Source organism: Micromonospora sp. NPDC050187 (assembly GCF_044459745.1).
Taxonomy (GTDB): domain Bacteria; phylum Actinomycetota; class Actinomycetes; order Mycobacteriales; family Micromonosporaceae; genus Micromonospora.
The window spans coordinates 1-57611 of sequence record NZ_JBITJH010000031.1 but is presented as its reverse complement, the minus strand read 5'-3'; the positions used below and the strand labels follow the sequence as shown (position 1 = coordinate 57611).

Annotated in this window: 53 protein-coding genes and 3 pseudogenes; 23 read left to right on the top strand and 33 right to left on the bottom strand. The window is 72.3% G+C overall.

The genetic code is table 11. The features are described from left to right. Positions 1–332 (bottom strand): annotated as a pseudogene (locus ACIBJE_RS29415) (hypothetical protein); the annotation flags it as partial. A gap of 460 nt (positions 333–792) precedes the next feature. On the opposite strand from ACIBJE_RS29415, the gene ACIBJE_RS29410 reads away from it, so the two are divergent. Continuing rightward, positions 793–2421, top strand: coding sequence for an alkaline phosphatase D family protein (locus tag ACIBJE_RS29410; RefSeq protein WP_396753532.1), 1629 nt, complete (start codon positions 793–795; stop codon positions 2419–2421). A gap of 57 nt (positions 2422–2478) precedes the next feature. Here the strand turns inward: ACIBJE_RS29410 and ACIBJE_RS29405 are convergent, their stop codons facing one another. The 8 genes from ACIBJE_RS29405 to ACIBJE_RS29370 all read right to left on the bottom strand — a co-directional run bounded on the left by ACIBJE_RS29405 (position 2479) and on the right by ACIBJE_RS29370 (position 10453). Further along, positions 2479–3192: a hypothetical protein gene (locus tag ACIBJE_RS29405; protein ID WP_396753531.1), complete on the bottom strand. Its 714-nt coding sequence runs from the start codon at positions 3190–3192 to the stop codon at positions 2479–2481. Between the two features lie 194 nt (positions 3193–3386). Next, a complete protein-coding gene (locus ACIBJE_RS29400) occupies positions 3387–4517 on the bottom strand; it encodes a DUF3626 domain-containing protein (protein WP_396753530.1) in 1131 nt (376 codons plus the stop codon). Between the two features lie 172 nt (positions 4518–4689). Then, entirely contained in the window at positions 4690–5319 is a 630-nt protein-coding gene (locus ACIBJE_RS29395; RefSeq protein ID WP_396753529.1) for an MBL fold metallo-hydrolase, read from the bottom strand. Then, complete coding sequence (locus ACIBJE_RS29390) at positions 5319–6404, bottom strand: S-(hydroxymethyl)mycothiol dehydrogenase (protein WP_396753528.1); 1086 nt, start codon at positions 6402–6404, stop codon at positions 5319–5321. Before ACIBJE_RS29390 ends, ACIBJE_RS29395 begins: the two co-directional genes overlap by 1 nt. A 146-nt stretch (positions 6405–6550) precedes the next feature. After that, positions 6551–7384 carry an alpha/beta fold hydrolase gene (locus ACIBJE_RS29385; protein ID WP_396753527.1) on the bottom strand — a complete coding sequence of 278 codons (834 nt, stop codon included), beginning with the start codon at positions 7382–7384 and terminating at the stop codon, positions 6551–6553. Continuing rightward, complete coding sequence (locus ACIBJE_RS29380; RefSeq protein ID WP_396753526.1) at positions 7381–8232, bottom strand: SDR family NAD(P)-dependent oxidoreductase; 852 nt, start codon at positions 8230–8232, stop codon at positions 7381–7383. The genes ACIBJE_RS29385 and ACIBJE_RS29380 overlap by 4 nt, the downstream gene beginning before the upstream one ends. Beyond that, positions 8225–9712, bottom strand: a complete 1488-nt coding sequence (locus tag ACIBJE_RS29375; protein WP_396753525.1) for a flavin-containing monooxygenase — start codon at positions 9710–9712, stop codon at positions 8225–8227. Before ACIBJE_RS29375 ends, ACIBJE_RS29380 begins: the two co-directional genes overlap by 8 nt. A gap of 135 nt (positions 9713–9847) precedes the next feature. Further along, positions 9848–10453, bottom strand: coding sequence for an MBL fold metallo-hydrolase (locus ACIBJE_RS29370; RefSeq protein WP_396753524.1), 606 nt, complete (start codon positions 10451–10453; stop codon positions 9848–9850). A gap of 136 nt (positions 10454–10589) precedes the next feature. Between ACIBJE_RS29370 and ACIBJE_RS29365 the strand changes: the two genes are divergently transcribed. After that, positions 10590–11018, top strand: coding sequence for an archease (locus ACIBJE_RS29365; protein ID WP_396753523.1), 429 nt, complete (start codon positions 10590–10592; stop codon positions 11016–11018). 99 nt (positions 11019–11117) lie between these two features. Here ACIBJE_RS29365 and ACIBJE_RS29360 read toward each other — a convergent pair whose 3' ends face one another. Beyond that, a complete protein-coding gene (locus ACIBJE_RS29360) occupies positions 11118–12536 on the bottom strand; it encodes an RtcB family protein (RefSeq protein WP_396753522.1) in 1419 nt (472 codons plus the stop codon). A gap of 27 nt (positions 12537–12563) precedes the next feature. Beyond that, positions 12564–15491 carry an ATP-binding protein gene (locus tag ACIBJE_RS29355; protein ID WP_396753521.1) on the bottom strand — a complete coding sequence of 976 codons (2928 nt, stop codon included), beginning with the start codon at positions 15489–15491 and terminating at the stop codon, positions 12564–12566. A gap of 376 nt (positions 15492–15867) precedes the next feature. Here ACIBJE_RS29355 and ACIBJE_RS29350 point away from each other — a divergent pair, with 376 nt between their 5' ends. The 5 genes from ACIBJE_RS29350 (at position 15868) to ACIBJE_RS29330 (ending at position 21967) form a co-directional block, all read left to right on the top strand. Then, positions 15868–16626, top strand: a complete 759-nt coding sequence (locus ACIBJE_RS29350) for a ferritin-like domain-containing protein (RefSeq protein WP_396753520.1) — start codon at positions 15868–15870, stop codon at positions 16624–16626. 297 nt (positions 16627–16923) lie between these two features. After that, on the top strand, positions 16924–18768 hold the full coding sequence (locus ACIBJE_RS29345; RefSeq protein ID WP_396753519.1) for a RiPP maturation radical SAM C-methyltransferase: 1845 nt from the start codon (positions 16924–16926) through the stop codon (positions 18766–18768). Positions 18769–18770: 2 nt separating this feature from the next. Continuing rightward, positions 18771–19346 carry a DUF5825 family protein gene (locus tag ACIBJE_RS29340; RefSeq protein WP_396753518.1) on the top strand — a complete coding sequence of 192 codons (576 nt, stop codon included), beginning with the start codon at positions 18771–18773 and terminating at the stop codon, positions 19344–19346. Positions 19347–19412: 66 nt separating this feature from the next. Next, positions 19413–20612, top strand: a complete 1200-nt coding sequence (locus tag ACIBJE_RS29335; protein ID WP_396753517.1) for a cytochrome P450 — start codon at positions 19413–19415, stop codon at positions 20610–20612. An 83-nt stretch (positions 20613–20695) separates the two neighbouring features. Beyond that, positions 20696–21967 (top strand): MFS transporter, encoded by a 1272-nt coding sequence (locus tag ACIBJE_RS29330; RefSeq protein WP_396753516.1) that lies wholly within the window; start codon positions 20696–20698, stop codon positions 21965–21967. Positions 21968–22078: 111 nt separating this feature from the next. Here ACIBJE_RS29330 and ACIBJE_RS29325 read toward each other — a convergent pair whose 3' ends face one another. The 3 genes from ACIBJE_RS29325 to ACIBJE_RS29315 are packed head-to-tail and all read right to left on the bottom strand — an operon-like array spanning position 22079 to position 25366. After that, positions 22079–23368, bottom strand: coding sequence for an aspartate aminotransferase family protein (locus ACIBJE_RS29325; protein WP_396753515.1), 1290 nt, complete (start codon positions 23366–23368; stop codon positions 22079–22081). 55 nt (positions 23369–23423) lie between these two features. Next, the gene (locus tag ACIBJE_RS29320; RefSeq protein ID WP_396753514.1) at positions 23424–24416 is read right to left on the bottom strand and encodes an alpha-ketoacid dehydrogenase subunit beta; all 993 of its coding nucleotides are present in this window, start codon (positions 24414–24416) and stop codon (positions 23424–23426) included. After that, positions 24413–25366, bottom strand: a complete 954-nt coding sequence (locus ACIBJE_RS29315) for a thiamine pyrophosphate-dependent dehydrogenase E1 component subunit alpha (protein ID WP_396753513.1) — start codon at positions 25364–25366, stop codon at positions 24413–24415. Before ACIBJE_RS29315 ends, ACIBJE_RS29320 begins: the two co-directional genes overlap by 4 nt. A 243-nt stretch (positions 25367–25609) precedes the next feature. Between ACIBJE_RS29315 and ACIBJE_RS29310 the strand changes: the two genes are divergently transcribed. The 7 genes from ACIBJE_RS29310 (at position 25610) to ACIBJE_RS29280 (ending at position 33485) form a co-directional block, all read left to right on the top strand. After that, entirely contained in the window at positions 25610–26224 is a 615-nt protein-coding gene (locus ACIBJE_RS29310) for an STAS domain-containing protein (RefSeq protein WP_396753512.1), read from the top strand. A 66-nt stretch (positions 26225–26290) separates the two neighbouring features. Beyond that, a complete protein-coding gene (locus tag ACIBJE_RS29305) occupies positions 26291–26590 on the top strand; it encodes a BON domain-containing protein (RefSeq protein ID WP_396753511.1) in 300 nt (99 codons plus the stop codon). A gap of 127 nt (positions 26591–26717) precedes the next feature. Beyond that, positions 26718–26963 carry a hypothetical protein gene (locus tag ACIBJE_RS29300; RefSeq protein ID WP_396753534.1) on the top strand — a complete coding sequence of 82 codons (246 nt, stop codon included), beginning with the start codon at positions 26718–26720 and terminating at the stop codon, positions 26961–26963. A gap of 89 nt (positions 26964–27052) precedes the next feature. Beyond that, entirely contained in the window at positions 27053–29716 is a 2664-nt protein-coding gene (gene lanKC / locus ACIBJE_RS29295) for a class III lanthionine synthetase LanKC (RefSeq protein ID WP_396753510.1), read from the top strand. Further along, on the top strand, positions 29713–29832 hold the full coding sequence (locus tag ACIBJE_RS29290; RefSeq protein WP_088983868.1) for a SapB/AmfS family lanthipeptide: 120 nt from the start codon (positions 29713–29715) through the stop codon (positions 29830–29832). The genes lanKC and ACIBJE_RS29290 overlap by 4 nt, the downstream gene beginning before the upstream one ends. A 69-nt stretch (positions 29833–29901) precedes the next feature. After that, the gene (locus ACIBJE_RS29285; protein ID WP_396753509.1) at positions 29902–31626 is read left to right on the top strand and encodes an ABC transporter ATP-binding protein; all 1725 of its coding nucleotides are present in this window, start codon (positions 29902–29904) and stop codon (positions 31624–31626) included. After that, positions 31623–33485, top strand: a complete 1863-nt coding sequence (locus tag ACIBJE_RS29280; protein WP_396753508.1) for an ATP-binding cassette domain-containing protein — start codon at positions 31623–31625, stop codon at positions 33483–33485. The genes ACIBJE_RS29285 and ACIBJE_RS29280 overlap by 4 nt, the downstream gene beginning before the upstream one ends. Before the next feature lie 370 nt (positions 33486–33855). On the opposite strand, the gene ACIBJE_RS29275 is transcribed toward ACIBJE_RS29280, so the two are convergent. The 9 genes from ACIBJE_RS29275 to ACIBJE_RS29235 form a co-directional block, all read right to left on the bottom strand. Next, positions 33856–34440 (bottom strand): response regulator transcription factor, encoded by a 585-nt coding sequence (locus ACIBJE_RS29275; protein WP_396753507.1) that lies wholly within the window; start codon positions 34438–34440, stop codon positions 33856–33858. A gap of 381 nt (positions 34441–34821) precedes the next feature. Further along, positions 34822–35439: a LuxR C-terminal-related transcriptional regulator gene (locus ACIBJE_RS29270; RefSeq protein WP_396753506.1), complete on the bottom strand. Its 618-nt coding sequence runs from the start codon at positions 35437–35439 to the stop codon at positions 34822–34824. A 196-nt stretch (positions 35440–35635) separates the two neighbouring features. Beyond that, the gene (locus ACIBJE_RS29265; protein WP_396753505.1) at positions 35636–36925 is read right to left on the bottom strand and encodes a hypothetical protein; all 1290 of its coding nucleotides are present in this window, start codon (positions 36923–36925) and stop codon (positions 35636–35638) included. 195 nt (positions 36926–37120) lie between these two features. Then, complete coding sequence (locus ACIBJE_RS29260) at positions 37121–37855, bottom strand: Clp protease N-terminal domain-containing protein (protein ID WP_396753503.1); 735 nt, start codon at positions 37853–37855, stop codon at positions 37121–37123. Positions 37856–37914: 59 nt separating this feature from the next. Continuing rightward, positions 37915–38982, bottom strand: a complete 1068-nt coding sequence (locus tag ACIBJE_RS29255; protein ID WP_396753502.1) for an ABC transporter ATP-binding protein — start codon at positions 38980–38982, stop codon at positions 37915–37917. Further along, positions 38979–39782: an ABC transporter permease gene (locus tag ACIBJE_RS29250; protein WP_396753501.1), complete on the bottom strand. Its 804-nt coding sequence runs from the start codon at positions 39780–39782 to the stop codon at positions 38979–38981. Before ACIBJE_RS29250 ends, ACIBJE_RS29255 begins: the two co-directional genes overlap by 4 nt. A gap of 5 nt (positions 39783–39787) precedes the next feature. Next, positions 39788–40543 (bottom strand): molybdate ABC transporter substrate-binding protein, encoded by a 756-nt coding sequence (gene modA, locus ACIBJE_RS29245; RefSeq protein WP_396753500.1) that lies wholly within the window; start codon positions 40541–40543, stop codon positions 39788–39790. Beyond that, positions 40540–40956 (bottom strand): molybdopterin-binding protein, encoded by a 417-nt coding sequence (locus ACIBJE_RS29240; RefSeq protein ID WP_396753499.1) that lies wholly within the window; start codon positions 40954–40956, stop codon positions 40540–40542. The genes modA and ACIBJE_RS29240 overlap by 4 nt, the downstream gene beginning before the upstream one ends. Positions 40957–41054: 98 nt before the next feature. Next, positions 41055–41564, bottom strand: a complete 510-nt coding sequence (locus ACIBJE_RS29235; RefSeq protein ID WP_396753498.1) for a hypothetical protein — start codon at positions 41562–41564, stop codon at positions 41055–41057. 142 nt (positions 41565–41706) lie between these two features. On the opposite strand from ACIBJE_RS29235, the gene ACIBJE_RS29230 reads away from it, so the two are divergent. From ACIBJE_RS29230 to ACIBJE_RS29205, 6 genes and pseudogenes are all read left to right on the top strand, one after another. Continuing rightward, the gene (locus ACIBJE_RS29230) at positions 41707–41943 is read left to right on the top strand and encodes a hypothetical protein (RefSeq protein ID WP_396753497.1); all 237 of its coding nucleotides are present in this window, start codon (positions 41707–41709) and stop codon (positions 41941–41943) included. Then, positions 41936–42514: an RNA polymerase sigma factor gene (locus tag ACIBJE_RS29225; RefSeq protein WP_396753496.1), complete on the top strand. Its 579-nt coding sequence runs from the start codon at positions 41936–41938 to the stop codon at positions 42512–42514. The genes ACIBJE_RS29230 and ACIBJE_RS29225 overlap by 8 nt, the downstream gene beginning before the upstream one ends. 17 nt (positions 42515–42531) lie before the next feature. Then, on the top strand, positions 42532–42729 hold the full coding sequence (locus ACIBJE_RS29220) for a hypothetical protein (RefSeq protein ID WP_396753495.1): 198 nt from the start codon (positions 42532–42534) through the stop codon (positions 42727–42729). A gap of 1027 nt (positions 42730–43756) precedes the next feature. Then, entirely contained in the window at positions 43757–44317 is a 561-nt protein-coding gene (locus tag ACIBJE_RS29215) for an SMI1/KNR4 family protein (RefSeq protein WP_396753494.1), read from the top strand. Between the two features lie 478 nt (positions 44318–44795). Beyond that, positions 44796–45536 (top strand): annotated as a pseudogene (locus ACIBJE_RS29210) (class I SAM-dependent methyltransferase); the annotation flags it as partial. Between the two features lie 203 nt (positions 45537–45739). Beyond that, positions 45740–46951, top strand: a complete 1212-nt coding sequence (locus tag ACIBJE_RS29205) for a low temperature requirement protein A (RefSeq protein ID WP_396753493.1) — start codon at positions 45740–45742, stop codon at positions 46949–46951. Between the two features lie 166 nt (positions 46952–47117). Here the strand turns inward: ACIBJE_RS29205 and ACIBJE_RS29200 are convergent, their stop codons facing one another. Continuing rightward, a complete protein-coding gene (locus tag ACIBJE_RS29200) occupies positions 47118–47246 on the bottom strand; it encodes a hypothetical protein (RefSeq protein ID WP_255474673.1) in 129 nt (42 codons plus the stop codon). Between the two features lie 5 nt (positions 47247–47251). Between ACIBJE_RS29200 and ACIBJE_RS29195 the strand changes: the two genes are divergently transcribed. Then, the gene (locus ACIBJE_RS29195) at positions 47252–47833 is read left to right on the top strand and encodes a DinB family protein (RefSeq protein WP_363898818.1); all 582 of its coding nucleotides are present in this window, start codon (positions 47252–47254) and stop codon (positions 47831–47833) included. After that, the gene (locus ACIBJE_RS29190; RefSeq protein ID WP_396753533.1) at positions 47817–48695 is read left to right on the top strand and encodes an IS5 family transposase; all 879 of its coding nucleotides are present in this window, start codon (positions 47817–47819) and stop codon (positions 48693–48695) included. Before ACIBJE_RS29195 ends, ACIBJE_RS29190 begins: the two co-directional genes overlap by 17 nt. Before the next feature lie 84 nt (positions 48696–48779). On the opposite strand, the gene ACIBJE_RS29185 is transcribed toward ACIBJE_RS29190, so the two are convergent. Continuing rightward, positions 48780–50054, bottom strand: coding sequence for a rod shape-determining protein MreC (locus tag ACIBJE_RS29185; protein WP_396753492.1), 1275 nt, complete (start codon positions 50052–50054; stop codon positions 48780–48782). Next, positions 50047–50568 carry a SigE family RNA polymerase sigma factor gene (locus tag ACIBJE_RS29180; RefSeq protein WP_396753491.1) on the bottom strand — a complete coding sequence of 174 codons (522 nt, stop codon included), beginning with the start codon at positions 50566–50568 and terminating at the stop codon, positions 50047–50049. Before ACIBJE_RS29180 ends, ACIBJE_RS29185 begins: the two co-directional genes overlap by 8 nt. 250 nt (positions 50569–50818) lie before the next feature. On the opposite strand from ACIBJE_RS29180, the gene ACIBJE_RS29175 reads away from it, so the two are divergent. Further along, positions 50819–51091 (top strand): hypothetical protein, encoded by a 273-nt coding sequence (locus ACIBJE_RS29175; protein WP_396753490.1) that lies wholly within the window; start codon positions 50819–50821, stop codon positions 51089–51091. Positions 51092–51285: 194 nt separating this feature from the next. Here the strand turns inward: ACIBJE_RS29175 and ACIBJE_RS29170 are convergent, their stop codons facing one another. From ACIBJE_RS29170 to ACIBJE_RS29140, 7 genes and pseudogenes are all read right to left on the bottom strand, one after another. Further along, a complete protein-coding gene (locus ACIBJE_RS29170; protein ID WP_396753489.1) occupies positions 51286–52488 on the bottom strand; it encodes a helix-turn-helix domain-containing protein in 1203 nt (400 codons plus the stop codon). After that, a complete protein-coding gene (locus ACIBJE_RS29165) occupies positions 52475–52645 on the bottom strand; it encodes a hypothetical protein (protein ID WP_396753488.1) in 171 nt (56 codons plus the stop codon). Before ACIBJE_RS29165 ends, ACIBJE_RS29170 begins: the two co-directional genes overlap by 14 nt. 195 nt (positions 52646–52840) lie before the next feature. After that, positions 52841–54079, bottom strand: coding sequence for a helix-turn-helix domain-containing protein (locus ACIBJE_RS29160; RefSeq protein ID WP_396753487.1), 1239 nt, complete (start codon positions 54077–54079; stop codon positions 52841–52843). 433 nt (positions 54080–54512) lie between these two features. Then, positions 54513–55007: a hypothetical protein gene (locus ACIBJE_RS29155; RefSeq protein ID WP_396753486.1), complete on the bottom strand. Its 495-nt coding sequence runs from the start codon at positions 55005–55007 to the stop codon at positions 54513–54515. Further along, on the bottom strand, positions 55004–56287 hold the full coding sequence (locus ACIBJE_RS29150) for an MFS transporter (RefSeq protein ID WP_396753485.1): 1284 nt from the start codon (positions 56285–56287) through the stop codon (positions 55004–55006). Before ACIBJE_RS29150 ends, ACIBJE_RS29155 begins: the two co-directional genes overlap by 4 nt. 78 nt (positions 56288–56365) lie before the next feature. Continuing rightward, positions 56366–56776 (bottom strand): annotated as a pseudogene (locus ACIBJE_RS29145) (SagB/ThcOx family dehydrogenase); the annotation flags it as partial. 18 nt (positions 56777–56794) lie between these two features. After that, on the bottom strand, positions 56795–57196 hold the full coding sequence (locus ACIBJE_RS29140; protein ID WP_396753484.1) for a hypothetical protein: 402 nt from the start codon (positions 57194–57196) through the stop codon (positions 56795–56797). Between the last annotated feature and the right edge of the window lie 415 nt (positions 57197–57611).

Sequence of the window (57611 nt, the reverse complement as noted above, 5' to 3'; positions counted from 1 at the left end):
CCCAGGTTCTCCAGCTTCGACTCCTGCAGGCTGGTGGCGATCGCCACCACGGCGGCCCGCTCGTCCATACCGGCCTTCTTCGTCGCCTCGACGATCGCCTTCACGTTCGCGGTCTGCTCGGCGTCCAGCGGGATCCGCGACTGCCCGCCCGGCACACCGTTCGGCACCAGCTTCCCGGTGTCCGGCTTCTCCGCCTGCACCGCGGCCACGGGCGTGGCCGGGGCGGCGTGGGCCGACGTGTCCAGCGCGGTGCCGACCGGACCACCGACCACACCACCGGCGAACGCCAGACCAGCCACACCGAGAACAGTCTTACGCAGCATCGTGTTCATGGGGGAACTCCAATCGGGGGATCGACACACCCGGCACGGGGGACACCGGGCACACGAGCACCGTCACGGCACCCGAACAAAGTCAAAAAGGGGGGATCACTCCCACCGGCGGAAGGCCCTCACGCTGCCCGTCCACACCGGCGAACCATGTACAACGACCCGCCACCCGCCGGCATTCCACCGACCAGGCCCGCGCACCCCACCCACCAGCAGGGCGACTCCTCGGCCGTCGACCCGGTACAACCACCGGCCCACCCCCACCATTCCCGACCGCCACCCGACCGAAGCGACCCCGACACAGGCGACAAAGTGGCATAGACCGGACAGACGCTGCCGAGGGGCGGCGCCCCGGGGGTGCCGTTCCCGCCAGACGACGCAAACGGGAACCCACGCCAAAAAATAGACGAACGCTGACGCCAGGGGCAGCGGAGTCGAGGGGGTGGCCAGTAGGACATAGACCATGACGAACACCCTCGACCGCCGTACGCTGCTGCGCGTCGCTGGCGCCACCACCGGTACCGCCGTCCTCGCCGGAACGGTGGTGGCCACGACCGTTCCCGCCCACGCGGCCGGCGGGGTCTTCCGGCACGGGGTCGCCTCCGGTGACCCGTTGCCCGACGGCGTCCTGCTCTGGACCCGGCTCACCCCCACCGACGAGGCGCTACCGGGCTCCGGAAAGGGACCGGACGTGCAGGTGTCCTGGCAGGTCGCCGCCGACCCGGACTTCCAGGACACGACGGCCGAGGGCGTGACGTCCACCGGGCCGGGGCGGGACCACACGGTCAAGGTGGAGGTGGCCGGCCTGGCCCCGGACACGACCTACTGGTACCGCTTCGGGTACGCCGGCACCTGGTCCACAGTCGGCCGGACGACGACCGCGCCCCCGCTGGACGCGGCGGTCGAGCGGCTGCGGTTGGGCGTCGTCTCCTGCGCGAACTGGGAGGCCGGCTGGTTCTCGGCGTACCGGCACCTGGCTGCCCGGGACGACCTGCACCTGGTGGTCCACCTCGGCGACTACCTGTACGAGTACGGCACCGGCCAGTTCGACGCCGGCGGTACGGTGGTCCGCCCGGTGCAGCCGGCACACGAGACGCTGACCCTCGCCGACTACCGGGTCCGGCACGCCCTCTACAAGACGGACCCGGACCTCCAGGCGCTGCACGCGGCAGTGCCCTGGGTGATCACGTGGGACGACCACGAGGTCGCCAACGACCAGTGGTCCGGTGGGGCGGAGAACCACACCCCGGGCACGGAGGGGGACTACGCGACGCGGCTGGCCGCCGCGCGGCAGGCGTACTTCGAGTGGATGCCGGTGCGGGCCGGCACGGACGGGGCCATCCACCGGCGGCTGCGGTTCGGGCAGCTCGCCGAGCTGTCCATGCTGGACCTGCGGTCGTACCGGTCGCGGCAGGCCTCCGGTACGGCGGTGGACGACCCGGCGCGCACGATCACCGGGGACGCGCAGATGTCCTGGCTCAAGGCGGGCCTGGCCGGTTCGCCGGCCCGCTGGAAGCTGGTCGGCAACCCGGTGATGATGGCCCGGCTCAGCCTGGGCGCGCTGCCGGCCTGGCTGCTCGGCCCGCTGCGCGAGCTGCTCGGCATCCCCGAGAACGGCGCGGCGCTCAACCCGGACCAGTGGGACGGCTACAACGCCGACCGCAACGAGCTGGTCGACCACCTGCGGGCCACCGGTACCAGGGACGTGGTGTTCCTGACCGGTGACATCCACTTCTCGTGGGCGAACGAGGTCACCACCCGGTCGACCGCGCTGTCCGGGCCGGTCGCCGCCGAGTTCGTCGTCCCCTCGGTGACCAGCGACAACGTCAACGACTTCCTGGGCCTGCCGGCGAACAACGCGCTCAGCGCCCTCGGCGCGACACTGATCCGCTCCACCAATCCGCATGTGCGGTGGACGGAGTTGGACGGCCACGGCTACGGCGTCGTGGAGGTGACCCCGCAGCACTGTCGGATGGACTGGTACCACCTGTCCGAGCGGACCAGTCCCACCAGCGGCAGCGCCTGGGTGGCGGGCTGGTCGGTGGCGACCGGATCGGCCCGGCTACGTCAGGAGTACGGCCCGCTGTCCTGAGGACACGTCCGGCCGGGCCCCGGAGGTGAGGGGCCCGGCCGGATCGGGGGTATCAGGTCACCAGACCCGCTGGACGATGTCCGCGGCCTGCTCCTCCCACTGCGCGTACGCGAACGGGTAGGCCGAGACCTGCACGGTCTGCGCGGCCACGGTCAGCGGGGCCTCCTGCCAACCACGGACGTCCTTGAGCGCCTCGAAGAACGCGGTCGAGGCGTACTCGGGGTCGGTGATCTGCTCGGGCGAGCCCCATCCGGTCGACGGACGCTGCTGGAACAGGCCCTGCGAGTCGTGGTCGTTGACCACGCCGAGGTGGCCCAGGTTGTAGAGCTTGGACTCCTGGAGGGCGGTGGCCACGCCGATCACGGCGCCCCGTTCGCCGACCCCGGTCTCCTTGGCGGTCTCGACGATGGCCTTGGCGTTGGTCAGCTGTGCGTCGTCGAGCGGGATGCGCGACTGTGCGCCCTGCACGCCGTGCGGGACGAGACGGTCGGTGTCGGGCTTCTCGGACGGCTCGTCCGATTCCGCCGCGTCGGCGCGGACGGGTTCCGGCGCGGTGACGGCGTCCGTGCCCTGCGGGCTACGGTTCTTGCCGGTGGCCAGGTCGATGGCGGCCACCGCGTCCGGGTGCGGCCCGCCGGTGAACGGCTCGGCGTACGCGGCCGGGGCGAGAGCCAGTCCGCCCAGTGCGACCACACCGGCGAGGCTGAGGACGGTCCTGCGGTTCGAGGTCTTCGCGATGGCGGGGAGCCATCGGGTGAAGTGCGACTTCACGATGGTTGCCCTTTCGATCGGTGGACGTGCCGGACGGAGGTCCTGCCGTACCCGACCGGGTTTGGATCCGGGGGTACGGGGAACACAACCAGCTTGCCGTGTCCGGCATTCCGGAAATGTCGACGGGTCGTCCGGATGCGGACCGCGTCACGTCACCGAAACCGGACATCGGGTGACGGGCCGACCACTCGGGGTCAGTGCGCCTCACCGAATCGGACGACGCAGTGCCAGAGTTGCTTGAGGTGTTGAAGGGTGACCGCCGCCGGTCCCCGGTCGGCCCACCGCCCGGGCTCGGTGACCACCGAGGCGGCGGCCCGGCCGATCAGCGCCGCGTCGACGCGCGTGCCCGGCCGACCGAAGCCGTCGAGCACCCGGGCGGCCAACGGCGGGATCACCGGTCCCCGGAACTCCGGATCGACCCGGTCGACGGGCAGCGCGAACCCTCGGTGCCAGTGCAGCGGAAAGCCGTAACGGCGGGCGAGAGCCGCCAGCGTCGCCCCGCACGCGGTGCCCCGGAAGGACGGGTCGGCCACCAGCGCCTCGACGTCGCGGCCCAGGTCGACACCGCCGTGGACCTGGGCCTCGACGTAGTCGTCGAGGGACCGGGCCGGCTCGCCCGGCGTCCAGCCGGCCCGGTGGCGACGGGCGAGCAGGGTCCGGAGCAGGGTGGCGGTGTCCATGCCGGTCACCCCGAGGCAGTCGCCCCCCTCGTCGGTGGTGCGCACCAGCGCGGCGAGCACCGGCTCGAAGACGTCGATCGTGCCGACCACCGTCGGGCCCAGGTGACTGTCGCCGACGCAGAACGTGGTCCGGGCGAGCACCGTCGGACGCAGCCGCAGGTGGCAGGAGCCGAAACGGGGGCAGGCGCCCTCCGGGTGCCCGAGCAGGTCGAGACCGCCGTAGATCGGTCGCTCGGCGAGGCGTACCCCGGTGGCCTGGTACGCGCCGCCGAAGAGCGCCGCCTCCCAACGGTCCCGGTCGCCGCCCGGGTACGCGGTCAGCCCGCCGTTGGAGATGCCGGTCTCGAACTGGCTGCGGTAGACACCCTCCTCGGCGAGCGCGTCGGCCACGGTCCGGCCGTCGGCCAGCAGCCGGTCGGGGTGAAAGTTCAGGGTCAGCCCCCCGCCCTCGACGATCGCCTCGATCACCCGTGCCGGCTCCCCGGGCACGTCACAGCCGGCCAGCACGCGGGCGATCGAGGTCAGGACGGCGGGTCGGTCGCGCCGGGCGACCGCGCGGACGTGGTCCAGCGCCGCGCGTTGCGCGCGGGTCAGCGGTGCGTACGCCGCAGCCGCCCCGGCCGTCCGGGAGGAGGAAACATCCACGCCGCCGAGTATCTGCAACGCACCCGCCACCCCGCCCTCGGTTTTTCCCGCCCCAGCCCCGCCGCACCCCTGGTAGGGGCGTGCGGCGCGGGCTGGGGTGGTAGCAGGGGACCCCTGTTACCGCTTTTTGCGTAACAGGGGTCCCCTGCTACCACCCCCCAACGGAAGGCGTTCAGTGGCCGCGGGCGAGCCAGGCGGGCAGGTGAGGGGCTTCGGCGCCGATGCTGGTGCTGTCGCCGTGGCCGGTGTGCACGACCGTATCCGGCGGGAGGGTCAGCAGCCGGTCCCGGATGGAGTCGACGATCGTGCCGAAGTCGCTGTACGACCGTCCGGTCGCCCCGGGGCCACCGGCGAAGAGGGTGTCGCCGGTGAAGACCGCAGTGAGCTCGGGGGCGTGGAAGCTGCACGCGCCCGGGCTGTGTCCGGGGGTGTGCAGCACGCGCAGGGTGGTGCCGGCGACCTCGATCGTGTCGCCGTCGCGCAGTTCACCGCCGGGCGGCACGTCCGGGTGGACCATGTCCCAGAGCACCCGGTCGGCGGGGTGCAGCAGCACCGGCGCGCCGGTTGCCCGGCTCAGCTCCGGGGCCACCCGGACGTGGTCGTCGTGGGCGTGCGTGGCCAGGATCGCCCGGACCTGCCGCCCCGCGACGGTCCGCAGGATCGCCTCGACGTCGTGCGGGGCGTCGAGCACGACGCACTCGCTGTCGTCGCCGATGACCCAGACGTTGTTGTCCACGTCGAAGGTCTGGCCGTCGAGGGAGAAGGTACCGCTGGTGACAGCGTGGTCGATCCGGGCCGGCATCAGAGGACCACCACCGAGCGGAGCACGTCGCCCGCGTGCATCCGGCCGAAGGCGTCCTCGACCTGGTCCAGGCCGATCTCCTCGGTGACGAACGCGTCGAGGTCGAGCCGGCCCTGGAGGTAGAGCTCGGTCAGCAGCGGGAAGTCGCGGCTGGGCAGGCAGTCGCCGTACCAGCTCGACTTGAGGGCTCCGCCCCGGCCAAAGACGTCCAGCAGCGGCAGGTCGACGGTCATCTCGGGGGTGGGCACCCCGACCAGCACGACCGTGCCGGCGAGGTCGCGGGCGTAGAAGGCCTGCTTCCAGGTCTCCGGGCGTCCCACGGCGTCGATCACCACGTCGGCGCCGAAGCCGCCGGTGGCGGCCCGGATCGCCTCGACCGCGTCCTCGGCGGAGGCGTCGACCGTGTGCGTGGCCCCGAACTTCCGGGCCCAGTCGAGCTTGCGGGGGTCGCGGTCGACGGCGACGATCGTCGTCGCGCCGGCCAGCACCGCACCGGCGACCGCCGCGTCGCCGACGCCGCCGCAGCCGATCACCGCCACCGAGTCTCCCCGGCCGACCCCGCCGGTGTTCATCGCCGCGCCGAGCCCGGCCATCACGCCGCAGCCGAGCAGGCCCACGGCGGCCGGACGGGCCGCCGGGTCGACCTTGGTGCACTGTCCGGCGTGGACCAGGGTCTTCTCGGCGAACGCGCCGATGCCCAACGCCGGCGTGAGTTCGGTGCCGTCGGTGAGGGTCATCTTCCGGCTCGCGTTGTGGGTGTTGAAGCAGTACCACGGGCGGCCCCGGCGGCAGGCACGGCAGTCGCCGCAGACCGCCCGCCAGTTGAGCACCACGAAGTCGCCGGGGGCTACCCCGGTGACCCCCTCCCCCACCTGTTCGACGATGCCGGCGGCCTCGTGACCGAGCAGGAACGGGTAGTCGTCGCTGATGCCACCCTCCCGGTAGTGCAGGTCGGTGTGGCACACCCCGCAGGACTGGACGCGGACGACGGCCTCCCCGGGCCCCGGATCCGGCACGACGATCGTGGCAACCTCGACCGGTGCGCCCTTGCGTCGGGAGATCACTCCCCGCACTTCCTGGCTCACGCGCTCCCCCTCGTTCTCCGTCGCGCCGCCGCGCCACGGGTTCGTGGATCATGTCCACCTGGCAACCTACTCCGGTGTCCCCGCCCCGGCCCAGAACACCCGGGAACAACCCCGGAAGGGCGAGGCGGACGAGCATCGTCGGCCGGTCAGCCGGGACCGGTCCAGAAGTCGGCGACCACCCGGCTGAAGTCCTCGGCGCACTCCACCTGTGGCAGGTGGCCGCAGCCGGTGAAGAGGTGGGTACGGGCGTGGGGCAGCCGGGCACGGGCCGCCGCGAGGTGGGTGACGGGCAGGATCAGGTCCCGGTCGCCCCAGGTGACCAGCACGGGCAGCGGCAGCGCGGCCACCGCGTCGAGCAGGGCGGTCCGCCACTGCGGGTGGACGCCGCGCAGCCCGCCGAGGCTGCGCAGGGTCTCCAGCATCACCCGGGCGGCATGTGGCTCGCGCGCCATGGCGAGAGCATGCGCGACCCGGGCCTCGGTGGCGTGCACCGGGTCGTGGAACAGCGACCGGGTCGCCCGGCGGGCGGTGAGCCGGCTCGGCCGCAGCAGCATCCGCCCGAGCGGGCGGATGGCCAGGATCCGCAGCGCGAGGGCCACCTCCCGACCGAAGCCGGCGCTGTTGACCAGCACCAGGCTGCCGACCCGGGCGGGGTCGCGGACGGCCAGTTGCATGGCGACGGCTCCGCCGAGGGAGTTACCGACCAGGTGTGCCGGGCCGGCGATCCCGACCGCGTCGCAGAACTCCGCCACCGCCTCGGCCAGCGCCGGCAGGGTGTGCGGTACGGGCAGGGGCGTGCTGTGGCCGTAGCCGGGAAGGTCGAGGGAGTGGACCCGGAACCGGTCATGGAGCAGGTCGTGTTGTTCGGTCCAGTCGTCGAGGCTGCGGCTGATGCCGTGCAGCAGCACCACCGGCGGCCCGGCCCCGTCGACCCGGTAGCGGACCCGACGACCGGCGACGGTGAGCCAGGTGGCGGTCATGCCCGGTCCTGCCGGGACGCGGCGGATCGTCGGGTGCCGAGGGCGAGCAGCCGGCCGTAGGAGCCGGGCAGGATCCGGGCCATCAGGTCGGGCAGGGTCGCCGACCAGCCGATCAGCACCCGGCCCCGGCGGCGGCGCACGCCGTCGAGGATGACCTCGGCGGCCCGGGCCGGGTCGATGGTGAGCAGCTTCTCGAACTGGCGGCGGCCGGCCTCGTACTCGTCGGGGTCGACGCCGCTGCCGACCCGGGCGCTGGCGGCGATACGGGTGCGGATGCCGCCCGGGTGCACGCAGGTGACGCCGACGCCGTCGGGGCCCAGTTCGTGCCGCAGCGCCTCGGTGAAACCGCGGACGGCGAACTTGCTGGCCGCGTAGGCGGCCTGGCCGGGCGGGGCGATCAGACCGAAGAGGCTGGAGACGTTGACCAGGTGCGAGCCGGGTTCGGCCTTCAGGGCGGGCAGCAGCGTGTGGGTCAGCTGCACCACCGCGCGGAAGTTGATGTCGATGACCCAGGAGAACTCCTCCAGGGTCACCTCGTCGAACCGGCCGCCCAGGGCGACACCGGCGTTGTTGACCAGCAGACGGATCTCCGGGTACGCGGCGCGTACCGTCTCGGCGACCCGCGCGGTGGCCCCGGCGTCGGCCAGGTCGACCACGTGGGTGTCGACCCGGAGGGCGGGGTGCGCGGCCCGCACGGCGGCGGCCACCTCGGCGAGCCGGTCGCCGTCCCGGTCGAGCAGGACGAGGTGGCTGCCCCGGCGGGCCAGGCCGTGGGCGAGGGCCGCGCCGATGCCCCCGGCCGCGCCGGTGACCACCGCGGTGCCGTCGGTGAAGACCAGGTCACGCACGGGACGCTCCCCCGGTGGCGACCGGCGCGGTGGCCCGCGAGAAACGCACCCCGTCGTCGACCGGGCCGTGCCGCATCGTCACCACGTCCCGGGGATAGTTCTGGTGCAGCCGCCACGGCGCGGCCGGGCCCTGCTTGGGCAGGACGTCGACGCTGCGCAGCACGTATCCGGAGCGCAGGTCGATGATGGGTTCCAGCCGGTCGGTGTCCGGGGCGAGCGGAGTGCAGACCTGGTGGCCGTGCCGGTCCATGTGGCGCAGCAGCCGGCAGACGTACCCGGCGACGAGGTCGGCCTTGAGCGTCCAGGAGGCGTTGGTGTAGCCGAGGGTCATCGCGAAGTTCGGCACGCCGGAGAGCATCATGCCCTTGTAGGCGACGGTGCGGGCCAGGTCGACCCGGTCGCCGTCGACGGTCAGCTCGATGCCGCCGACGGCGAGCAGGTTCAGGCCGGTGGCGGTGACGATCACGTCGGCCGGCAACTCCCGGCCGGAGGCCAGGCGGATGCCGGTCGCGGTGAACGTCTCGATCGTGTCGGTGACCACCTCGGCGCGGCCGGACCGGACGGCGGCGAATAGGTCGCCGTCCGGGACCACACAGAGCCGCTGGTCCCAGGGGTCGTACCGGGGCGAGAAGTGCCGGTCGACGTCGTAGCCGGCGGGCAGTTGCCGGCGCACGCCGCGCCGCAGTACCGACCGGGCCAGTCGGGGGGCGCGGCGGCTGAACTGGAACATCGCCGTGGTGGCCAGCACGTTCTTCCACCGCACCAGGGAATGGGCGAGGTGGGCAGGCAGCCGACGACGCAGCGCGTCGGCGAGCCGGTCCCGTGACGGCAGGGAGACCACGTAGCCGGGCGAGCGTTGCAGCATGGTGACGTGGGCGGCGCGGCCGGCCAGCGCCGGGACGAGGGTGACGGCGGTCGCGCCGCTGCCGACCACCACCACCCGGCGTCCGGTGGGGTCGAGGTCGTCGGGCCAGTGCTGCGGGTGCACGATCCGGCCGGTGAACTCCTCGGCGCCCGGGAAGTGCGGGGTCCAGCCCTCGTCGTAGCGGTAGTAGCCGGCGCACGCGTAGAGGAAACGGCAGGTGAGGACCACAGTCTCGGCGGTGTCGGCGCGGTGTGCCCGGACCGTCCAGCGGGCGTCGACGCTGGACCACTCGGCGGCCACCGCGCGGTGCCGGAACCGGATCAGTGCGTCCACGCCGTACTCACGGGCGGTCTCGCGGACGTACCGGCGGATCGATTCGCCGTCGGCGATGGCCCTGGGGTCGGTCCAGGGGCGGAAGGAGTACCCGAGGGTGAACATGTCGGAGTCGGACCGGACGCCGGGGTAGCGGAAGAGGTCCCAGGTGCCGCCGACTGCGTCCCGGCCCTCGAGGATGGCGACGGTCTTCTCCGGAGCGCTGCGGCGCAGGTGGCAGGCGGCACCGATCCCGGAGAGGCCGGCACCGACGATGAGCACGTCAACGTGGTCCACTGCCATGCCCGCTCCGTTCCCACGAGACGTGACCACCGGTCGACGGACCGGCACTACCGGACAGTAACCAGCACGGTCGGCCGGGTCAACGCCGGACGGGCACGGCCGGTCACCGTACGGTGATGGACCGTGCCGGCCCGGTCAGGCGGTCTCGCCCGGCACGAGGCGACGGTAACGCCCATCCAGGGTCTCGCCGAACCAACCGTCGACGCTGGCCATGCCGCGCTCGTTGAGCTGGGCATCGTGGATCGGGAAGATCCGCGCCGGGTCGACCGCGCGGGCGAAGTCGATCGCCTCGGTCAGTTTCAGCCAGGACGCCTGCGCCGGTACGAGCAGGGTCTCCACCGGGACGTCCGGGACGTGCAGCGAGTCGCCCGGGTGGTAGAGGCGGTCGTCGACGAGGTAGCCGAGGTTGGCGCACTCGGGCTGCCCGTCGTGGATGGTGGCGTGCCTGCCACCGACGGCGCGCACGGTGAACCCGGCGGCCGTGAAGCGCTCCCCGGGGTCGACCCGGATCACCGGCAGCGGGGCGAGGTCGCCCAGCCGGGCCTCCGACGGCACGTGCACCGGGACGCCCAGCCCGGCCAGCCGCAGCACGTCGACGTGGTCGGTGTGCTCGTGGGTGACCAGGACGGCGTCCGCGCCGGCCAGGGCGCGCGGTTCGCTCCAGGTGCCCGGGTCGATGACCAGCACCCGCCCCTCGTGTTCGAGGCGGACGCAGGCGTGGGTGAACTTGGTGACCTTCACCGGGGCACCGTACGCGGGCCGGTGCGGCTCGGGTGTCCCGCCCGGTGCGCGACGGGCGGCGACGGCGGTCGGCGGGTGGCCGTGCGCGAACGGCGGGTGCGCCGCGCGGGGCGACGCGTCCGGGCATGATCGGGGCATGGACCGAGGACCGGCGCGGGGACACCGGCGGGTGCCGCACACCGCCGACGTACGGGTGGAGGCGTGGGCGCCGACCCGGGAGGGGTGCCTGGCCGAGGCGGTCGCCGCCGTGGTGGAGAGCTTCGCCGACGTCGGCGGCGCCGCGCCGACCGGCACGGCCGGGTTCGACGTGCCGGCGGGGCGCGACGAGGACCTGCTGGTGGGCCTCCTCGACGAGGTGGTCTTCCGGTTGGAGACCGAGGGGACGCTGCCGGTGGCGGCCGAGGTGGCCGACACCGGCGACGGCGGCCTGCGGGTGCGGTGGCGGACGGTCGGCACCGACACCGTGGAGCTGGTGGGCGCGGTGCCGAAGGCGGTGTCGCTGCACGGGCTGCGGTTCGACCGGGACCCGACGGGCTGGTCCTGCGCGGTGACGCTGGACGTCTGACCGGCCGCACCTGCCGGTCGTCAGTCGGCCCGGGCGTCTGCGGTCGGCGGGCGGGTCGGCGTTCGACCAGGCCGACCGGTACGACGGGTGGCGGGCGGGTCAGCCCTTGACCACGCCGAGCGGCACCAGCCGGGCCACCCGGCGGCACAGCCCGGCCCCCTCGGCGGCGTCGACCACCGCCGTGACGTCCTTGTACGCCTCCGGCATCTCCTCGGCCAGGCCACGCCAGGAGGTGCCGCGCACCGCGACGCCCCGGGCCGCCAGGTCGCGGCGCAGGTCCTGGCCCCGGACCGTCCTGGTGGCCTCCTTCCGACTGCGCACCCGGCCCGCGCCGTGGCAGGTGGAGGCGAACGCCGGAGCGCCGGTCACCCCGGTGAGCACGTACGAGGGGGTGCCCATCGAGCCGGGGATCAGCACCGGCTGCCCCACCGGACGCAGGTCGGCGGGGAGGTCCGGGTGTCCGGGCGGGAACGCCCGGGTGGCCCCCTTGCGGTGCACGCAGAGCCGGCGGGTCGACCCGTCGACCGGATGGGTTTCGATCTTGGCGAGGTTGTGCGAGACGTCGTAGACCAGGTCGAGGCGGGCTCCGGCGACCCGGGTGAAGACCCGACGGGCGGCCTCGGCGAGCAGCTGCCGGTTGGCCCGGGCGTAGTTCGCGGCGGCGGCCATCGCGCCCAGGTACGCCCGCCCGGCCGGGGAGTCCACCGGCGCGCAGGCGAGCTGACGGTCCGGCACCTCGATGCCGTAGCCGGGCATGACCCGTTCCATCGCCCGGACGTGGTCGGTGCAGACCTGGTGGCCCAGCCCCCGCGAACCGCTGTGCACCATCACGCAGACCTGGCCGGTCCGCAGTCCGAACGCCGTCGCCACCGGTTCGTCGTACACCTCGTCGACCGCCTGCACCTCCAGGAAGTGGTTGCCGGAGCCGAGGCTGCCCACCTGCCCCTGCCCCCGCTGCACCGCCCGGTCGCTGACCTGGGCCGGGTCGGCGCCGCCGACCGCTCCGTGGTCCTCGCAGCGGTCCAGGTCCGCCTCGACGCCGTGGCCCCGCTCGACGGCGTACCGGGAGCCACCGCGCAGCACCGCGTCCAGTTCGGCGCGGTCGGTGAGGTGCCACACCGCGCCCCGGCCCATCCCCCGGGGAATCGCCGCGTCCAGGCCGTCCAGCAGCGCGTCGCGCAGCCGGGGGACGTCGGCACGGGTCAGGTCGGCGGCGAGCAGCCGCACGCCGCAGGAGATGTCGAACCCCACCCCGCCCGGGGAGACCACCCCGCCGGCGTCCACGTCGGTGGCGGCGACGCCCCCGATCGGGAAGCCGTACCCCCAGTGCACGTCGGGCATGGCGTATGCGGCGCCGACGATGCCGGGCAGGGTGGCGACGTTCGCCACCTGCTCCAGGGACCGGTCCTCGCCGAGGTCGGGCAGGAGCGCCCGCGCGGCGAAGACCACCCCGGGCACCCGCATCGGACCGTGCCGGTCGATCCGGAACCGGTACGCCGACTCCTCCACCAGCTCCACGTCGCGGGCTACCCGCCCGGGGGTCGGCTACACCTGGGCGGTGGCACCCGGCGGGGCCCCGGTCGCGGCGAGTCGGCCCACGGCGATCCGGTCCGGTTGGCCGGTCTTGGCGATCAGGCTCGCCACGTGCTTCTCCACGGTGCGGGCGGACAGGTGCAGCCGGTCGGCGATCTCGCGGTTGCTGAGCCGGCCGGCGAGCAGGAGCAGCACCTCGTACTCCCGGGGTGTCACGCCGGCGGCGCGCAGTACGCCGGGGATCTCCTCGACGCCGGCCCGGCGCTGCAACGGGCGGGAGCCGGCCCGGCGCAGCAGGCTCCGGCAGGCGGCGGCGACCGCCGGCACGTCGGTGCGGTGGAAGTGGTCCTCGGCGGCGCGCAGCCACTCGACCGGCTCGCCCCAGCCGTCGGTCAGGGCGGCCTCGCCGACCAGGCGGAGCCCGAGGTGCCCGGCCACCGGGTACGGCGCGGCGAGCCGTACCGCCTCCCGCACCGCGTCCGTCGCCTCGTCCGCGCGTCCGGCGCGCCCGTGCCGGACCGCGTGGGCGAAGAGCCGGAACTGCTGGTTCCAGCGGAGCCGGCCGGGCGGGTCCGCGGTCGGCGCGGCGGACACCTCCTCGGCACCCGTCAGCTCCCGCAGCAGCAGGTCCAGCCCGTGCCGGCCGGCGATCGGGCAGACCGTCGGATGGTCCCGGTCGGCCCGGGTCGCGCGGTGGGACTCGTGCAACGCCCGGGGACGGTCCTCGCGCAGCAGGGCGGCGAAGAGCCGGATCAGTCCGTGCGTCCAGGGGGCGTACCGGTCGGCGTCGCCGCCGTGGCGGCGGAACCCGATGAGCGCGTCGGTCATCGGCCGGTGGCGGCCCTGGTGCGCGGCGGCGGTGGCACGCAGCAGCAGCGCGTACCGGGCGGCGCGCGGCAGCCGGTGTCGGGTGGCGGTGGCGAGCACCCGCTCGGTGAGCAGGTCGGCGGCGGTGAACCGCCCCTGGAGGACGGCGTGCAGGGCGAGTCGCGTCTCCGCCTCGTGGCGGGCGTGCAGCGCGCCGGCCCGGGCCGCCGTCCGGTGGGCCCGTTCCAGCCGGTCCAGGTCGCCGGTGCGCAGCGCGTCGTCGTCGCCGAGCCGGACCAGGGAGTGGATCTCCCAGACCGGGGCGGGCTGCCGGACCGCGACCGACCAGGCCCGGTTCAGGTGGTCGGTGGCCTCGGCCGGGTCCCGGGGCCGGGTCAGCTCGCCGAGCAGGAGGTTGGCCCGCCAGGCGACGGCCGGCAGACCGGCGGCACGGGCCACCGCCTCGATCCGCCGGGCGTCGGCCTCGGCACGGGCGAGCCGGTCCGGTCCGCCGCCCTGGGCCGTCAGGTGGGCGGCGACGACGTCGACCGGGGCCGAGTCCGGCTCGGTGGCGTCGGGGCCGAGCAGCGCGCGGGCCAGGTCGACGTGGCGCCGGGCGTCGCCGGTCAGACCGGCGGTGGTCGCCGCCCAGGCGAGCGCGGTGTGCAGGCGGGCCCGGTGTCGCAGGTCGAGCCGGTCGGCGAGGTCGCCGAGCGCGGCGGCGTGGCCGAGTGCGCGGTCGACGGCCCCGGCCTCGGTCAGCGCGCGGATCAGGGACTCCAGCACGGTCGCACGGCGGGCGGTCTCGGCGTCGGCGAGCAGGTCACTGGCCCGTTGGAGCAGCTCCACGGCCTCCTCGGCGGCGCCCCGGTCGACGGCGCGGCGCCCCGCCTCGGCGAGCAGGCGGCCGGCGGCGGCCGGGTCGCCGGCCCGGAGCCACAGGTCGGCGGCCGTCCGGCCGTGGGGAGCGGGTAGTCCCGGGTGGACGGCCGTCACCGCGTCGGCGGCCCGCCGGGCGAGCCGACGCCGCTCGGCCGGATCCAGCCGGGCGAGCAGCGCCCCGCCGAGCAGCGGGTGGACGAAGCGGTACCGGTCCGGCTCCGGACCGTCCGGTCGGACGAACCGGGCGGCCGTCGCGTCAGCCAGGTCGTCGTGCAGCTCCCGGTCGGGCCGGCCGGTGGCCTGGCGCAGCACGGCGAGCGGGAACGCCGGCCCGAGGGTCGCCCCCAGCAGCAGCAGTTCGCGTCGACGCGGGTCGAGACGGTCGACCGGCCGGGTCAGGGCGGGCAGGTCCGCCGGACCGGCGACACCCTCGCGCCCGACCCGCCACCCGTTGGGGGTGGGCCGCAGCACACCGGCGTCGACCAGCTCGCCGAGCGTGTCCTCGGCGACGCCGGGGTTGCCTCCGCTGCCCGCCCAGAGCAGGTCGATCGCGGGTTGTGGCAGTTCGTCGGGGTGGGTGTCCAGCCGGACGCCGGCCAACCGGCGCAGGTCGTCCGGGTCGAGCGGGCCCAGCGGCACGAGGCGGCAGGCACCGCGCCGGGCCGCCGCGCGGACCAGGTCCAGTGCCGGTCCGGCCACGGCGCGGAGGGTGCCGAGCAGCGTGGTCGGTTGCCGGCCGACGTTGTCGACGAGGTAGTCGAGCACGGCCAGGGTCCGGCCGTCGGCGTCGTGCAGGTCCTCCAGGACGAGAAGGCAGCCCCGGTCACGGCCGGCCAGTCCGGTGAGGCGGAGCACCCCTTCGGCGAGAGCCAGCAGGTCGTGGTCGGGTGGCTGCTGCCGGGGCGGGCCGACCACGGCCCAGTCCGGCACCAGCCGGGCCAGCGCCGGCCGGTACGGACCCAGCACCGCGAGGTCGGCCGGCGGGAGGGCGGCGGTCACCGACAGCAGCGCCTCGCGCAGCGGTCGCAGCGGGATGGCCGGACCGACCGCGCCGGACCGGCCGTGCAGCACCCTCGTCCCGACGGCGGACGCGAGGTCGCGGGCGGCGGCGACCAGCCGGGACTTGCCGATGCCCGGTTCACCGACCAGGAACACCGCCCGACCGTCCCCGTCGCGGGTGGCGGTCAGGGTCCGGGCCAGGGTGCGCAGCTCGTCGGTACGGCCCACCAGTCGTGTCACCCCCACCGACATGAATAGAAAAATATCAATCTTTTGGGAGTGGGTCCACGGGTGCCGCACGGCAACCCACCGTCGACGACCGGATGCCGTGGGTGCCCGGGGCCGGACGATGGGTAGCCGCCACCCAGTTTGTCCACTCCGGGTGCGGACCTGCCGGCGACCGCCGCGACGTCGGACCACCAGGGTTTCCGGTGCTCCCGGGGCGGCTCCGGCACCGCGCCGCCCGGCCCGGTCGCCTGACCGGCGGCGGGCGGGTGCGGAATATGGGTGGCCGGCTGCCCTGCCACCGCCCCCGACGAGCGATGAAGCTCACGGGCAGGACGTGGCGACCGCCCACCGGCGGCCACGACGGACCGGCCGGTTCACCTGGCACCGCACGGAGGCACCCATGAGCCTGTTGCGACCCGACGACCTCGACGGCGACGAGGTGGCGTACCGGATCTTCCGGGTCACCCGGGACCGGAGCCCCTGGCGCGTCGAGGACGTGCTCCGGGAGGGACGGTTCAGCGACGACCCGGCGCGCGCCGAACGCGCCTGGCGGGTGGCCTCCCGGGGCTACTACGCCGAGCAGGCGGGACTCGTCGCCGCGGCCACCCTCGCCGCCGAGACCGACGACGCCCCGCTGCGGTTCAGCCTCGCCCTCGCCACCGCGGACGAGGCCCGGCACGCCGACGCCTTCTACCGGTACGCGAAGGCGGTCGGCGGGGAACCGGACGTCTGCCGGGAGGAGCTGCAACCCCTCGACGACGGGCTGGCCGCCCTGCCCTACCTGGGTCGGGCCCTGGTCCACACCCTGCTGGAGGGGCTCGCCGCCGACGAGTTCATCCTCCTCGGCGAGCTCTTCGCGGGCGACCCGCTCGGGCGGCTGTACCACCACGTACGCCAGGACGAGATCCGGCACATCGCCATCGGCCTCAACTTCCTGGCCCGGGAGACCCGCACCCCCGAGGGCCGGGAGGTCTGGGCCGAACACGCCCGCGAGTGGCACGACGCGGGCATCGGCCTCACCGGCCTGGACGAGGTCGCCGGCGCGTTGGCCACCCACCTCGGCCGGGATCCCGCAGGCGTGCGGGCCTGGTTCCTCCGGCGGCACCGGGCCCGGCTCACCGCCGCCGGAATCCCCATCGAGATCGAGGGAGGGAGGTGATCCCGATGAAGATCACCGTCGTCAAGGTGAAGGCGTCGACCCACGGCGTCGTCAAGCACTCCGTCCAGACCCGGCACGTCGCGCCCACGGTCAGGTAGCGGGCGGAGACCGAGGAAGGGAGGTGATTCCAATGAAGATCACTGTCGTCAAGGTGAAGGCGCCGACCCACGGCGTCTGCAAGTACCTGGTGCCGCTGAACCGGCCCCAGACCGAGTCGCAGAAGTGACACAGGGGGCCCGGGCGGAAGCCGGCCCGCCCGGGCCCACCCCGCACCGGTGTGAGAAAGGGGACGATGACGTGTCCGTTTGCCTCGTCGCGATGCCGTGGCAGTCGCTGGAGTCACCCTCACTGCCGCTCGGCCTGCTACGCGCCGCCGTGACCCGGGCCGGACTGCCCGCGCCGGAGACGTACCACGCGAACCTGCGCTGGGCGGAGTTCCTGATGGCCCGCACCGACGACGAACTGGGTCCCCGCGAGTACACGGCGGTCGCCGAGGAGGGCCTCTTCGACGGGCTGGGAGACTGGGTCTTCACCGGCGTCCTGCACGACGACCCCGACTTCGGGGTGGAGACGTTGCAGGTGTACGCGGCCGAGGCGGGTCTGGACATCGGACCGGTGACCCGGATGCGTGCGCACGCCGAGGACTTCGTCGAACTGGTGACGGACGAGGTGCTGGCGCGGGGGCCCCGGATCGTCGGGTTCAGTACCACCTTCATGCAGAACGTGCCGAGCCTGGCGGTGGCCCGGCGGATCAAGGCCCGCGACCCGGACGTCACGGTCGTCTTCGGCGGCGGCAACTGTGACGGACCGATGGGCGTGGCCCTGCACCGCAACTACCCCTTCGTCGACCTCGTACTGCGGGGCGAGGGGGAGAAGTCGTTCCCGGCGCTGCTGCGCGTCCTCGCCGACGGCGCCACGCCGGAGACCCTGCGCACCGTGCCCGGGCTGTGCTGGCGGGACGACGCCGGGGTGGCGCACCACAACCCGCAGGCGTCGCCGCTGCCGATGCCGCAGGTGCCCGTCCCCGACTTCGACGACTGGTTCGCCCGGCTGGAGGTCTCCCCGGTCAACGTGCACGTCGAGCCGAAGCTCGTGCTGGAGACGGCCCGGGGCTGCTGGTGGGGCGAGAAGCACCACTGCACCTTCTGCGGGCTCAACGGCACCCTGATGGCCTTCCGGGCGAAGGATCCGGACGCGGTGATCCGGGAGATCCGCGAGCTGACCGGCCGGCACCGCACCCTCGACGTGATCATGGTCGACAACATCATCGCCAACACCTTCTTCACCACGGTGCTGCCCCGGCTCGCCGAGCTCGACTGGGACCTGCGGCTGCACTACGAGGTGAAGTCGAACCTGAAGCCCGCCGAGATCGACACCTTCCGGGCCGCCCGGGTCAGCCACGTCCAGCCTGGCATCGAGAGCCTGGTGTCACCCGTACTCAAGATCATGGACAAGGGCGTGGCCGGGACGCGCAACGTGCGGACCCTGCGCGACTGCGAGTCCGCCGGCCTCACCGTCACCTGGAACTGGCTCTACGGCTTCCCGGAGGAACGCGCCGAGGACTACGCCCCGGTGCTGCGGCAGCTCCCGGCGTTGATGCACCTGCAACCGCCGGCCGGAGCGTCCCGGATCCTGCTGGAACGCTTCAGCCCCTACTTCGAGAACCCCGCGCTGGGCTTCCCGCACCGCCACACGGCCCGCGCCTACCGGCACGTGTACGACCTGCCCGAGGAGGACCTGCACGACATGGTCTACCTCTTCGACACCGACCCGCTCGGCATCTCGGAGACCGAGGCGAAGGAACTGCGCGACCTGCTCGCCGCGTGGATCGCCGGATACCCGGACAGCACCCTCGTCCGGATCGACGGACCGGACGCGACCGTCTTCGAGGACCGCCGGGTGGGATGGCCGGTCACCGACCACCGGATCACCGACCCGCTGCACCGGGCGGTGTACCGGGCGGCGGAGCCGGGCCGGACCCTGCCCGCGCTGCACCGGGAGGTGACCGCCGCCGGCTTCGCCGTCGACCAGGCGGAGCTGCGCGAGATCCTGGCCGGGTTCGTCGCCCGGGGCCTGGTCTTCGTCGAGAACGGGCAGTGGATCGGCCTCGCCACCAGCGCCATTCCGATCAAGGTGGGATGACCATGCCGACGACGAACCCGCCCGACACCGACGCCGGCACGACCCAGGGCCTCCCGCCGGTCACGCCGGAACTCACCTACCACACGGTGGACGCGGACACGGTGCTCCACTTCGGCCGGTCCCCGGCCGAGGACCTGGAACTGCTGCGCTACCTGCGTGACGTCACCAGCCACGCGATACGGCTGCGCTGGCGGCTCGCCGGGCTGCCGTGCTTCCCGCTGCACACCCATGTGCACCTGGTGGCTCCCTCCGGCGGGGTGGACGCGGACAGCGCCGCGCACGCCACGGCGTGGGCCGCCGGGTACCGGTACGGCAGCTTCTTCCACCGGCGCGGCCCCGGGTTCGTGGCCATCAAGGACGTCCGCCCGGAGAGCGAGGACGCCCGGCTCACCATCGACGAGGGCGCCGACCACTTCCTCGCCATGGCCGAGGCACGCACCGTGGACGACCTGCCCCCGGCCGCCCGGGAACTGGTCGACACCGTCGCCGAGGCGGGACTGCTGCTCAGGGTCGATCAGCGGCTGCTGGTCCTGCCCTACCGGCTGCGTCACTGGCCGGTGCCGTACCTGGCCATCTGACCGCCCGTCGCGTCCCGTCGACCCGCGTCCGGCATTCCGGCGGACGAACCCGGAAGGAGCAGCGCGGTGCGTCCCACCGACCAGGCGCCCGACTACCCGTTCCTCGACTACGCCGAGCTGCGCCTCAGTCCCCGGCTGGACGAGGCGCGACGCAGCGGCACGCTGACCCGGGTGCGGCTGCCGTACGCCGGTGAGGCGTGGCTGGCCACCCGCTACCGCGACGTCCGCAAGGTGCTGACCGACCCCCGCTTCAGCCGGGCCGCCGCGACGGGCCCGGACGTGCCCCGGCAGACCGCCGCCCCGACCGTCGCCACCACCATCATGGACGTCGACCGGCCCGAGCACAGCCGACTGCGCCGGCTGGTGGCGGTGGCCTTCACCGAGCGGCGGATCGACGGGCTGCGGCCGTACGTACGGGAGGTGGCCGACCGGCTCGTCGACGACCTGCTCCGGCAGGGGTCGCCGGTCGACCTGACCCAGGGCCTCGCGCTGCCGCTGCCGATGACGGTGATCTGCCGGATGCTCGGGGTGCCGCTGGCCGACCGGGCCGAGTTCCGCCGGTGGACCGAATCCCTGGCCGCCCTCCGGAAGGTCACCGCCGAGGAGTTCCGGGAGATCGTCGACGCGGTGGACGCGTACCTGCGGGAGCTGATCCGGCAGCGCCGCGAGCAGCCCACCGACGACCTGCTCAGCGCGCTGGTGGAGGCCCGGGACGCGGGCAGCCGCCTCACCGAGCGGGAACTGCTCGCCTTCGGGGCGACCCTGCTGGTCAACGGGTTCGAGACCGTCGCCGGCCACATCGCCTCCTCGACGTACCTGCTGCTGACCCGACCCGACCTGTGGGCGACGCTGCGCGCGGAGCCGGAGCGGCTGCCGACCGTGGTCGAGGAGCTGCTGCGGTTCGTCCCGCTCAGCGGTGGCACCGGGCTGGGCCGGGTGGCGACCGAGGACGTCCCGTTCGACGGGGTGACCGTCCGGGCCGGCGAGGCGGTCTTCGTCTCCACCATCTCGGCCAACCGGGACGAGGAGGCGTTCCCGGACGCGGACACCTTCCGGCTCGACCGGGATCCGGAACCGCACCTGGCGTTCGGGTGGGGGCCGCACCGCTGCCTCGGCGCGCGACTGGCCACGATGGAGCTGCAGGAGGCGATCCGGGTGCTGCTCGACCGGGTGCCCACCCTCCGGTTGGCCGTTCCGCCCGGTAGCGTGTCCTGGAAGACCGGCACCGTCCTGCGTGGGCCCCGCGAGTTGCCGGTCACCTGGTGACCGGGTCCGCCGCCGTTCCGGGAGGTCCGGTGCGTCCCGCCTCGACGTCCCCCTCCCCCGGCCGGTCTCCCCTACGGCCGCTGGTGCTCGCCCAGCTCATCAGCCTCACCGGCACCCACGTCACCGCGCTGGCGCTGCCCACCCTGGCCATCCTGCTGCTCGACGCCGGGCCGGTCGCGGCGGCGCTGATCTTCGCCCTGGAGTACGGCGCCCGGGGGCTGACCGCGCCGCTGGTCGGCGTCCTCATCGACAACGTGCGCTCACCCCGCCGTCTGCTGGTCGCCAACGACCTGCTGCACGCGCTCGTGGTGGCGTCGGTGCCGGCGATGTACCTGCTCGACGTGCTGTCCCTGCCGTACCTGGTGGTGGCCGCCGCGTGTTCCGGGATCCTGTCCGGGGTCACCGACATCTCGATCAACGCGGTGCTGCCCCGCCTGGTGCCCGCCGACCGGCTGGTCGGCGCCAACGCCTCCCTCGCCGGCGCCCGCGCCGCCGGGCAGATCGCCGGGCCGGCCGTCGGCGGGCTGCTCGTGCAGGCACTCGGCGCGGCGCTCGCCATCGCCGTCGACACGGTGAGCTACCTGGCCTCGGCGGTCGTGTTCAGCCGGCTGCGCGGGGCCGACCGCCACGCTCCCGAACAGCCGGCGGTCACCGCGCCGGTGTCCCGGCGGGTCGCGCTGCGCCGCTCGACGGCGGACCTGCGGACCTCGCTGCGGGAGGGCCTGGGCACGTTCCGGGAGATCCCGCTGCTGGGCCGGCTGGCTCTCGCCACCGCCGCGCTGAACGTCGGCGGCGCCGGCCTCGGCGCTCTCTACACCCTCTACGCCTACCGGACGCTGGAGCTGAGCCCGTTCCAGGTCGGGGCGCTGTGGGGGGTGAACAGCGCGGCGGCGCTGGTTGCCGTGGCCACCGCCCGACGGGTGGTCGGCCGGTTCGGGCTGGACCGCTCGATCGCCCTGTTCGCGCCGGTCGCGGCGGGCTCGCTGCTGCTCATCCCGGCCGCGTCCCTGGCCGCCCCGCTCCTGCTCTTCGTCGTCTACGAGCTGGTCTTCGGGTACTGCGCGACGGTCTGGTCGGTGGCGTCGGCCTCCCTCCAGCAACAACTGGTGCCGGCCGAACGGCTCGGCCGGGTCATCGCGTTCAGCCGGACGGTGTCCATCCTGGCCGTACCGGTGGGGGCGCTCGTCGGTGGTGTCGCCGCCGACGTCTGGGGGCTGCCGGGGACCCTCACCGGCTTCGCCCTGGTCGCCCTCGCCGGCACGGCCACGGTCACCGGACAGATCCGCCGCCGGGCGGACGCGCACTCACCCGCGCCCGACCCGACCACCGGGGAGCCGGCGGGCGACCGGGCCTGACCGGCTCCGTCTCGCCGAAGCGGCAGCCTCCACCGTCCTGGACACCCCCACTTCGCCGGTCCGGAGTCGATCTTGCGGTCCGGACCGCGCGTCGACCCCGACCGGTACGCCTCAGCGCTCCACCTTGTGGGCCCGCAGCGCGGCCCGGAGCCGATCGACCAGTTCCACGCACTCGACACGGGACAGGGTCAGCGGCGGCATCAGCGGCAGGAAACCCGGCGCGTAGCTGGTCAGCAGGCCTTGGTCACGGCAGGTCAGCCGGAACCGGTTCACCTCCCGGACCGACCAGGGTGCACCGTCGTCGTGGGCCAGTCCCAGCCTCAGCATCATCCCCTCGCCCACCACCGGGCCGACCCCCGGTTCGTCGGCCAGCGACCCCGTGAGCAGCTCGACCAGGTGCCGGCCGGTCTCCCGGACGCCCGCCAGGAACCCGTCGGCGGTGAGCACGTCCAGGACGGCGAGTCCGGCGGCCATCCCGATCGGGTGCCCGTCGGTGGTGGACCCGTTCGGGAAGCCCAGCCGCAGCGGCGGGTCGGCGAGCGCGTCGAAGACCGGCGTGCCCACCACGAGCGCGGCCAGCGGAAAGTAGCCGGCGCTCAGACCCTTGCCGAGCACGACCATGTCCGGGGCGACCGGAAGCCGTTCACTCACCGTCATGGTTCCGGTGCGCCCGGCCCCGGTGGTCACCTCGTCCACGATCACGTGGACGTCCCGGGCCCGGCACTCGCTGACCAGCGACTCCAGGAACGGCAGCGAGACGGCACCGATGTCGCTGCCGAGCACCGGCTCCACGATGACCGCGGTGACCCGGTCCACGCCGATCTCCTCGACGAGCGCCAGGATCTCCGGCAGCGTCGGCGCGGTGGCGTGCCGGACGTGGTCGTCCAGCGGCGCCGACCACTCGTGCAGGATCGGCTCGCCGGTCAGCGCGGTGGCCAGCGGCCCGGTGCCGTGGTAGCCGTTGTGCACGGCGACGACGTACCGCCGGTCCGGCTGCCCGGTCATCCGGCGGTGGAAGCGGGAGAGCATCACCGCCGCCTCGGTCATCTGGCTGCCGGTGTTGCCGAACCGGACGTGCCGCAACGGGGCCGGCATCAGCGCGGCCAGTCGGGCGGCGTACTCGACGGCCACCACGGGCGGGTGCTCGTACCGCATCACGGTGCCCGAGGGGAGCGTGTCCAGCTGCCGCCGCATCGCCTCCTTCACCGGCTCGCAGGAGTGGCCCAGCGTCAGGTTCCACATCGACGACCGCGCGTCGAGGTAGCGGCGTCCGGCCGCGTCGGTGACGTGGTTGCCCGAGCCCTCGACCAGGAACAGGCCCGGATCCGCGTCGCGGAAGAAGTCCGTCATCGGCGACAGGCCGTGCCACACCGCGTAGTCCGCGGGGAAATCCGAAGTCATGTGATCCCTCCCAGTTGGTGCCTACCCCGGTGGGCCGCCGCCCGGTCGACGCCGGTCAGTGCGCGCCGGCGGTGGACGTCCCGCCGGTGCCCGCGTACCGCCGTCGGGTGAGGGCGAGGGCCGACTCGACGACGTCGTCGACCGTGGGCAGCAGGGGCGCCAGCAGCACCGGGCTGGCGGGTGCGGGTACCGCCGCGCCGGAGACGAAGGCCAGCCGGTCCGGTTCGACCGCCCCCACCTGGACCAGGTGCAGCCCGAGGTCGCACAGGAGGGAGGAGGCGCGCGGCTCCTCGTCCACCAGCACCACCGGGCCCGCCCCGGCCACCAGGTCGGCGGTGCCGTCGCGGTCCAGCGGCGCGGCGGTGCGCAGGTCGACCACCTGGCACCGCAGTCCGTGGTCGGCGAGCCGACGGGCGGCGCGCAGGCAGAGCGCGACCGTGTTGCCGATACCGACCAGGGTCAGGTCGCGGCCGGCCAGGGCCCGGCCGGCCACCCCGAACGGCAGGGGTGCCGGGGTGGCCTCCGGTTCGGGCAGGTCCGCCCAGTCCGGCGTGTACAGGCGGGGGGACTCGAGCACCACGACCGGATCGGGGTACCGCAGCGCGGTGCTGAGTAGCCCGGCTGCCGTGTTGGGCGAACTCGGGACGGCGACGACCAGGCCGGGAATCTGGCTGAGCATCGAGTGGGCACTGTGCTCGTGCTGGGCGCCGAGGTGCTCGTCGCCCCGGGTGAGTCCCCGGATCACCAACGGCACGGAGAACTGCCCGTCGGACATGTACCGCCACTTGGTGGCCTGGTTGACCAGGGGGTCGAAGGCGGTGAAGAGGAAGGCGACGCGGGCGATGCTGACCAGGACGCGCCGCCCGACCAGCGCCATGCCGACGGCCATGCCGACCATCGCGTTCTCGGCGATCGGCAGCCGGACCATCCGGTCGGGGCCGAAGAGGTCGATCAGGTCGGGCTGCTGGTAGGTGCAGAACATGTGCAGGTCGGGTTGTTCGGTCAGCGCCGACCGCACGGCCGCGCCCACCGGGTGCCGCCGGGTCACCGGGTCACCGCCACGGGTCCGGTGGTGACGTTCCCGGCCGCCGTGGCCGGATCCGGTGGCGGGGCGGCCAGTGCGCTGGCGAAGACCTCGTCGATCTCCCGGACCGTCTCGGTGTGGAGCCCGCTCCGCCAGTCGTCGGTCAGGCCGGCCCGGGCGGCGGCGATGTCGAGCGGGTCACGCGCCAGCCAGTAGGCGACCTCGTCGGCCGGCCGGTACTCGGCGGGCCGGGCCCCGCCGACCTGGGCGTGGTAGTGACGCAGGTAGGTGCGGGCCACCAGCACCTGGGGACGGCGGTCGCGCCGGCACCGGGCCAGCAGGGTCCCGGCGGCCCGGTGGACCGCCTCGACGTCGTTGCCGTCGACCTCCAGGTGGTCGATGCCGAGTCCGGCCACCAGTTCCGTCGGGGTCCGGTGCCGGACGAGGTCGCTGCGGGTGTGGTCCTGCCAGCCGTTGTCCTCGCAGACCAGCACGAGGGGCAGGCCGAGGGTGGCGGCGATGGTGAGGGTCTCGAAGCTGACGCCGGTGCCGAGCGCGCCGTCACCGCAGAAGACCACGGTGGCGCGGCCGGCGGCGGTGGTCTTCTCCGCCATCGCCACGCCGGCCGCGATGGAGAGCTGACTGCCGACGATCGAGCTGGCGCCGAGGAAGTGGCGGGACCGGTCGGCCAGGTGCATCGAGCCGCCCTTGCCTCCGCAGAGGCCGCCGGAGCGGCCGAGAATCTCCCGGACGATCCCGTCCAGCGGGAGGCCGGCGGCCACCGCGTGTCCGTGGCAGCGGTAGAAGCTGACCACCCACTCGTCCGGGCGGCGGGCCGCGAGCACACCGACCGCGACCGCCTCCTGGCCGGTGTACGGGTGCACGAAACCCACGACCTCGTCGCGGTTGGCGGACTCGATGATTCTCTCCTCGAGGACCCGGATCCGCAGCATCGTCCGGTACGCCGCTGTCACCTGCACAACCGTTTCCGCCTTCGCCGGACCGTCGGGTTTCCCCGGGGTGGAGCCTCCTCGGCGTGGATCTGCAATCCTGCCACGACAGTGACGTATGTCAATAGAGAGATCCGTCGGCCGGCCGACGGGCGAGGGCGGATCGTCACGGAACTGTCATGGATCCGCGCGGTGGTCGCCAATCCCCGGCGGCAGGGTGGGATGCGGTCGGTTCCCCCGCACCCGACCGGAGGAGAGAACAGCAGCATGACCGTGGTGTCCGACGACCGGCTGATGACCCTGACCTGCGACACCTGTGGCGAGTCCACCACCGGGCTCGCCTGCGTGCTGCCCGACGCCGAGGTCGTCTGGACGCTGGTGACCGACCTCGGCTGGGCTGGCTCGCCGTTCGCCTCCGGGCCGCACCGTTGCCCGCACTGCAGCCTCCTGCCCGGCGCGGACGAGCGGACGGCGTGCGACGCCCACGGACCCGGTGGTGTCCTGGGCATCGACCACGTCGAGGACGTCACGGTCGTCACCTCCACCGGAGACGTCGACCTGGACACCGGCGACACCCTCCGCGCCGCCCTGCGTCACGCCGCCGACATGGGCGGCGACGTGGTGGTGGACTTGAGTCAGGTGCACCTCGTCGACTCCACGGGCCTGAGCCTGCTGGTCCGGGCCCAACGGGAGGCCCGCGAGCGGAATGCCACGCTCTGCCTCGCCGCCCCGTCGGCGTTCGTCCGCGCCGTCCTGCGAACCATGCGACTGGACACCGTCATCCCGACCTTCGCCAGCCGGGACGAGGCCGTGGCCCACCTGGCCGGTCACCGGTCCGCCACCCCCGACGGGCGGGCAGCGGCGCCGTGCGGGCACCCCTGACCCCGGCCCGACGGCACCACCCCCACCCCGCTCGCCCGCCCGCACCCGTCCGCAAGGAGCCGTCCCGTGGTCCTGCCCTGGCCGTTCCCCGACGACGACGCCCGTCCCTCCGAGCCGTCCCCGACGCCGCCGACCGACCACGACACGCGGATCGCCGCCGAGGTGGCACAACGGCTCAACGGCAACCGGTTGACCCGCCGCCAGCGGATCGTCGTCGAGGTGCAGAACCGGGTGGTCATCCTCGGTGGCACCGTGGAGACTCCGGACGTCCGGCTCACCGCCGGGGAACTGGCCTGGGGCGTGCGCGGCGTGGCCGACGTCTGCAACACCCTCCGGCTCACCAACCGGCAACGACCACGACGCTGACCGCGCCGCGGCGGCCCGCGAGGCCGGGGCGTACGTGCTGTGGGACCTGTCGCACGCGGCCGGGTCGGTGCCGGTCGAGCTGACGGTGGACCTCGCCGACGCCTGACTCACGCCGCTCGGTCTCACGCTGGCCTCGCCGCGCGACCCGCAGCGCCGGGGCAGCCACACCTGTCTGGCCCATCCGGACGCGCTGCGGACCTCCCGGGCGTTGATCAGCGAGGCGAAGGCGGTGGGTGACTTTCGGGTGCCGGACCGGTTGCGGCTCGGCCCCGCCGCCCGGCGTCCGCGCCGGGCGGCTCGCGTGGGTCCGCACGGGCTCGGTCTGACTTTTGTCATGAGTACCCGTGCGCTGCGCACCCGGCGTCGTGACTAAGCGCACTGGAACCGACACCGTCCCGTCCACGAGACTCATTGCATCGCCGGGGACGAGGCCCGGCCGGGGACACGGAGGGAGGTCAGACGGTGGACGAGCGCTACGACAGCTTCTGCGTGACGGACCGGTTGTTCTACGACTCCCTCGGCAACGCCACCGGCGGGCACACCTTCGTCACCGGGCGTCCCACCCCGGCCGGCTGGACGTCCGACGCGACCAGCGACTGGATGAACTACGCCCCGGAGGGCGGCTCGTTGCCCCCGCAGGGCTGGAAGATCCACGTCTCGGCCGGGGTCGACAACGCCGAACGGGTGCTCGACGCGGTCTGGTCGTACTGCGTGCCGCGCGGCCTGGCGTTCAAGTTCCTCCGCAGTCCGCGCATCGTGCTGCTGCGCAACTCCAAGTACGCCCCCCGCGCCGCCAGCGGCAAGTTCGTCACCATCTACCCGCACGACGAGGCCGAACTGGAGCTCGCCTGCAAGGAGCTGGACGAACTGCTCGCCGGCGAGACCGGCCCGTACATCCTCAGCGACCTGCGCTACGGCACCGGTCCGGTGTACGTCCGCTACGGCGGCTTCACCGCCCGCTACTGCCTCACCCCGGACGGACAGACCGTCCCGGCGATCGCCGACGACACCGGCACCCTGGTGCCGGACCGGCGCGACCCGGTCTTCCACGTGCCGTCCTGGGTGACCCTGCCCGACTTCCTCGCCCCGCACCTGGCCGCCCGGAGCGCGACCAGCACCGACGAGGTGCCGTACCGGATCGAGAAGGTCATCCACTTCTCCAACGGTGGCGGTCTCTACGTGGGGCGGGACACCCGCGACGACGCGCAGGTGGTGCTCAAGGAGGCCCGCCCTCTGGCCGGCCTGGACTCCGACGGCGCCGACGCGGTCACCCGGCTGGAGCGGGAGGCGGCGATGCTGCGCCGGCTCGCCGACCTGCCGCAGGTGCCCCGGCTGCACGACGAGTTCACCCTCGGCGAACACCGGTTCCTCGCGCTGGAGTTCATCGAGGGACGCCCGCTGAACAAGGTGCTGGCGAACCGGCATCCGCTGGTCGTCGCCGAGGCCACCGAGACGGACCTGGCGGCGTACACCCGGTGGGCGCGGGACGTCTACACCCAGGTCGAGACCGTTGTGCAGGCGATCCACGACCGGGGCGTGGTCTACGGCGACCTGCACATGTCCAACATCATGGTGCGGCCGGACGACCGGATCGCGCTCATCGACTTCGAGGTCTCCGCCGCCGAGGACGACAGCCACCGGCCGGGACTGCGCAACCAGGGCTTCGCCGCGCCCCGCCAGGTCAGGGGCAAGGCCGCCGACCGGTACGCGCTGGCCTGTCTCCGCCTGGCGCTGTTCCTCCCGTTGACCCAGCTGGTCCGGCTCTCCCCGGCGAAGGCCGCGCACCTGGCCGACGTCATCGCGGAGAACTTCCCGGTCCCCCGGTCCTTCCTCGACCCGGCGGTCGCCGAGATCACCGCCGCGCACGGCGCAGAGACCGGCGGATCCGACCCGACGGGTGCATCCGGCGCGGGTGCCGGCTCCGCGCCGGCCACCATGCCGGTGCCGGACCTGGCCGCCGACGACTGGACGACCGTCCGGGACCGACTCGCCAGGGCGATCCTCGCCAGCGCCACCCCGGACCGGGACGACCGGCTCTTCCCGGGTGACATCGAGCAGTTCCGCAGCGGCGGGCTCAACCTCGCGCACGGCGCGGCCGGAGTGCTGCACACCCTGGCGCAGACCGGGGCGGGCCGCCGGCCGGAACACGAGGAGTGGCTGGTTCGGCGGGCGAAGAACCCGGTCTCCGGCACCCGGCTCGGCTTCTACGACGGACTGCACGGGGTCGCGTACGCGCTGGAGCGGCTGGGCCGCCGGCAGGACGCGCTGGACGTGGTCGAGATCTGCCTCCGGGAGTCCTGGGAGCGACTGGACCACAGCCTGCTCAGCGGACTGTCGGGAGTAGCGCTCAATCTGGCCGACCTGGCCGGGCGCACCGGAGAGTCAGGGCTGCGCGACGCCGCATGGCGGGCCGCCGAACGGGTGGTCGAGCGGCTCGCCGACGACCCCGGGCCGGACGTCAGCGGTGGTGTGCACCCGTACGCCGGGCTGCTGCGCGGCCGGAGCGGGCCGGCGCTGATGCTGGTGCGCCTCTACGAGCTGACCGGGGACGCGACGCTGCTGGAGCACGCCGCCACGGCACTGCGCCAGGACCTGCGTCGGTGCGTGGTACGCCCGAACGGCGCGCTGGAGGTCAACGAGGGCTGGCGGACCATGCCCTACCTCGGGCAGGGCGGCGTCGGTGTGGGGCTGGCCCTCGACCAGTACCTTGCCCACCGGCACGACGACCGGTTCGCCGAGGCGAGCGCCGCGGCGTACCAGGCGGCCCGGTCCCCGATGTACGCGCAGAGCGGCCTCTTCGCGGGGCGGGCGGGGATCGTCGCCTACCTCGCGGCGACCGCTCGCACGCCCGAGCAGCGGCAGGAGCTGGACGCGCAGCTGCGGCGGCTGGCCTGGCACGCGATGCCGTACGCCGACGGGGTGGCCTTCCCCGGCGAGAAGCTGCTGCGGCTCTCGATGGACCTCGGCACCGGCACCGCCGGTGTGCTGTTCGCACTGGGCACGGCGCGGCACGACGAACCGCTGACGCTGCCCTTCCTCGCGCCGCTGGCCGGCGCACCCGAACTCCCCTCACCAACGGGGGCGAGCCTGACGACCGAGACCTCGGGAGGAGGTGAATTGACATGACGCTTCTGGACCTTCAGGGCATGGAGGCCGACCGCACTCACGGCGGCGGCGACACCAGTGGGCTGAGCCTGCTCCTCTGCGAGGGCAGCTCGCTGTCGGTCACGTCCTGCGACTGATCGAATCACCAAGCGAGCCCCGGGCGGGTAGACGTACCCGCCCGGGGCGCACGCGTGTCGGGAGGACGAATGGGGACGCGGTCACCCGGGGACCGGTTGGTACGCCGGTCGGTGCGGCACGGCGGTGGGTGGACGATCACCCTGGCCGGGGTCGCGCTGCTCGGGGCGGCAGCCCAACTGCTCCTGCCCACCGCTCTCGGCCACGCCGTCGACGCCGCGCTCGGCGACGGTCCCCGCTGGTGGCCGCTGGCCGTCGGCGTCCTGGTGGCGGTGCTGATCACCACCGACACGGTCGGCGACCTGGCCGCCGGGTACGGCGCGGCCCGGGCCACCGCCCGGCTCCGCGACCATCTGCTGCGCCACCTGTTCCGCCTGGACGTCCGGCAGGCCCGCCGGCATCCGGTGGGTGACCTGGTCGCCCGGATGGTCGGCCAGGCCGCCGACGCCGGGCAGGCCGGCAACGCGGTGGTCCTCGGCGCGGTCGCGGTGATCCCTCCGCTGGGCAGCGTGGTCGCGCTCACCCTGTTGGCACCGGCGCTCGGCCTGACCCTGCTCGCCGGGCTGCTCCTGCTGGCCGTGCTGCTGCGTTCCTTCGTCACCGACGCCTCCACGGTCGTCACCGCCTACCAGCGGGTCCTCGGCACGATCGCCGGCCGGTTGCTCGAGTCGACGGGCGGGGCACGCACCGTCGCCGCCGCCGGCACCGTCGATCAGGAACGGGAACGGATCCTCGAACCCCTGCCCGAACTCGCCGACCACGGCCGGCGCAGCTGGGATCTGCTGGCCCGCGCGGGCGCCCGCACCGCCGCCGTGGCACCACTGCTGACCCTGGCGGTGATCGCCGTCGGCGGATACGGGCTGACCGCCGGCTGGCTCACCCCCGGCGAGCTGGTGGCCGCCGTCCGGTACGCGACCCTCGGCGCGGGACTCGGCGCGGCGGTGGCCGCCCTCAACCGCCTGGTCCGGGTCCGTGCCGGCGCGCACCGCCTCGCCGAACCGCTGGCCCTCCCCGTGGCCCCGGTCGGCGACCGGCCCCTGCCCGAGGGGCGGGGCGAGTTGACGTTGCGGGGGGTCACCGTCCATGCCGACGACGGCCGGCCGATTCTCGCCGGGGTCGACCTGACGGTGCCGGCCGGTGGCACGGTCGCCGTGGTCGGCGTCTCCGGGTCGGGCAAGTCCACCCTCGCGGCGGTGACCGGCCGGCTGCACGACCCGGACGCCGGTGAGGTGCTGCTCGACGGGGTGCCGCTGCACCGACTCGACCCGGCGACGCTGCGCCGCGCGGTGGGGTACGCCTTCGAGCGGCCGGTCCTGGTCGGCGCGACCGTACACGAGGCGGTCGGGCTGGCACTGCCCGCCGACGCGGCGATCTCGCCACCGGACGCCCCGGCCACTCCCCCGGTCCTCGCGGCGACCCGCGCGGCGGCGGTGGACGACTGCGTGAGTCGCCTGCCGGAGGGCTTCCGCACCCCGCTGCACCGGGCGCCGCTCTCCGGTGGCGAGGCGCAACGGCTGGGACTGGCCCGCGCGCTGGCCGCCGAACGGCTGCTCGTCCTCGACGACGCGACATCCAGCCTGGACACCGCCACCGAACACCGGGTCTCCCGGGCGATCGCCGGACGGGCCGGCGAGCGTACCCGCCTGGTGGTCACCCACCGGACGGCGACGGCGGCGGCGGCCGACCTGGTCGCCTGGCTCGACGGCGGACGGCTGCGGGCTCTCGCCCCGCACCGTCGCCTCTGGTCGGACCCGGCCTACCGGGCGGTTTTCCAGGCCGGGGACGGCACGCCGTGACCGAGGACGGGCCGGACCGGCGGCCCGCCGGGGTGCTCCGGGAAACCGGCCGGGCGCTGCGTGCCCGACGGCGGGAACTCGGCCGGCTCGCCGGCTGGTCGACGGCCGAGTCGTTGCCGGCGCTGCTCTCCGGTCTCCTGGTCGCGCGGGCGGTGGACCAGGGGTTCCTGGCCGGACGGTTCGGCACCGGCCTGGCCTGGCTCGGCGTGCTGGCGTTGGCGGTGCTGGTCGGGGCGGCGGCCACCGGCGGGGTGTACCGGGCGCTCGGGGCGGTGGTCGAGCCGTTCCGCGACGAACTGGCCGACCGGGTGGTACGCAGCGCGCTGCACTCGGCGACCACCGGCGGCACCGGGCCGGAGAGCGCGGCGGTGGCCCGGTTGACCCAACAGGTGGAGGTGGTCCGGGACGCCTTCGGCGGGTTGCTGATGGTGGTGCGCGGTTTCCTCTTCGCCGCCGTCTCGGCGCTGCTCGGCCTGATCGCGTTGGCCCCGCTGGTCGCTGCCCTGGTCGCCGCGCCCCTGCTGGCCGGGCTGGCGGTGTTCGTCGCCGGACTCCCGGCGATGGTCGCCCACCAACGCCGCTACGTACGGGCCGGCGAGGCGCTCGGCGAGGCGGCGGCGACCGCGCTGGCCGGTCACCGCGACGTGCTCGCCTGCGGCGCGCAGGACCGGGTCGTCGCGGGGGTCGCGGCGCGGATCACGACACAGGCCGACGCCGAACGGACGGTCGCCCGGATGACCGCCCTGCGCAGCCTCAGCCTCGGCCTGGGCGGTTGGGCGCCGCTGGCGGTGCTGATGTTCGCCGCACCGTGGCTGGTGACGCGGGGGGTGACCGCCGGGGCGGTGCTCGGCGCGCTGGTCTACGTCTCGACCGGACTGCAACCAGCCCTACGGGCCCTCGTGCAGGGGGTGGGCGGGGGCGGCCTGCGGTACGTGGTGACGCTGGAACGGATCCTGCGCACCAGCCCGCCCGGTCCGACCGAATCCACCCCGGTGGAGCACGGCGACCCGGTGCACCGGACCGGGTTGTCCACCACGGGACCCGGCTCGGCGACCGGGCATCGGCGACCGGGGCCGGACGACGCGACGCGTACGCCCGTGCCGGACGACGCCCCCGCGTTGCACGTCCACCGGCTGACCTTCCGGTACGGTCCGCGCGCCCGACCCGTGCTCGCGGACTTCTCGCTCACCCTCGCCCCCGGCGAGCACCTCGCGGTGGTCGGGCCGAGCGGGGCGGGCAAGTCCACCCTCGCGGCCCTGGTCTCCGGATTGGTCTGCCCCGAGGCCGGCTCGGTGGCGATCGCCGGCACGCCGGTCGACGCGGTCGACACCGACCGGCTCGCCCGGTTGCGGGTGCTGGTGCCCCAGGAGGCGTACGTCTTCAGCGGCTCCCTCGCGGCGAACCTACGCTACCTGCGGCCGGACGCGGACGACGCGGCCCTGACGGCGGCACTGGACGCGCTGGGCGCTCGGCCCCTGGCCGACCGGCTGGGCGGGCTGGCCGCGCCGGTGGTGCCGACGGCGCTCTCCGCCGGGGAACGGCAGGTGATCGCGGCGGTGCGGGCCTGGCTGGCCCCCGCCCCGCTGGCCATCCTGGACGAGGCGACCTGCCACCTGGATCCGGCCGCCGAGGCGTCGGTCGAGGAGGCCTTCGCCCGCCGAACCGGCACCCTGGTCGTGGTCGCCCACCGGATCACGTCGGCGCTGCGGGCGGACCGGGTGCTGGTGCTCGACGGGGACCGTCCGATGCTCGGTCACCACCGGGAGCTGCTGACCCGGTCCGTCACCTACCGGGAACTGGTGGGCTACTGGGACGACCTGAACGTGGTCATGCCGCGCCCGTCGACCACGACGACGTAGTCGCGCCACCGCAGGGCACCAGGATCGGAGGAGTCGAGGTACTGACACCGGTACGGCGTCTCGGCGATCGCCAACCGGGCGTCGGGGATGACGTCGCATCCGAGCCTGGGTCAAGGGTGTTGCGTGGCTTGAGCGCCTCGTACCAGTCCCAGAACTGGCCGTGCACGGCCTTGGCGCGCAGCACGCTCAGGCGCTCCAGGGTGGCCGTGTACCTGGCGATCCGGTCCGTCGGCCGGTGGTCCCCGGCGATGCGGGTCGGGGTCGGCGCCGCAACCAGCGCCGACCAACAGCAACACCACCAGGAGGACGATCGAGCCGGGTGACCTCATCGCCACACCGTAGCCACCCCGAGCGGGCCGGTGCCGTCCACTCAGATCCAACCGGAGTCCTGGGCGACGCGGACCGCCTCCACCCGGGTACGCGCGCCCGCCTTCCGGGCGATCCGGCCGAGGTGGTTGCGCACCGTGCCCGGTGAGAGGCCCAGCGAACCGGCCACCTCCGCGACCGTCGCCCCCGCCGCGGTCAGTTCCAGGATCTCGGTCTCCCGTCCGGTCAGGGGGCTGGTGGCGGTGAGCGCGGCGAGCACCAGTTCCGCGTCGACCACCGTCTCCCCCCGGGCGAGCCGGCGGACACCGTCGACCACCCGGTGGGGTGAGACGTCGTTGGCGAGGACGCCGACCGTCCGCCCGCCGACGAGCACGTGGTGCAGCCCCCGGACCCGACGCCGGTCGGCCAGCACCAGCATCGGGCACGGTCCGACGGTGCCGGCCCCTCGGTCGTCGATCAGGTGGAGGTCGACCACCGCCACGTCGGGCAACTTCGTCCAGAGCATGGGCTGGATCTCGTCACCGCGATCCACCTCGGCCACCACGCTGATGTCCTGCTCGGCGGCGAGCACCAGGGCCAACGCACCGCGAATCAGCGTGCCGTCGAGGGCGAGCAAGGTACGAATCACGAATTTCCTCCCGAATTGGACACCAACCGGAAAGCATGGGAAATTAACGTCGCATCACGCCGATGTAACGCCCTAACGGCGCGACGAAACCCGTGGCGAAAAATGAGTCTTTGACGGATTCCCCCGTACGGTCCCCCGTCCCTCCCGAATGGACAATACCGAATCAGACGTTCGGCCGGTACCGCTGTCCAGTCGGATGGGTTCCACGATGACCGATGCGGCCGGAAAGTCCTTTGCACGGGACTGGCGGGTATGGACGTACCGCTGCCGACGGCGCGCCATCGCTGTCCGGTCCCATCACCTTCGACACGGTGACGGCTGCGTCCGGTCGGGCGAAGAAGTCCCGATGGTGGGGGCGGCCGGGCCCCCACCATCACGTGACTACAGCCACCCCTCGCGCTGGGCGCGGCGGATCGCCTCCATCCGGTTACGGGACCCGGTCTTGCGCAGGATCGCCGACAGATGGTTCCGCACCGTTCCGTGCGCCAGGAAGAGCCGGCGGGCGATCTCCTTGAGCGGCAGCCCCTCGGCAGCCGCGCGCAGCACGTCCAGTTCCCGGGGGGTGAACGGACTCTTCGGCGGACTCAGCACCGCCACCGCCGCCGTCGGGTCGATGACCCGCTCCCCGGCGGCGAGCGACCGGACCATCCGCACCAGTTCCTCCAGCGGCCCGTCCTTGCCGATGAATCCGCGTGCCCCGGCGGACACCGCCGCCTCCAGCACGGCCGGACTCCACCGGTAGCTCATCGCCAGGACCGCCGCCTTGGGTGCCTGAACGGCGATCTCCTCGATCGTCCGAACCAGGCCGGGCGACTCGGGCGACTCGGGCACCAGGTCGAGCACGACGACGTCCGGCTGGGTGCGCCGCACCGCGGCGGGCACCTCGCCGACCTCCGCGACCGCCGCGACGACCTCCATGTCCTCCTCGTGGGACAGCACGGCACAGAGCGCACCGCGCAGCAGCCCCATCTCCTCCACCACGACAACGCGGATCACCACGTACTCTCCGTTCTCGGGTACGCGTCGCGACGGCCACCCGACCGACTCCCGGAACGGGGAGGGCGGGGCCGGTACGCACGCGGAAGGGGTACAGCCCTCTGGCTCCGCCACGTCAAGAGCGGACGGGCGGGAGCCGACGCGACCCGTCGTCGGGCGCACGGCTCCCGGAGCCGGGGCGAACGACGGGAGGGCGTACTCAGCCGGGGCGGGCGGCCACCGTGGGAGAGCGGCCCCGGGCGGGTGCCGGCGGGACCTCCGCGAAGGCGTCCCGGTCGGAGCGGGCCGGGCCGGATGTCTCCGGCGGCAGGGCCGCGCCGGCCCGGGGGCCGCTGTCACCGCTGACCCGGTCGTCGCCGGGCGAGCCCGGCGCCTCGGACGGGTCACCGGACGCCGAGCCGGAGTCCAGGGTCGGCGCGGCCGGCGCTGCCCGGTGGCCTGGGACGGACGAACCCACGGGACTCCAGGTTTCCCCGCTGCCGACCTGACCCGGCCGGAATGGCCCTCCATTGTGGACCCGGGGGGAACGTGCCTGCGGATCCGGGACCGGCGGGCGTTCCGTCCAGTTGTCGGGGACGGGCGTCGGCGTCGGCCCGGCCGGTGGCACCGGCCCCGGCGGGAGCGGCGGGTCGCACCCGCCGCCGGGCAGGTCGAGGATCGGTGCGAGCACCCCGCCGAGCACGTCGGTGAGAAGGTCGAGGATCGGCCGCAGCGCACCGTCCACCATCCCGACGAGCCGGGGTGGCAGCGGGATCCGACCGGGCGGCGACGCGGGGTCGTCCGGCGCGGGGCGCGCAGCGGGCCCGTCCACCGGACCGGCGGGCCCGTCGTCGGGCACCGGGTTGGCGGGCCCGTCGTCGGGCACCGGTCGGGGTGGCGTGACCGGAGCTGACGGCCGGGGCCGGGTGGTCACGGGCGCGGGCGCGGACCCGTCCGAGGTGCCCGGCGGAGCGGACGCAGGGGGCGACGCCGGTCCGTCGACCGGCGGGTCCGGCAGCGGCGGAGCGGGGCGCGGCGGCAGGATCCGCGAGACGAGCCGGGGCACGAGGGGCTCCGGGCGGGGTCCCGTTCCGATCTCCCGGTCCGGCGGGCGGGACGGTGCCGTCTCCCCGGTGGCCGGCGACGTCGGGGCCGGTCGGGCCGGGGCCACGGGGGGCTGCTTCCGGTCACCGACGGCGGGTCGGGCCGTCCACAGCGGAACCCTGGCCAGCACGGCGGTGGGCTCGCGCGATGACACGGCGGGCATCTCGCCGCGCCCGGGTTGCCGCACGTTGCTCACCACGTCGGCGAGGCGTCCGGCGTTCCCGCCGTCCTCCCCGGTCTCCGCGCGAGCCGGGGCGGCGGAGAGCGCCACGGCCAGCAGGGCGGCGCCGACCCCGGTCACGACGAGGACGGCCGCGCGGGCCAGGCAGATCCACCCCGCCGAACCGGGCGGGGCGTGACGCCCCGGGGTCGGGGCCGAGGGGGAGGTGATCGCGGCACGGCGCAACGGGGGACGACCCTTCCGGCGGGAACGTCCGCACATAGTAGCTTCGTGTTCGGGCGATCGCACTCAGCGATATCGGAGCTGACGGAAAACCGACCACCGCCTCCCCTGCGGCACCGGATAGGGGTAATGGACCCAGGACGTGGACCCGTACGGTACGGACGTCCCGGCGTGCGGCCGGGACGTCCGTACCGCCGCTCACTCGACGGGAGTGATCCGCACGGCGGCCTCGAGGGCCGCCGCGATGCCGGCCTCCGCCGCCGCCTTGTCGATCCCGAGACGGGTGAGCACCCCGCCGCCGTCCTCCTGCTCGAGGAGGGCGAGCAGGATGTGCTCGGTGCCGATGTAGTTGTGCCCCAGCCGCAGCGCCTCCCGGAAGGTCAGCTCCAGCGCCTTCTTCCCCTCCGCGTTGTAGGGGATGAGGTCCGGCACGTTCGGCACCGCCGCCGGCAGCACGGCGGCCACCGCCTCGCGGACCGCCGCCAGGGTGACCCCCTGCGCGGTGATCACCTTGGCGGCCACCGCGTCCGGCTCGGCGAGCAGCCCGAGGACCAGGTGCTCCGGGCCGATCTGTGGGTTGCCGGCGGCACGGGCCTCGTTCTGCGAGGCCATCACGACGTTGCGGGCACGCGGGGTGAACCGGCTGAAGCCCTCGCTCGGATCCATCGTGGTTTCGCCCCCCTTCGACACGAAGCGCTTCTGGGCGGCCTGCTTGCTGACGCCCATGCTCCGGCCGATCTCGGTCCAGGAGGCGCCCGACCGTCGGGCCTGGTCGACGAAGTGGCCGATCAGGTGGTCGGCGATCTCACCCAGGTGGTCGGCGGCGACCACCGCACTGGAGAGCTGGTCGAGGGTGTCGGGATGCACGCGCTTGATCGCCTCGATCAGGTCGTCGAGGCGCACCTGGTTGTTCATCTGGACAGGATTCGTCATGCGTCAACCATAAGTTGACGATCTCGCAAAGTCAACCCGAAGTTGACGCGACACGGACGTCAGGTGCCCGACGTCGGGTAGGCACGAACCGCGGCGGGATCGACGGCGGCCCAGACCGGCGCACCGGCGGTGAGCCGCAACCGGGCCACGGCGGCCGGGGGCACGTCGGCGGCCACCGACAGCGGACCGGCCAGGCGTACCCGGAGGTTGTCGCCGTGGTGCTCGACGTCGGCGACGGTGGCCGCCCAGGTGTTGCACCCGGCCTCCCCCGGCGGGTGGGGATGGAGCACGACCGCCGACGGCGGGAAGGCGACGAAGGCGTCCCCGTCGCCCCGGTCGGCGGTGGTCAGCGTCAGCCCCTCGCGCAGCCGGACCCGGTTACCGGTGGCGTGCCCACGATGCAGGTTGAGCCCGACCAGCCGGGCCACGTAGTCGGTGCGGGGGCGGGCGGCGACGGTGGCCGCGTCACCCTCCTGCACCACGACCCCCGCCTCGACGACGACCAGCCGGTCGGCGAGCACCAGGGCGTCCAGCGCATCGTGCGTGACCAACAGGGCCGCTCCCGGGTGGACGGCCAGGTGCCGCTGGAGTTCGGTCCGGGTGTCCAGGCGGGTCCGGGCGTCGAGAGCGGCGAGCGGCTCGTCGAGCAGCAGCAGCGCCGGCCGGACCGCCAGCGCCCGGGCCAGGGCGACCCGCTGCGCCTGCCCGCCGGAGAGCTCCCGGGGCCGGCGGGCGGCGTATCCGGCCAGGCCGACCCGGTCGAGCCACTGCCGGGCCGACGCTCGGGCCGTCCGCCGGTCGAGCCCCTGCCGTCGAGGCCCGAACGCCACGTTCTCCTCGGCGCTCAGATGTGGGAAGAGCAGGTAGTCCTGGAACACCACGCCGACCCGGCGGCGCTCCGGCGGCGTCCACGCTGCGTCGGCGGGCCGGTCGAGGTCCCGGCCGTCGAGAGTGACGTGCCCGGCGGTCAACGATCGCAGACCGGCGAGGGCCCGCAGGGCGGTGGTCTTGCCGGCCCCGTTCGGGCCCAGCAGGGCGACCACCTCACCGGGGGCGACCCGCAGCCGGACGTCGAGACGGAACGCGTCCCGCTCCACGACGAGGTGGGCGTCCAGGCCGCCGGTCACCGGACAGCCCAGCGGTCGCGCAGCGCGGCGAGGATGGTGACCGAGACGACCAGCAGCACCAGACTCAGCACGATCGCCGCCTCCAGGTCGGTCTCCAGGGCCAGGTAGACCGCCAGTGGCATGGTCTGCGTGGTGCCCGGGAAGTTCCCGGCGAAGGTGATCGTCGCGCCGAACTCGCCGAGGGCACGGGCCCAGCAGAGCACCGCCCCGGCGGCCACCCCGGGCGCCACCAGCGGCAGGGTGACCCGGGTGAAGGTGCTCCAGCGGCCCGCGCCGAGGGTCGCGGCGGCCTCCTCGAAGCGGCGGTCCGCGCCGCGCAGGGCCCCCTCCACCGCGACGACCAGGAAGGGCATCGCCACGAAGGCCTCGGCGAGCACCACCCCGGCGGTGGTGAAGGGCAGCGTGACGCCGAACGTCTCGTCGAGCCAGCCGCCGAGCAGGCCCCGCCGGCCGAAGACCAGCAGCAACGCCACCCCGCCCACCACCGGCGGCAGCACCATCGGCACGGTGACCAGGGCGCGGACCACCCGCCGGCCGGGGAACTCGACCCGGGCCAGCAGCCAGGCCAGCGGCACGCCGAGCAGCAGGCAGAGCAGCGTGGCCAGGGTCGCCGACACCAGCGAGAGCCGCAGGGCGGTGAGCACACCGGGCTCGGTGAGCCGGCCCGGCAGATCCGTCCAGGGCGCCCGGACCAACAGTCCGACCAGCGGCAGCACCAGGAGGAGCAGACCGAGGGCGGCCGGCACGAGCAGCACGATCGGCACCGGCGACCGCGTGGCCCGAGGGGTACGGAACCGCATCGGCGCTACGGGGACTGCAGGCCGGCGGCGGTGAGCGCCGCCCGACCCCGCTCGGACCGGACGTGGTCGACGAAGGCCCGTGCCCCGGAGCGGTTCGGGGCGTCGGCGAGCACGACGATCGGATAGTCGTTGACCGCACGGGCCGACTCGGGGAACTCGACTCCCTGCACGTCGTCCGCGCCCCGGACGTCACTGCGGTAGACCAGCGCGGCGTCCACCTCGCCGAGAGTGACCTTGGACAGCGCGCCCCGGACGTCCTGTTCGAGGGTGACCGGGGTGAGCGCGACCCCGGCGGCGTCGAGCACGGTGCGCGCCGCCGCACCGCAGGGCACCTGCTCGGCGCAGAGGGCGACCTTCGTCCCGGGCCTCGTCAGGTCGGCCAGCCCGGAGACCCCGGCCGGGTTGCCCTTCGGCACCGCGATGACCAACTGGTTGCGGGCGAAGACGACCGGTGTGCCGTCGCCGTTGCCCGCGTCGGTGACGGCACGCATCGGGGCGGGCGCGGCCGAGGCGAACACGTCGGCCGGAGCACCCTGGTTGATCTGGGTGGCCAGGGCGGAGCTGCCGGCGAAGGTCAGGCGCACCCGGGTGCCCGGCCGGTCGGCCTCGAACTCCCCGACGATCGTGGTGAACGCGCCGGTCAGCGACGCCGCCGCGAAGACGGTGACGGTCTCCCCCGCCCCGCCGGCGGAGCCACCGCCGCCGCACCCGACCAGCAGGGCCGACGCGACCACGCCGGCCAGGACGCCGCGTACCCTCACGCCCCCGTCCTCCCCCGCGCCGCCGACGGGCGCTCCACCACCACCGTGGTCGACTTGATCACCGCGACCGCCACCGCGCCGACCCGCAGGTCCAGCTCGTCGACGGCTTCCCGGCTCATGAGCGACACGATCCGGAACGGGCCGGCCTGGATGTCGACCTGCGCCATCACCGCGTCCTTCGTCACGGCGGTGACGATGCCCCGCAGCCGGTTGCGCGCCGAGGAAAACTCCGACCGGTCGTCGGGCTCGGCGGCCTGGGCCCGGACGAACGCGGCCAGCTCGACCCCGTCGATCACCCGGTGGCCGTGCGTGTCGCGCCCGGCCGGCAGCCGGCCCCCGTCGACCCAGCGGCGTACGGTGTCGGCGCTCACGCCGAGCAGCTCGGCGGCCTCCCCGATCCGGTAGCTCGTCACCGGGACACTGTAACGCCCGCATCTACCAGCTGATGCATCTGTTCACCCTCGCGAAAGCCAGCTATGCCCCTTCGCATACCTGGCAGGTGCGAGCGCTTTCAGCGTCGCCCGGCGACCGGCACGGCGACCTCTCCGGCGAGGGATCTGCCGTCGGCGTCGAGCGGGGTCACGAGCACCGTGTCCACGCGAACCGGCGGAGCGGGCACCACCAGGACCGTCCCGACGTGGACCGTCCCGTGCCAGGCATGGCCGTCCGCCCGCACACCGAGCGTCCGGGCCCCGGCCACCGGAACGCGGACGAGCAGACCACCGAGAACCTCGCTCGCGGAGTACTGGTCACCGCCGCCCCGGGCGCCGACCCCCGCCTCGCGCCGGCCGCCCCGGAGCGCCTCGACGTACCAACCGGAATCGCCGACCCACAACCGCAGGCGGCGATCGTCCGGCAGGGACACCGCGTCGGCGAGCCGGTAGCCCTCGGGTGGTTGCCTGTCGGTCACCGCCGGAGCGTCGGACCGGTCGGGAACGACCAGCACGACCGCCACGAGCGCCACCGCGACGGCGGCACAACCGGAAACGCTGCGGACGAGCGAACGGATGTCGACCCTCATCGCCCGATCGTCGCACCGGTGCCCCCACCGGCACGCCCCCTGCTTCCGAAGAAAGTTCGGCGCGGCGGTTCACGGTAGGCCGCCTCCGCCGCTCTTCACTACGACGACGCGCAACGGTCGCGAACGAGCGGAGTGAGGTGCGGTGGACAGTGTTACCTGGGGGTGGATCGGTCTGGCGATCGTCGCCAAGGCCAGCACGGTGTTGGCGCTGTGGATCCGGCTCCGGTGGCGGGTCCGCCAGGAGCAGGCCCGCGGGGAGACCCTGGTGACGCTGGCCGCGGCGCTCGCCGCCGGTGGACAGGTACGCGACCGGCGGGCCGACGGCTCCTGCTGGACCCTGACCGTGCCGGCCCGGACGGGCGGTGATCACCGTGGATGAGCACACCGGGCAGCCGACCCGGCCCACGGGCCACCGGTCGACGGCGACAAACCCACCGGCGCACCGGGACGTCCTGGCACCGGAGGCCGTCGCGGCGTTCAGCGCCTTCTACCGCAACGAAGTGGGGCGACTGGTGGCGTTCCTGGTCTGGCAGGGCGCGTCCGTGGCGGACGCGGCGGACGTCGCCCAGGAGACCATGCGCCGGGCCCTGGAGCAGTGGCACATCATCCGCAGCCCGGGCCCGTGGACGCGCCGCGTCGCCTCCCGCGAGTACGCCCGACGCATGGCCGCGACGGTGGAGTTGCCCGCCGACGACCTGGCCGGCCGCAACCCCCTGCTACGCGCCTCCCCGTCCGAGATCGCGGTTTGGGAGGCCCGACAGGAGGAGCTCCGCCTGCTCCGTCACCTGCCCTCCCGGCAACGGCAGGTGATGGCCTGGACCCTGGAGGGCTACCAACCGGCCGAGATCGCCGAGCAGTTGCGGATGACCCCGGAGGCGGTCAGGAGCAGCCTGCTCAAGGCACGGCGGACGCTGGCCGCGCTGCTCAGCGAGGAGCCGGACCGGCGATGACCGGAGGGGGAGGAAACATGGACCGGACGGTATCCGTGGACGCTGTCCACACCAGTCTGGGCACGATGGGACGGGATGTCGCGGCGGTGCTCGACGTCGAGGCCGGACTGCGCGACATCCTGCTCCCGGTCCGGTACGCCGCCCTGGCCGGCGACCTCGCCGGCCTGGTCGACACCGAAGCCGGCCTGGCCGCCCTGATCGGCACCGACCACTGAGGTTCCGCCAACCCGGCTTGGGTGGTTGCAGGGGTGGTAGCAGGGGTCCCCTGTTACCGCTTTTTGCCGAGCAGGGGACCCCTGCAACCACAGCGGAAAGCGGGTGCCGTCCCGTCGCCGTGCACAATTGCACCCCCACGCGCGGGTGAATCACTACCATGCGGACATGTGCCGGTACGCCGAGACCATTTACAAGGTCCACTACGTGTGCGTGTCGTGCCGGCGTAGCCACAAGTACGCCTGGGACGGCGCGACGCACCCCTGCACGTCGTGCCGGGCGCCCATGGTCTTCGCGGGACACGACTTCGCGGCTCCCCGTCGGCGGAACGACTCCGGGTGGGCCGCGGTTGCGGCAGTTCTGGGGGCGGGACTGCGCTACGAGGGTTTCGAGGTCTGCGGGTGCGGGCGGGAGCCGAAGTTCCGGCCACGCACGCGCGCCCAGGTCCGGCAGCGGCGTCGGATCGCCAGCCGCCTCGGGTTGCCGGAGGCTGAGGCGATAGCTGCTCGGGATCCGTACGACCTTGGTTGACGCTGCGAGGTTCGTCCGACGCCGCTCGCTGAGCGTGTCCCGGCTCTGACACTGAGCCCCGGTCGGATGACCGGTAGAGGGCGCTGACGCCCCAGACGGTAACAAGGGCGCCAGCGCGACGTGCGCGACCTCAGGCAGGCCAGGTCGTCATATGCTCCGCTGGCCGATGAGCCTGACGAACCAGAGGTAGACACCCACACAAATGAGCAGGACCGACGACAGAACGAGATGCGCCAGCCGCGATGGCCGGCCCATAGGCATGCATATTATCGCCAACGCGCAACGACCATTCCATTCTGGACACCCCGAACCTCATCGCCGGGCGACCACGGCGCTTCGCACCCGCTCACCCCGTCCTCCGGGGCTCCAGCGCGGAGGGCCGGTGACGACGTGGCGGTGTCTTGTGGCCCGACAGCCGAGGTCCGTCGACGCGGTGACGCGACGCGTCGAGGTCGGACGAGGCGAAACTGACACACGCCTCCGGCATGATCGCTCTTTGTGTCGAACTACACGGAACTTCTGGTGCGCATCGCTGCCCGGGCTTGCGACGACGAGCCCACGACGCCGCTCACCGGCACCCTGCCAGCTCCGCTCCCCCAGCACACGATCGACCGCGCCGAAGAGCAACTGGGCTTCAAACTGCATCCTCTGCTCGCGGCGGTCTACCGGGACCTCGCCAACGGTGGCTTCGGTCCCGACTATCAGCTACTCAGCCTGACGGACGGCCCAACCTCCGAGCAGGCGGTCGAGTGCTACCTCCAGGCTCGGACCAACCACGCCGGCACCGAGTGGGCCTGGCCGGAAGGGGTCCTTCCGATCCTGACCTGGGGCTGCGGCATGTACGCGTGCGTCGACTGCCGAAGCGACCAGGGAACGGTTCTTCTCTTCGAACCCAATCCGGGAGATCCCGATGCGGCCTGGTGGATCGACTCGCCCAGCCTGGCGGCGTGGTTCGAGCACTACGTCAACGACACAGGCTGGTGGGTCAAGGCCGAGGAGGGCGAGGATCCCGACGAGATGGCACCCTGGCCAGAAGCAAAGGAACGCGCGGCCGACTGACCGCCGCGATCCGTACGGGACTGGACACCCGAGCGGAGGCGCTCACCGGCTCGTCACGCGCGGCTCGGTTCGCTCCCTCGGCCTACCCTCGGCCTTTCGCTGATCCCCGCTCCGAACTCCGGTGCCGGGTCTGTCCCAGGGCGACGAGAACCAGGTGGCACGGCTCGTCCGCCGCGACGTGGCCTGGCAGGGTGCGCGCACAACGCCGCGACCAGCGTCGTCTTTCCGGTCCCGTGGGTTCCGGAAGTTCCGATGCGCATCCGCGCTCCCGCCCCTTCGGAGAAGTGCCGGGCCGATCATGTGTGGTCTTCGCACGCGAAAGACTTGCCGCGACGCCAGCGCGGGCAGCGCAAGCCGCTTCGATCGACGACCCGCTAACGTGATGAAGCTGCCCACGTGACAGAGCATCCAGGGTGGCGACACCAGACCACCCGTGTGGTGCAGGGACCGTGACGGTCAGAGAGGCAGCGACATGTCCGGTGCGCAGTTGTACGACACCATCGGAGCCACCTACACCGTGACGCGGCGTACCGAACCGCGAATCGCCGCAAGGGTCTGGGCTGCGCTCGGCGATGCGCGGACGGTGTTGAACGTCGGGGCCGGCACCGGCTCCTACGAGCCCACTGACCGCTACGTCCTCGCGGTGGAACCATCGGCGCTCATGCGTTCGAAGCGCCTCCCGGGAGCGCCGCCGTGCCTGGTGGGATCCGCCGAAAGCCTGCCGTTCGATGACCAGTCCTTCGACGCGGCGATGGCTTTCGCGACCGTTCACCACTGGCCGGACCCGATCGCGGGCCTACGCGAGATGCAGCGCGTCGCCCGCCGCGTGGTGGTGTTCACGCACGACACCAGCGACACCGGATGGCTTCGTCGGTTCTGGCTGACGCGCGACTACCTGCCTGAGGTCGCGGACCTCGTTGCCGGCCGGCCCTCGCTGACCGAGCTGGCCGGCGCGATCGGAGCCCGCACGGAGCCGGTGCCCATTCCGTGGGACTGCGTCGACGGCTTCTTCGAGGCCCACTGGCGCCGGCCCGAGGCCTACCTGGACGAGAACGTCCGTCGCGGCGTGTCGGTCTGGGCCAGGGTCGGGCCGGACGTCGAGCAGCGGGCCGTGCGCGCCCTTCGTGGCGATCTCGCCTCGGGCCGCTGGGCGGAGCGCAACCGTGGGCTCGTCGACCTCGACGCCGCAGAGCTTGGCCTTCGCCTGCTTGTCACCTGATCCCGCCCCGTCCGGGTACGACGTCGGATCCCCGCCACGGCCCCTTGGCCGCGCGTCCACGATCAGTGATTCGAGCATCTTCGGTATGGCCGGCTGCCACAATCTGCCCTGTGGTAAATGAGGACGACGGGGCATCCGATGGCAGGTCAGCGCCAGCGCCACGCGGCATTCGACCGCTACGCGAGGGCGTCGGCGTAACCAGCGTGGAGCTCTTCTTCGATCTGGTGTTCGTCCTCGCGTTCATCCAGGTCGTTGAGTTGATGGACGACGACTTCACCGGTTACGGCGTACTGAACGGGATGCTCGCGCTGGCCCTGTTGTGGTCGACGTGGTCCATCTATGCCTGGTTGGGCAACAGCCTCCAGACTCGGGTCGGGCTGATCCGGATCGCGCTGCTGTTCGTCACGGTGGTCACCCTGGTGATGGCGGTGTCGGTCCGGCAGGCATTCACCGATCTCCAGGGCGCGGCTGTCTCCGGCCCAGTGGTGTTCGTCGCGTGCTTCGTGGTCGTTCGGCTGGTGCATCTGGCACTGCGCTGGTACGCCGTTCCCGACACGAGGCCGCGCATCGTCCTGGTGATCGCCGCGCCGCTGTTCATCGCCTCCGTCCTTCTGCTCTCCGCCGCCGTCATGCCGCAGCGACTGTTCGACGACCCGTGGTTGGTCAAGGCAAGTCAGACCGGGCTCTGGATGCTTGCCGTCATCGTCGACTACGGCCGCGCCCTGGTGATGCGGTCGTGGGGGTGGCACATCATCTCGGCCCGGCACTGGGCGGAGCGGCATGGCCTCATCGTGCTCGTCGCCCTTGGCGAGTCGCTTATCGCGGTTGGTCTGACCAGCAGCAGCGTGCCGATGACGGGATCGCTCATCGCGGCCCTCGTCTTCGCCATCGTCACCGCCGCCGCACTGGGCTGGACCTACTTCGACGTCGTCGCGATCGCCGCCGAACGGACGCTGATCCAGAACCCCGTCCAGCGCCGGGTCGCCTACGCCCGTGACGCCTACAGCTACCTGCATCTGCCGATGATCGCCGGCATCATGCTGTTCGCCGTCGGACTGCACAAAGTGGTGGAGATCATCAAGGCCAACGAACTGGTCCGCTCGCCCGTGCAGATGGACGGCCTGACCTCCTACGCCCTCTACGGTGGAACAGCTTTGTTCCTGCTCTCCCACGTCGGCTTCCAACTGCGGATCACCCGCCTGCTCAAACGGGTCGTCTGGCCGCGACTGATCACCGCAGCGCTACTCGTGGCGCTCATCCCGGCCGCCGGCCAGCTGTCGGCGGTGGTGGCGCTCGGCCTGCTGGCGGCCGTCTGTGTCAGCCTGGTCATCACGGAGATCCTCGTCGCCAGCGGGCAGCGCAGAGAACTACGTGAGGCCGCTCTGGCGGGGGGCTTTCGGCCAGAGGGCCCTTAGGCCTGTGTCGAAGTCGGTTTCAGCCACTCGTTGATGGCGGCGAGGTGGCTGGTGGCTTCGTAGCGGACGGCGAGTTTGTCGAAGCGGGTGGCGACGGCCCGAGCCGACTCAAGCCCTGACACCGACTTCGACGCAGGCCCTAAGGCGTGTTTCGTAAGAGGTTGTCTCACGTGGCAAGTCTCGCGAGCTTCTTGTAGCAGGTCAGGGCGGTGGCCATGGCCAGGCCTCGGCTCTGCCGGTCGTTGCGGACCACGTACGGGATCTTGAGACCACGAGTAGCCCATGGCAGGCTCATGCCGCATGATCGATGATTTCGCGAAAGCCAACCTGCACGGGAGACTGCGGCGGGACCGCAAGGCGCTGCTCTGGAAACTCGACGGCTTGTCCGAATACGACGCCCGCCGACCTTTGACAGCGACCGGGACCAACCTCCTCGGCCTCGTCAAACACGTGGCCACCGTTGAGGCCAGGTACTTCGGCGAGGTCTTCGACCGCCCTTCCCCGGAACCGCTGCCCCGGTGGCAGGACTCCAACGGCAGCGATCTGTGGGCGACCGAGGACGAGACCCGCGATCAGATCATCGCGTTCTACCGGCGCATGTGGGAACACTCGGACGCGACGATCAACGCGCTTCCCCTCGACGCCCCCGGCCACGTGCCGTGGTGGCCGGAGCCTTATGCCGACACGAACCTGTTCGCCATCATGGTCCATGTCCTCGGCGAGTCCATCCGGCATGCCGGGCACGCCGATATCCTGCGCGAGGGCCTCGACGGCCGGACCGGGTTGCGCGCCGAACACGAGAACCAGATCGACGAGGAGGCCCGTGCAGCCTACTGCGCGAAGATCGAGCAGGCCGCCAGGTCGGCTGACGAGGCGGCATGACCTGACCGACGGGCAGTGGGCTGTTTTGGCTCCGCTGCTGCCTGCCGCCCCGAGGACAGGTCGTCCGCCGAAGTGGGAGAAGCGACAGCTCATTGATGGGATCCGGTGGCGGATCCGCATCGGCGCCCCATGGCGGGACGTCCCGGCTGAGTACGCGCCCTGGCCCACCGTCTACGGCCTGTTCCGCCGGTGGCAGCGGGACGGGACCTGGGACAAGATCCTGTCGGCGTTGCAGGCCGCGGGCGATACGCAGGGCCGGATCGGTTGGACGGTGAGCGTGGACTCGATGACCAGCCGCGCCCACCAACACGCCGCCGGCGCCCGCACCGACGGGCATCTGCAGAAGGAACCGCCCGGCGGCGTGCACGACGAGCCGGCCGATCATGCGCTGGGCCGCTCGCGGGGCGGGCTGACCACCAAGACTCACCTGGCTTGCGAGCAGGGGCAGAAGGTCCTATCCCTGACCGTGACCGCCGGGCACCATGGTGACAGCCCGCAGTTCATCCCCGTCCTGCGCAGCATCCGCGTGACCCGCCTCGGCGTGGGCCGGCCCCGCACCCGCCCCGACCTGGTCCTGGCCGACAAGGCCTACACCAGCCGCGGCAACCGCGGCCACCTGCGCTCACGCGGGATCAAGGCCTGCATCCCCAGCAAGAACGACCAGGACGCCCACCGCAAAGTCAAAGGCTCCAAGGGCGGGCGCCCGCCTACCTTCGACAAGGGCCTCTACCGGCTACGCCACGCCGTCGAGAACGGCATCAACAGACTCAAACGCCACCGCGGCGTCGCCACCCGCTACGAGAAACTGGCAGTCCACTTCCAAGCCGTCCTAACCATCACGATCATCACTGAGTGGCTCTGAACCGGTTTATGAAACACGCCTTAGACCTGTTGAGGATCCGCGGAGGTGAGTCGCCTCCGCGCATCCTTGCGTCGGCGGCCGCCGTCAGGGGGCGGATGGCGTCATGATCGATAATTTAGTCAGGTTAGCAAGGTCGGCTGTTGGCGTAAGCTCCACCGTGGTCGCGCCTGCCGCCTTGTCCGCAGACGCTCGCCCGATCGTGACAGCACCAACCTGATTGCTCTGCTGGGACGGATCCGGCATCAAGACACGGTTGGTCTGGTAAACCTCACCGTCTGCGGGAACGCCTTCCATGACCAGCTTTCCGCCGGTGCCACGCACGGAACCCGGAACATTACTGATATTCGTGTACACCTGGCCGGCGAATCCTGTGCTGGTAATGAGGTCGACAGTGGCTTCGCCGCGGACGGTATCGACTGCCGTTACGCGTCCGACCAAACCTTCAGCGACGACGGCTAGCTGCCCCCGCCGGACTTCCTGATCCTTCGGGAACGCCACGATTATCTGTTGGCCGTTCCTGCCGACCACCTCAGCGGGTACGGCCCGCGCGTCGCCGTCCACACCGTCCTCACCAGGTACCTCGAACACCTTCGTCAGGCTGGCGAATGGTCGCTTCGGCTTGATGAACCCCGCGATCGTCGTCGTCTGGGCGGTCGCAGCGATCGGGAGTCCTTTTACAACAAGGCGACTGGTGGGTCCGTCCGGTTCTTGTATCATCTCATCATCGACTGCGGTACTCGACACCCGCACCGCTGTCACGCCCGGCATGGCAAGGGCAATGGCATAGGTGCCCCAGGGGTCATTACTAACCTCGCCGGCGGCCCCGGACAACCGTGGACTGACCAGACTTATCACCTGGGTCTTCACCGGGTCGGGCGCCGGCCGATCAACCCGCATCCGCAGGGCGTCCGCCGCACCGGAATCACCGGTGAAGATCGCCAACCGCGCGTCGCCCTGCTTGTCGTATCCCTGCAGGACGACCACCGTAGAGCGCAGGCGTGGATGGCGCGTCGCGACAAGGGCCCGAACATCAGTGTGCGGGCCTGCCGAATTGGTACGGTCCCAGACGCTGGTGGCCTCACGTACCAGGCCAGCGTCCACGTTTCCCACCGGGGACCAGCCCAGGAACGGCCCATCCGGCGGCGGTGCAGCGAGTTGCGGTGTGGACCCGAATGCGACAACCCGAAACATCGTCACCAGCACCGCCAAGCACACTGCGGCCGCGGCTCCGGCGGCGATACGCCGCCGCCCGCGACGCCGGGCTGCCCGCCGCATGATCTTGCCTTCATAGCCCTCGGTCGGTACCACCGACTCGGCCAGATCCGCCAGGCCGTCACGCAACTCGGTCGTGTTATACATAGCGCACCTCTTGATCAGCAACACAATCGGCCTCAGCCCACTGCTTACGCAGAGTCTGCAGGCCCCTTGATGAAAGACTCTTGACCGTGCCAACCGAACAACCCAGTACGTGCGCTGTGTCCTGCTCGGACAGGTCCTCGTAGAAGCGCAGTACGACGGCGGCACGCTGTCGTACTGGCAGCCCCTCCAACGCCCGGCGGAGCAAGTCCCGCTGTTCCACCCCCACGTACTCGTCGCGTGCTTGCCTCTCCACCAGCCGACCCAAGGGCTGTTCCCACCAGGATCGACGCCGCCTCCAGGTCACGAAGGTGTTTACTAGAATGCGCTGAACGTAGCGATCGACGCCTTCTGCGCGTTCCAGCCGAGACCACGCCACAACCGTCTTGGCCAACGTCGTCTGGACCAGATCCTCGGCTTTCCCTCGGTCTCCGCACAGCAGGAAGGCGGTCCGGAGCAGCGATCCGTAACGTGCCCGTACAAAGGCTGTCACCTCCTTATCCTCGCGATCGCGCATCAGCCCCCCGCCCCCTCAGTCTCAATCTCACGGCCACTACTTACGCTCTCGACCCCGGCAAACGTTGCCGTGACTCCGGAACTTCTTGGTGATCGACCATCTCCACCCGCCCGCCGTGACGGCGATGCGCAAACGCGCCACCCAGTGCCGAGCAGGCCGAGCCGGCAGACCATGGGCTCGACCGATCTCGGGGCGGCTGGACCACCAAGACGCATCCGGCGTGTGAGCAGTGCCCCACAGGCTGATGGCCATGGCGGTGACCGCTGGGCAGCGCGGCGAAAGCCCACAGTTCAGCCCCGTGCTGGTCAAGGTGCGTGTGGCCCGGAACGGGAGCGGCCGGCCGCTGAACTGGCCGGACACGGCGCTGTCCGACAACACGCAGAAGATCCACAAGCCGGCTCAAGCCCTCGCACCGACTTCGACACAGGCCCTAGATCTGACCGGCGTCGCCCGAACGGCCAGCTCGGGAATCGTCGTGATCGGAATCGAGGGTCCGACGCTCGGGGTCGTCTCGGCCGGGTGAGGTAGCACTTCGCTGCTGAATTCCTTCGGCGGTGCGGAGAACGTCGCGGGCGGCGGTCGCCGCCGGGCAGCCTGCGGTCCGGCAGATCGGGCATCGTCCGCCGGGTCCGGGTCGATGGTCGCGGAGGATCGCGCGGGCGGTGAGGATCAGCCGGTTACGGATCTGCGCCAGGGACAGGAACGGTGCCGTCATCCTCAGCCCACCCCGAGGGCGGCGGCGAGCTGGACGAGCGTCACCGGAGCGGCGGGGTCGTGGGCCACCTGGGCAAGCATGTCCCGGCCCGCCGGTCGGTGGCGGACCTCCGCCGACGCAACGCGGTCGGCATCCATCAACACCCGGCCCGCGCTGACCGGATCGTCGACGTGGAGATACGCGCGGGCCGCGTCGATCAGGTACGCGGCGCGATGCTCGGCGGGCAGCCATCGCCAGCCGTCCCGCGTGATCACCTTCTCGTGCCAGGCCACTGCTTCCCCCGCGTCGCCCAACTCCACCGCCACGGCGACCCGGGCCAACTCCACCGCCGTCGGCCCGAACCCGGTCCGGTAGTGGTCGTGACCATCCCCCACCCACGAGGCCATGTCGGCGGCCTCGTCGATCAGCTCGACGGCGGTGCGATCGTCCCCGTCGCGGGCAGCGGCCAGGGCAGCCTGCACCAGCAGCGTTCCGCACAGGGACAGCTCCGGTGGGGTGCCGTACTCGATCACCGGCGGGGCGATCCGGTAGGCAGCGGCCAACATCACCGACTTCGCCACCCTCGCCTGCCCCGACTCACGTAACACCTGACCGAGTTGCACGGCAGCGGCGGCTACCGACACCCGGTCACCGGTAGCCGCGACCATGGCCCGGTCGACCGCCAACCACGCCAGGCCGGGTTCGCCCAGCTTCATCAGCAGCGACGCGGTCACCCGGTACGCCTCCACCAACGGCACCCGACCCGCCACGGGATCGCGAACGTGGGTGCGCTGCGCGTCCGCCAACACCCCCGGCACCAGGTCGATCATCTGCGGGTAGCGGGCGTGCTGGAAGGTGGTCCACGCATGGGCGACATCCCGCGCCAGCTCGTCGGCCGGCAAGACGAGGCGGCGGGCCGCCGGCCGCCCTAACACGATCTCGTACGTCGACAGAGCCGCCCGGATCCGGGCAACTCCCTCGGCCCGCTCTGTCACCTCAGCGGGTTGGACGTCCTGGCCGAGGAGAACCGCCGTGTCGATGCGCAGGACGACGGCGATGTCCTGAAGGGTCGACACCTTGTCCAGCGACCGAACGCCTCGCTCGACCTTGTCGACCCAGCTCTTGGACTTGCCGAGCCGGTCGGCCAACACCTGCTGCGACAGCTTCCGCCGCCCCCGCCAGTACGCCACCCGACGACCGACCGGCAGCAGGTCACCGCTGTCCACGACGCCACCGCCGATCCGGCACGGCACGGGTGATCTCCTCGGGCGGTATCCGCTCCGCCTCGGCCCGCGCAAGAAGCCGTTGCCGCGCCGCCTCCCGCTCGGCGGCCTCCACCTGCTCGCCCCGGCTGACCGCCGGCTCGTCGCCATGACCCTGCATCCCCACCTCCGTTGGCACGGGGCAACGGCAAGCTCATGGAAGGACCATCACCGCCGCGCCCGGCGTCGACGACCAGCTATCAGGCAACAGCAGGTCACCACACCGCCACAGACTGTCGTGGCTGAAGGTGATCACCCAGGTACGGATGGTGCGATGGAAAGATCGCGCCTCAACGACTCGGACGTGACGTACCAGTCAGCGCGAGCAGCCCATCAGCTCGGCCAGGCCCGCCAGTTCGTCCGTCATCGCTCGACGGCGACCCGTTGCGATGCGGTCCACGGTGTCTCGCGCGTACCGCTGCTGCCGTAGCCAGGTGGGTGCGGTGTTTCGTAACTGCGTCAGCACCGCCGTTGCCTTCCCGTACCGCCGCAACTCCGCGTACGCCCACGCCACGTCCAGCCGGTGCCGCCGCCACGCCGACGTGCTGATGGTGGGGACGGGCGGAACCAGCGTGGACAGCTCCAGTACCCGGCCCGCGTCGCCAGCCACGGCTGCGGCCTCTGCCCGCTGCATCTGCACCTTGGCGTTGTCGAACCCACCCACCAGCATCAGGTGATCAGAGGCGGGCACCTGTTCACCGATCCGAGCCGCAGCGGCAGCGGCGACGCCGATGAGGTCAGCCACCTCATCCGGCCGATTGTCCCTGGCCTGCGCTGCGGCGGCACTCAGCAGCAGCCACCCCCACGCGGCGAGGTCAGCCGGCGTCGCCCGAGACAGTCGCGGCTCGACCTCGTCAGCGGTGACGACCGCCAACTCGGCCGCCTCGCAGATGCGTCCCTGGCGCATCAGCAGCCAACACATCGTCCGGATGACGGTGGCCTCCACGACCTGATCCCCGGAGCGCTGCGCGGCGTCGAGGGCTCCCGAGAGTGCGGTGTGCGCCAGATCGTCGGCTCGCAGTTGGATCAGCAGACCGCCAGCCAGGTGCTGGGCGCGGGCGAGCAGGTCATATGCCTCAGCATGCCTCTCATCACCAGCGAGACTGACGGCAGCGCGTACGTTCAGCAGCAACGGCGGCACCACCCTCAACGCGACGGCGTAGTCACCAGCGTTGTAGACCCGATCAGCGGCGTGCAGGTTCGCCCGCAACGTGGCTAGGCCGGGCGGCTCAGCCGCCGGCACGACCAGCGGGACACCACCGAGCCCCCGCACCGGGGCGACCACCCGGCGAATCTCCCCCAATGACAACTGCTGGTGATCCGGCTCTCCCCGAGCAGCAGCCTGCGACGCATCACCCAGCAGCGCAGACGTCGACACGCCCAGGGCACGAGCAAGCGCATGCAGGGTATCGAGGCGAGCCGCACCCCGGCTGCCCTGCTCCAGCTTCCGGATGACCTCAACACTGACACCGGACCGCTCGGCAAGCTGCTCCTGCGTCAGTGTGGACTCACGGCGGACTCCCGCAAGGCGATCACCGAGGGTGGGCTTGGTCATGCCATCTCCCGCTAGGTCGAACGACACCCACCGGCATCAACCCGCTTGGCTGTCACTTCGGACGGTACACCCGAGCGCGATCACAAGGGGTGCCCCGATGCCCACTCCCCGCCATCACCATGCGCCACTGATCACCAATGTCCCCTCGGCCAGGCCGTGTACTTCCACCGAGCGCTGTGCCACTTCGGCGTCGAGCACGAGTTCGTGATCTACCCCAGGGAAGGCCACCGGATCGGGAACGCAACCACCACCTCGACGCTAGTGTCCTGAGTCCGTAGTTTCCTGTTAGTTCGGTGTGGGTGCGTTACCTGGACCGAGGTTGCCGCCGGTCGTATTGACCGTCGAGGAACGCCGAGCGTTGGAGTCGTTGACACGGCGGCGGACGACTTCGTCCAGCTTGTCGGCTCCAAGCACTGGAAGGTGTACCCCCAGATCAGACCGACACCTGACGAGAGCAAGGGCCGAAGACGTCCTTGATGTCGTAGTGCAGCTCTAGGCCCTTCTCGCCGGGGGGCGTGATAAAGACGTACGAGTCGACCGGGCAGCGGGGTGACTGGCTCAGGCTCCGGCACGCCTCCTGCACCCGAGGTGAATCGTCCTCAAAAGAGTCAAGCATCAACGTAGCGCCCTGCCGGAACTCAGACAGCAGACGCTCCAGGTCGACGGCGTCTGTGATGATGCCGTGAGCAATGCGCACCGCGTGGGTGAAGCGCTCCGCCGGGACGGGCCGACCTCCCTTAACTAACCGGACGTGAGGCGGCCGAAGAGCGCTGCCAGTCAAGGTCGCGAGTACATTCGTCACCCCGAAAAGGTCGGCCGTGGCATCCCGCCAGGTACCTCTGCGCAGGATCGGAGTACGCCCCCAGTGGTCCCTGGCAAAGGTGCCCTTGTCTCCGACGAGCTGGGTGAGAATCGGATCATGGGTCATAATGCTCCTTGGACATTACGGGCGAGCGGATCGGTGCTCGCTTCCGGATCTTCCTCAGGTCGGGTGGTCGGCGTTGTCCGGAGCTTGATCGCCGCGTATCCGGCGGCGACCAGGAGCGCGACTGACGGCAGCGCGATGCCCCAGCGGACACCAAGGTATTCGGCGATAGCACCCACGACGACGGCCCCGGGCGGGATGAACCCCATATACGCAGCGTTGTAGGCAGCCAGCACCGGTCCCTGTTCGCTGTCACTGGCGCGATGTTGGATGAAAACGACGACGGTCGTGGTGAACAGGGACAGCGCCATACCAACGCCGGCCATCGCGGCACCGAACCAGACGGAACTAGTGGCCATCGCGGCGAACAGAGCCATAACTCCGAACGCAGTTGCCCAGGTCACGTACTCGCCGGTGGTGGGCGCGGATCGCCGGGCCGAGACGACGCTACCAACGATCGCACCTACTGCAGTGCACATGCCGATCAACCCATAGGTAACGGAGTCGTCATGCATAACGGTGACAACCATCAACGGGCCGGTAATCTGGAACTGGTAGGCAAACCCGCCTAGCAGCAAGGTGAGAAGAAGCGCTGGACGGATCGCCTGGGGGATCCCGTTGAGCCGCGCCTCACTGCCGGATCTTTGGCCGGTGACCGTCGCGCCACCGATCGAATCGCCACGCACGCGTCGCACATAATTCAGAGAGAAGACCACCGCCAGGTACGACACGGCGTTGAGGAGAAACACCCACCCCTCGCCGATGCCGGCAATCAGGAATCCGGCCGCAGCCGGGCCAACGATACGGGCCCCGCCTACTGCCGTGGAGTAGGTGCCAACCGCACGGCGCAACCGCTCAATACCGACTAGATCCTTCATGAACATTTGTCGCGCTGGAGAATCGACCACGTGGACACACCCGAGCAGCAAGGCCGTCGCGCCGATCCACCAGACACTAGCCCATCCGAAAACAAGCAATGGCACCGCAAGCAGGACCGAAACCGCCATCTGGGCATACTGGGTGACAAGGAGCGTGCGGTGACGTGACATCCGGCCAACCACCCGCCCAACCGGTCGAATCAACACCAGCATGGGCACGAACTGGACCGCCGCCACGAGGGAAAGGACTAGGGCGTTTCCTCCCGCCACCCGGTTGACCAGCCAGTAGAGCGCGGTGTACTCCATGAACGTCCCGAAGCTCGACACCGCTTGGCCGGAAACATAGGCCCTAAAAGCCCTGTCACCTGCTAGCCCTCCGTGAGGGCTGTTCCCCGACGATTCCATCTGCACTCCAGCTGACAACCAACCTCGGATACTTGTAATCGGAGGGTAGCAGAGGGTTTTTGACCGGCTGCGGATAGCTCACGCCGAGCACATAGACGGGGGACTCATCGTTGCGCGACCCCCGAGCGCCTTCTCCAGAGCGGTGTCGAAAAATGCGGCCGTCTGAAACGGACAGAGGCCCAGCGCCGTAGCTATAAGGGAAAATGTCTGACCGTAGTGCCCGGCGTCATACATCACGAGCCGACACGCGCGAGGGTGCCGGCACTTCCAGGAAAGGCGCCTGATGCGCGCGGTGGTAAAACAGGTGAAGGCCGCACCGGTGCACTGCCTCTGGCCATAGGTTACCCGGCCCACCGCATTCCTGCCGAACCCAGGATCCAACAGTTCCAGACAATGGCGGCCCGCATGATAGTGATACAGTCCGGCCGGCACCCCATCGACAGCCAGAACAGCGACGTAGCACTCCACCTCGTGACGTCCACCGGCAGAAGGACTCGACCGCGGCTGCTACATACCGAACAGTTCTGCGTCGACAAACCGTTGCGGACACCAGGCTTCAGCCAAGATCATCGAGAGATGGTCGAGAGCCGCCGGCTGGCCGATGAAGTCACGGTGAGTACGACGGCGCTTCAACGCCTCCGTCAGACCCATCTCAACGTCGGTGCGCACCCTCGGAAGACGCAGCGCAGGGGCGGAGGGGTACTCCTTGAACAGCGGCTCCGGCTCACCGTCGGAGGTAATCGCCTCAGCGAGCACATGACGTTCCTGCGCCGTGTCTGGATAGTTCGCGTCACAGATCAGTTCGTGGAAGTGACGATCCTCCGCACCCCAACTCTCCCACTCCCCGAGGTTCAAAATATCGCCGCCCTCGCAATCGCCAGAGATAAGAAGTTCACTCCTGATGAGCATCTCGACGGCACGGTTAACATCGGAGATATCTACCCCAGGGGCGGGGTGCGGTTGGACAGGGGAATCACGGCAGGGTAAGGCAACTTCCGGTTAGGACACCGGTTTTGGTCGACTGCTGTCTTACCGGAAGCCTCGCCCTACGTCGATCCCCGCCCTGCCCACCACCCGCAACCAGACCCGTCACCTTGGAAGGGCTCAATGTTGAAGTGGACATTTGGACCGGCCTGACCACTGCCTACTGCCTGCGCCGCAGCGCCACGGGTACCGAAACGGTGGCAACGCCTCAATGCGGGACGCGCTCTACTCGACATGACAGCACTTAGTACTGCAACGGCAGTTGGTTACGGGTAGCCGCGTCGTCGGTAGTGGCAGGTTCGGGCTTGGTGTTGGCGGCGGCGTCGCCATCGGGACCAGG

What these genes read in the sequence shown, in the direction of transcription:
- ACIBJE_RS29355 (WP_396753521.1), bottom strand. Translation starts at nt 15,491, where the DNA reads ATGTCGGTGGGGGTGACACGACTGGTGGGCCGTACCGACGAGCTGCGC.
- ACIBJE_RS29310 (WP_396753512.1), top strand. Translation starts at nt 25,610, where the DNA reads ATGACCGTGGTGTCCGACGACCGGCTGATGACCCTGACCTGCGACACC.
- ACIBJE_RS29260 (WP_396753503.1), bottom strand. Translation starts at nt 37,855, where the DNA reads ATGACGAATCCTGTCCAGATGAACAACCAGGTGCGCCTCGACGACCTG.
- ACIBJE_RS29180 (WP_396753491.1), bottom strand. Translation starts at nt 50,568, where the DNA reads ATGCGCGATCGCGAGGATAAGGAGGTGACAGCCTTTGTACGGGCACGT.
- ACIBJE_RS29185 (WP_396753492.1), bottom strand. Translation starts at nt 50,054, where the DNA reads ATGTATAACACGACCGAGTTGCGTGACGGCCTGGCGGATCTGGCCGAG.
- ACIBJE_RS29340 (WP_396753518.1), top strand. Translation starts at nt 18,771, where the DNA reads ATGCCGACGACGAACCCGCCCGACACCGACGCCGGCACGACCCAGGGC.
- ACIBJE_RS29160 (WP_396753487.1), bottom strand. Translation starts at nt 54,079, where the DNA reads ATGACCAAGCCCACCCTCGGTGATCGCCTTGCGGGAGTCCGCCGTGAG.
- ACIBJE_RS29195 (WP_363898818.1), top strand. Translation starts at nt 47,252, where the DNA reads ATGATCGATGATTTCGCGAAAGCCAACCTGCACGGGAGACTGCGGCGG.
- ACIBJE_RS29235 (WP_396753498.1), bottom strand. Translation starts at nt 41,564, where the DNA reads ATGAGGGTCGACATCCGTTCGCTCGTCCGCAGCGTTTCCGGTTGTGCC.
- ACIBJE_RS29140 (WP_396753484.1), bottom strand. Translation starts at nt 57,196, where the DNA reads ATGCTCATCAGGAGTGAACTTCTTATCTCTGGCGATTGCGAGGGCGGC.
- ACIBJE_RS29375 (WP_396753525.1), bottom strand. Translation starts at nt 9,712, where the DNA reads ATGGCAGTGGACCACGTTGACGTGCTCATCGTCGGTGCCGGCCTCTCC.
- ACIBJE_RS29250 (WP_396753501.1), bottom strand. Translation starts at nt 39,782, where the DNA reads ATGCGGTTCCGTACCCCTCGGGCCACGCGGTCGCCGGTGCCGATCGTG.
- ACIBJE_RS29365 (WP_396753523.1), top strand. Translation starts at nt 10,590, where the DNA reads ATGGACCGAGGACCGGCGCGGGGACACCGGCGGGTGCCGCACACCGCC.
- ACIBJE_RS29285 (WP_396753509.1), top strand. Translation starts at nt 29,902, where the DNA reads ATGGGGACGCGGTCACCCGGGGACCGGTTGGTACGCCGGTCGGTGCGG.
- ACIBJE_RS29410 (WP_396753532.1), top strand. Translation starts at nt 793, where the DNA reads ATGACGAACACCCTCGACCGCCGTACGCTGCTGCGCGTCGCTGGCGCC.
- ACIBJE_RS29150 (WP_396753485.1), bottom strand. Translation starts at nt 56,287, where the DNA reads ATGGAATCGTCGGGGAACAGCCCTCACGGAGGGCTAGCAGGTGACAGG.
- ACIBJE_RS29290 (WP_088983868.1), top strand. Translation starts at nt 29,713, where the DNA reads ATGACGCTTCTGGACCTTCAGGGCATGGAGGCCGACCGCACTCACGGC.
- ACIBJE_RS29200 (WP_255474673.1), bottom strand. Translation starts at nt 47,246, where the DNA reads ATGAGCCTGCCATGGGCTACTCGTGGTCTCAAGATCCCGTACGTGGTC.
- ACIBJE_RS29395 (WP_396753529.1), bottom strand. Translation starts at nt 5,319, where the DNA reads ATGCCGGCCCGGATCGACCACGCTGTCACCAGCGGTACCTTCTCCCTC.
- ACIBJE_RS29220 (WP_396753495.1), top strand. Translation starts at nt 42,532, where the DNA reads ATGGACCGGACGGTATCCGTGGACGCTGTCCACACCAGTCTGGGCACG.
- ACIBJE_RS29175 (WP_396753490.1), top strand. Translation starts at nt 50,819, where the DNA reads ATGGCGGTGACCGCTGGGCAGCGCGGCGAAAGCCCACAGTTCAGCCCC.
- ACIBJE_RS29385 (WP_396753527.1), bottom strand. Translation starts at nt 7,384, where the DNA reads ATGACCGCCACCTGGCTCACCGTCGCCGGTCGTCGGGTCCGCTACCGG.
- ACIBJE_RS29155 (WP_396753486.1), bottom strand. Translation starts at nt 55,007, where the DNA reads ATGACCCATGATCCGATTCTCACCCAGCTCGTCGGAGACAAGGGCACC.
- ACIBJE_RS29165 (WP_396753488.1), bottom strand. Translation starts at nt 52,645, where the DNA reads ATGCAGGGTCATGGCGACGAGCCGGCGGTCAGCCGGGGCGAGCAGGTG.
- ACIBJE_RS29325 (WP_396753515.1), bottom strand. Translation starts at nt 23,368, where the DNA reads ATGACTTCGGATTTCCCCGCGGACTACGCGGTGTGGCACGGCCTGTCG.
- ACIBJE_RS29350 (WP_396753520.1), top strand. Translation starts at nt 15,868, where the DNA reads ATGAGCCTGTTGCGACCCGACGACCTCGACGGCGACGAGGTGGCGTAC.